This is a genomic window from Kitasatospora sp. NPDC015120 (assembly GCF_043080305.1).
Taxonomy (GTDB): Bacteria; Actinomycetota; Actinomycetes; order Streptomycetales; family Streptomycetaceae; genus Kitasatospora.
This window is the reverse complement of the sequence record NZ_JBIBVJ010000031.1, coordinates 1-55244: the sequence shown is the minus strand read 5'-3', so window position 1 is coordinate 55244 and position 55244 is coordinate 1. Positions and strand designations below refer to the sequence as shown.

The following is a 55244-nucleotide window of genomic DNA, read 5'->3' as shown; positions in this document are numbered from 1 at the left end:
GAGGTCACCCACCGCTTCGCCGAGGGCCGGGACGGCTCGGTGCGCCCGGACGGCCTGCTGTACTACGGGGTGCGCGAGCCGGACGGCACTATCGCGCGGCTGCGGGCGTTCGTGGAGGTCGATCGCAGCACGATGGGTGCCGAGCGGCTGGCGTCGAAGCTGCACACCTATGCCCGCTACTGGTCGACGAAGACGCTCCCGGCCGGGATGCGCTCGGGCACCATCGAGGCCGAGCAGGGCGGCCGGGTGCCGCTGTGGCAGCGCCGGTACGTGCGCTTCCCGCGGCTGCTGTTCGTTCTCACCGGCACCGGCCAGGTCGGTTTCGACAACCGGGTCGACGAGCTCCAGGCGCACGCCGAGGACCGGCACGTCGCCAAGATGCTCACGGCCGTCCCGGCCGCCGCTGCCAGCCTGGAGGCCCTCCAGCAGTACGGACCGACCGGAGCGGCCTGGTACCCGCTGGCGGACCGCCGGGCCGAGCCGCTCGGCTTCCACGAACTCACCGCCGCCGGCCGGCACAACTGACCGGCCCGCTCTCACGGGGGTGACGACCCTGACAGGTCCCGCACCTTGATGCCCCGCCCGGGTGGCGGGGCATCAAGGTATCCGAATCGGCCACCACCAATGCTTTGAACTGCGGGTTTTACCCGGCCACCAAGGTTTCCGGGGCCCACGCCGGACGGCCTCCAAGGTATCGGGGACGCCTTCCAAGGGTGGTCATCAAGGTGCCCGGGAGGACCGTCAAGGAATCCCGCCCGCGCCGGGGCGGCCGTCAAGGTGTGTCGGCGAGGCGCAGCCGGACGCGGATCCGCTCGCGCGTACGATTCCGGCCGTGGGCAAGCAGCAGAAGACCTTCGAGTACCCCGACCGTCTGATCGAGGCGCAGCGGGCGCTGGTGGCCGTGCAGGCCGAGCGCCGGGCGCACCTGGCCGCGCTGCCGGCCTTCAGCGGTGACCTGGAAGCGGCCCGCGAAGGCCTCGCCGAGGAGGTGCTGGCGGAGTCGGCGCGGCTGGAGGAGGCCGAGCGGCAGGCCGCCCACCGGGTGTGGGCCGACGAGTTCTGGGCGGGGCTGTCGGGTGAGGACCGGGTCGCCGCCCGCAGCCGGCTCCAGCACACTGGCGAACCGGCGCAGGGCGCGGCCGCGTAGTCCGGTTCCGGGCGCCGCGCCGCTGCCTTTCACGCCCGGTAGGGCACCGTGGAGGGGGTCGCTTCGTCGGCGCCGGGCGGCAGCGTCGGCAGCGGCCAGGCCGGGTCCGGGGCCCAGCGGGGCCAGCCGGCGGCGAACGGCCCGGCCTGGTCGTCCAGCATGCCGATCGCCCGGCTGCGGGCCCGGTCGATCTGGCCGGCCGTGTAGTCGTCGACCACCCCGAGACGGCGCAGCTGCGCGTACTCCTCCTCGTCCTTCCAGTGGTGTCCGGAGAAGTCGGGGGTGACGACCAGGTCGAGGGCGAGGTCCATGGTGTCGATGCCGAGGCCGGTCTGTCGCTGGTAGGGGCGCTCGAAGTTGACGTACCAGCGCAGCGGCTCCCTGGTGGCCGCGTCCTGGAAGCAGTGGACGGAGAACCACTCGCCGGCCAGGAAGTGGGAGCGCACCTCGGTGTCCTGCCAGCGGTAGTGGCCGAGGGTCCAGGTGCCGGCCGCGAGGTCGGCGAGGCCCTGCTTGCGGGCGGTGTCGTCGCCGGTGGCGAGCGAGGTGATCCAGGTCGTCGGGGCCAGGCTCTCGATCCCCGGCCAGGAGGCCAGCGTCAGTACGAGGCCGGTGTCGTCGACGACCCGCTGGGGCATGGCGGTCCACACCCGGCCGGCGGGGACGTCGCGGCGCACCACGGTGGTGCCGGGTTGGAAGAGGTTGGTATCGGTCACGGCAGCAAGCCTTCACCGCGGCAAACCTTCCCGACAGCACGGCCGGAAAGTCCACTCGAAAGAGTGATGCACCGGTTTTCCGGCGGCCGCCGCCCGGAGCCGGGTACGGCATTGGCCGGGCTCGGCTCGGGTCGGCCCTCAGGACGGGAATCGGGGGTGCAACAACGCGTTGCACCTGAGCCTTCCCGGCGATTCGTGCAGGTCAGGGGTGCAACGCGGGGATCGGGCAAGGCCTTCGTGGTGCGCGTGTTGCAGCCCGTGTTGCACCGTCGGCAGACCAGGTGCGGGCCGTCGTGGAGCAGGACCTCACACACCCCGCGTCCGGACCGCACTGCTCGGTGTCCGTGTTGGTGGTCACCGCGGCCAGGTCGGGCAGGCGGGTTCGTGCCAGGTCGTCCGGACGACGACCCCGCCGTGGGTGAGGTGCTCGCTCGACCAGGTCCGGCAGCACCCGCCTGCCGGACGTGAGCGGGCCGGCGCCGATAGCCTCGCGGCCCGGACCGGCGTGGCAAGGGCGGGCACGGCGAGCTGGGCCGGACCGCGTCGGCGCCGGCGCCTGGCCGAGGGTGTCGTCATGCCGAAGGCTCTCCCCACCCGGCCTGGCCGTCCAACCCGGCGGCCACCCGAACGGTCCAGCCCCGGGCCGGTGAGAACGGGGACGGTCCCGTTCTCACCGGCCTCTGACCTGGATAGATACGCGAAACTCACCGGCCGGTGGCCGCCCGGGCCAGGCGATCTCACCGGGCCCGGAAGCGAAACTCACCGGCCGGTCGGCGAAACTCACCACCCCAGGTCAGCGGGGTACCCAAACTCACCGCCGCAGGTCAGCAGCCCTTCGGCGAGGAGCCGCCGGTCAGGAGCGCCGCCACCAGGAGCGGGCTCGCTTCTCCTCGGCGGCCGCGGCGTCGAGCGCGGCCTGCTCGTGCTCGGCCTCCTGCCGGGCCCGCTCGTCGACGTCGGCCTGGCGGCAGCCCGCGCACAGCCCATCGTCGTCCCAGGTGTCGGCGTGTTCCTGTTCGGCCCAACGCTCGTCGGAGAACTTCGCCCGGCAGCGGGTGCAGGCCGGACGGCGCCGCTCCCGCTCCGCCCGCTCCCACTCCGCCTCCCGCTCCGCACGGGCACGGCGGGCGGCCTCCTGCTGCTGCTCCAGCAGCCGGTCGCCGTCCGGGTTGTCGAGCGCCTCGGTGAGGGTGGCCCACTGCTGGCCGCCGAAGCGCCACCAGATCGGCCCGTCGGCGCCGAAGCGGCGCAGCAGCGGCATGGTGGTGGCGACCACCGGCAGGGCGCGGTGGTGGTCGCGGGCGGTGGTGTCCTCGCTGCGGTAGGCGGGTGCGTGCCAGGTGTGCTCGGAGGCGGCCTCGATCTCGCGGATGCGGCGCAGCAGCCGCTCGTGGTCGGTCTTCGCCTTGGCCTTCTTCTGTTCCTCGGTGAGGGGTGGGGTGCCGGGTCGGCGGTGGCGTTTGCGGCCGGCTTCGAGGACCAGGGCGACGGGCGGGAGGCCTTCGCGGCCGGTGGGCGGGTAGGTGGCGGTCCACAGGCGCAGGTCGTGGGTGCGGGCGCCGGCGCGGTGCAGTGAGGCCTCGAAGGCGCGCTTGCTGACGCCCTTGGCGGGGAGTCGGCACCAGGTGCGGTAGGTGGTGAGCTTGGCGACCAGGGTGCCGTTGCCCTCGTTGTCGCGGTCGACTTCGACCAGGAGCACGGGGACGTCCGTGCCGGGGTCGGTGAGGACCAGGTCGGCGAACAGCGAGCGGCGGCCGGGCAGCTTGTGCTCGACCTCGGTCGCGTACGCGGTGAGGTGGCCGAAGCCGGCCTTGGCGAGGTGCCCGGCGACGGCGACGACGTCCAGGGCGTGCTCGGAGTACGCGGCCGACGGCTTCTCGCGCCGCGGGCGGGCCGCGGCGAGCTTCGACCCGGCCGGGAGCAGCGCGGTGGCGTCCCGGCGGCCGGACGGAGTCAGGCACCACAGGCGCCGGCCGTCCCGCAGCGTGAGCTCCTTGCGGACCTTCCCCGCCTCCTCCAGGTCACCCAGGGCGTCGCGCACCGAGCGCTCGACGCGCTGGTTCGGTACCACCAGCGGCCACAGCTCCCGGGCGGTCGCCCGCTGGAACAGCGCGAGCGCCATCAGCACCCGCCCGCGCACCGGCGCCGTCGACCCTCGCCTCCAGGGCGTGCTCTTGCTGTCTTCGACAGCAAGAGCAGAAGGGTTGTCGCCACGGCCCGAGCCCCTTGTCCTTGGCGCCTGAGCTGCGGAAACGCCGGATTCGGGCGGGAGGGGTGTGGAGGTGCGGGCGGAGGTGCCCGTGGAGGTGGCGACGGGCCCCTTGTCCTGGTCGGGCGAGGCCTCGCCCGGGAGCCGCGGCCGGTGATGGTCGGCGGCCTGGCCGTCGGGATCGGGTTGGGCAAGCGGGGTGGCGGTCATCGAGGTGGCCTTCCGTCAACGGTCGGCCGGGGCGGAGGCGGTGGCCGGCCCCGGCACCCGGGCGCTCGCCCGGGTGCCGCCGACAGCGGCCCCTTGTCCTCGGTCTGACCGCACCCCTTGACCAAGCCCCCTTGTCCTGCCCGGTTTGCCCTGGTCAAGGGCCTTGTCCTCCAGGTTTGTCCGTGACCGGGATCACCCGTGGACGAGAGGAAGCGGCCTCGCCGGACCGGCGGCGGCGAGGCCCTGATCGAGCGCCAGGCGCAGCAGGGTGAGGGCGTCGTTCGGGTTCGCGGACAGGAGCGGGATCCCGTCGGCGGCGTCGGCGACCGGGCGGCCGGAGATGAGGGCGATCCAGCTGCCCGCGTCGTCGTAGACCTCGGTCCAGCCCGCCAGCCGGCCGCGGTGTTCGAGGGCCTGGGCGTCGGAGCGGCCGGGCCAGGTGAGGTGGACCAGGCCGTCGCCGAGCGCGTAGTCGCGGTGCGGGTCGCCCAGGCCGCGCAGGGTCGGCGGCGTGCGGCCGGCGGCGGTTGCGAGTGCCAGGTCCGGCACCGGTACCCCGTCGGGCGCGACCGGGGCCGGTGCCGGTGCGGGCCCGGGGGGCGGGGTGGTCGGGGTGGCGGCGCGGAGGAAGACGTCGAGGGCGAGGTCGGCGCTGCGGTAGGTCCGGGGGCGGCTGAAGCGGTCGGCGACGAACCGGCCGGGCCGTCCGTCGCCCTGGTACTCGACGGCGATCCAGCCGCCCAGGCCCCACGGGCCGTCCGGCAGCAGGGCGGTCCAGCCCTTCACCGCGCCGTCGTGCAGCACCAGCTCCACGCCGGGCGCGGTCCAGGTCGCCAGCTGCCAGCCGGGACCGAACGTCACCTCGAGGTCGTCCAGCTGGTCGGGCTCGCCGAAGCGGGCGTACGGGTCGACGAGGGCGGTGCGCAGCGGTGCGTCCGCGTCGGCGGTGGTGAGCGAGTCGGCCGTCCCCGTCCCGCTGGTGGTGTTTTCGCCCCGGGGCGTATTGCCGGTGTCCGGGTGGGGGGCTGTGTCTGCCGGACTTTCGCCCCGGGGCGTTTCACCCGCGCTGACCGTCTCGCCGGAAGGTGCCGGGAAATCGCCCCGGTGCGTAATTCCAACGGCCGGCTGCTCGCCCGGGTGGAGCGCGTTCCGCACGTCCTGCGCCCGGGCGAGCAGCCGGGAGGTCAGCGCGGGGATCTCGCGGGCCAGCTCGGCGTAGGCGGCGCTCGGGTCGTCGTCCACGGCGGCCAGGAAGGTGTCGACGTGCCGGCGGACCGCGTCGGTGGCGTCGAGCAGCTGCTGCCGCTGCTGTGGGAGCGGCTGGTCCTGCTGCGGATCGGCGGCCTGCTCGCCGTCCGGGTCGGCCTGAATGGGCAGGGCGACGGTCCGTGCCTTGGCGCGGGCCCGGTCGGCGCGGCTCTTGCACGCCTGCGAGCAGTAGGCCAGACGTCGGCCCCGGCCGGTGCGCGGCGGCAGCGTGGTCTTGCACTCCGGCCCCTTGCAGCGCGCGGGCTCGGTCTCGCTGTCCAGCTCGAACAGCGCCACGTCGCCGCCGTTATTTCGCACCGGTTCGTTTTCCATGGCGTGATCGTAACCAGGCGCGGCAACCGAATTCCGAACCGGGGCGCTTTTCCTCTCCGAGCCCGGCGACGGTCAGGGCCGGGATTTTCGCACCGGCCCGGAATCCCGTACCGGCTGGCCACGGCCGGGTTGTCCCGCACCCGCGCGGCCCCGGTCAGCGCGTTGTCCCGCATGTTGTCCCCGGCGTGCAGCAGGTTGTCCCGCACCGCGCGTCGCAGCGGGCGGCGCGCAGCACGGGCGGGTGCGCTGCGCAGCGCTGCAGCGGATGTAGCAAGGCCGCCCTTGCTACACGAAAGGGAGCAGCACGCCCCGGGTGCAGCAAGGGTGCCCTTGCTGCACCCGCCGCTGCCCGTGACCGACCGGCCCTCGCGGCGGTTGCACCGGCATGACGACCTCTGCGCTGACCGCGCCGCAGCAGCACTCCGATACCCCGGACGAGACCGGCCTCGACGGCGAGGACCAGGCGCAGCGCGCTCCGGCGTCGGCGGCGCTGCGGCGGGCCGCCGGCGCGGGCGAGGCGGCGGCCGCGTGGGTACGCGAGCTGGCCGGCCGCCAGGGCGAGGAGGACCACGCCCGGGCGCTGGAGCGCGCGGCCGACGCGATCGTCCGGGCGAGCGGGCGCGAGATCGTCCCGGGCAGCGACGGGCTGCTGGCCGAGGAACTGCGCTACACGCTGGGGGCGGACGTGGTGCTCGGCGCCTCGCACACCACCGCCACCCTGCCCGAGCTCCACCCCGGTGAGCGGATGCCGCTGATCGCCGTCTGCGCGATCGCCGCCGCCCTGCCGTCCTGCGTGCTCGGCGACCTGGCGGCCGAGCTCACCGCGCTCGCCGACGACCTGGCCGCCGCCACCGAGGCCGGCCACGCCGCCACGGCCGCTGGCGCCGCCCGCACCCGCCCCGTCCAGCGGCCCAGGACCCTCGGCTGCGATCACGCCGATCCGCTCGACCGCCTCGCCTACCGCAGCGTCGCCGATCGCGCCGCCGAGGCCTTCGAGATCGCCCTCCGCTACCAGGGCGACGACGATGAGCGCGGGCGCGCCCAGGCCCTGCACAACGCGCTCGCCGCCGCCGGAGGCGGCATCGCGGCCGCCGCCCTGCTGCGCGTGGCCGACAATCCCGCGCTCGGCCTCGACCCCGACCAGTGGGAGCACCTGCACCTCATCGCCGCCGAACTCGACCTGCGCGTCGTCGAGGACCTGGGCGGCGCGAACGGCGACGGCACCACCGACCCCACGCGACCGCGGCCAGCATGACACCGCCTCCGCCCACCCGCCGCGCGCGGCGAGCACTCGGCCCCGGCGCCACCCAGGCGCTGAGCGACGCCGTCCGCGCGCACCGCACCCCGCCACCCTAGTCACCGCAGGCCGTCGACACCGCGCTGCGCACCGTGCTGGGGCGGTTCGAGGCGACAGCCGAGACAGCGGGGTGGCGGGACGCCTTCGACGGCCTGGACGAGGACGCGCTGGCGGAGGCCGCGAGCGAGGACCGGGCGTTCGGCGCCGATCCGGCGGCGGCCGTCGACGGCCTCGTGAGTGAGCTCGGCCAGCAGCTCGTCGCTTGGCAGGAGGCGATCGGCGAGCTGGGCCGGGAGCTCACCGCGGCCGCGCAGGAGCGGCCGCTGCCCGAGTGGGCCGCCGACGCCGGCCGCTCCGAGGACAGCCGTCGGCGCCGGGCCCGTCAGGCGCTGTTGGAGGCCATCGCCCGCCACCACCACGGACTCTTGCCCGACGAGGTGCCCGACGACCGGCCGTGGTGGTCACCCGTGCCCGGGGCACGGAAGAATGGGCCGGGTGACCAGCAGCCAGCCCCTGCCCCGGGGCCTCAACTCCCTGATCCCCAACACCCGCGCCCAAGCCTCCGCCGGCGAGCGCGCCGCCTCCCAGCTCCTCCACCTGCGTGAGGCGACCGTGCCGGTGCCGGTCCTCGCCGCGGCCGCCGAACTGATCGCCCCGCAGCTGAAGAGCGAGGACCCGGCGACCCGGGAGGCGGCCACCGCTGTCCATGCCCGGCTGCTCGCCGCGATCGACGGCGCCGCCCCGGGGCGGTAGCCGCTGACCCGTCTCAAGTTAGTTTGACGAGTCTCAGCGAAGTTTGACTGGGCGCGGTTCCCCCGGTTTGTCAGGCTCCAATAGCCTCCTGAGCTCGGGGCGGCGTCACCAGGGGCAATATCGAGCGCCGATACGGCGCTGGACGCCTTCCCGACTTGCCTGCCGAGTTGTCCTATTCGCCTGGGGAGACGCGGCGGGCGTCTAGCGCCACGAGCGAGTCGCGAATGACCGCGACTGCGGCGTTGATACCGCCCCGCTCGAACGCATCGTGAAGGCTGGCCGTGACGAGGGCGACCAGCTCGCGGCTGGCATTCACCACCTGGGGTAGATCCGGGCCGGGCCCGCCGTTCATGGCGGCACCGAGTCGGCGGATCGCGCCCGCCCATGCCTCCTGGTCGGTGACGCCGAGTTCAGTCACGTCGGCCTCCAGGCCGAATCGGATGAAGAATTCAGCCATGTCGAAGAGACGTTGCCAGATCTCTTCCGGCGAACCGTCGTCGAAGGGGGACGGCCGGCCAATGGAGAAGGTGTCGTTGTCGGGGAAGTCGTCCACACCCGTCAGCCTAGTGCCGCGCTCCCGGCCAGACATGAGTTTGCTGACAGACAGTCCCCCGTGACGATCGCGGATCGGTGAGACTGTCTCGGCTCCAAACCCCGGCCGCGCCCGGCACGGTGCTGCTCGGGCGCTGGGATCCGGACGGGCGGCTGCGCTACGTCGGCCGCACCACCGCCCTGAGTCCGCCCCTCTCCGGCGACGTCGGCAGCCGGATGATGCCCGCTAAAGGTCCGCACCCGTGGACCGGGTGGACGTTCTCCGCGGGGTGGGGCAGCAGGGCCACGCTCGACGTCCGCTTGGTCGAGCCCGCTGTGGTGCTGGAGGTGATCGCCGACACCGCCCGCGACAGCGCCGGTCGCTGGCGTCACCCCGTCCGCGCGCACCGCGTCCGCACCGACCTCGGCCCCGGGGAGGTTCCCCGGATCGGGGAGCCCGACCGTGATGCGCCGTCTCTGTGATCGGCGGCGGTCCCGTGAGGCGTCCCGTGCCACCGCCGGTGTCGGGGTCTCGCCGCTTGGGCGTGTCGGGATCTGCTCCGAGCTCGTAGGGCGGGCCGCCCGTCCTAGGGTGCCGAGGTGACAACTTCTCCCGCAGTCGTTTCCACCTCGGCGAACCGGTCGGGTGCCGGGTTCGCCCCCGCGGCCGCGATCGGCACCTCCGGGACACGAGAGGCTAGGACGGGCGCGTGATGGCCGACGATGTCGCGGCGCTGCCGCTGGCACCCGGTGCCCTTCCAGTGATCGGCCATCTCGTGCCCCTCGCCCGTGACCCGCTGGGCTTCATCACCGACCTGCACCACCTCGGCCCCCTGGTCCGCCTGCAGCTGGGCCCGCACTCCTTGCTCATGGTGTACGACCCGGCGCTCGTCCGGCACGTGCTCCTCAACCCCCGCACCTTCGACAAGCACGGCCCGATGTGGCAGCGCGCCCGCGAGGTGACCGGCAGCGGGCTGGCCAGCTGCCCTCGCGCAGAGCACAAACGACTGCGCGCCCTGATCCAGCCCTCCTTCCATCCCGCCAGGCTCCCCGCCTACGCGGCACGCGTGACCGACACCACCGACACCCTGCTCGCAAGCTGGCAGGACGGATCGGTCATCGACCTGGGCGCGCAGATGATGGACCTCGTCACCCAGGCCACCGTCGCCAACCTGTTCGGCACGGACATGCCCGAAGCGGTCCGCACGGCCGTCGCCGCCGACCTGAACACCCTCATCAAGGGCTTCCTACCCCGGGCGTTCGCACCCAGCTGGATCACTGCACTCCCTTTGCCCGCCAATCGCCGGCACCAGGCCGCCGCCACCCGCCTGCGCACCGTCCTGGCCGGCGTCATCGCCACCCGCCGCGCCGACAAGGGCGACCGGAGCGGGACCGACTCCGCCGACGAGCAGCACGACCTGCTGGACGCCCTGATCGGCAGCGGACCGCCCTTTGACCAGCCGGGTTCGGTGCCGGGCCTGAGCGACGAAGAGCTCACCGACCAGGTCGTCACCTTCTACGGCGCAGGCGTCGAGAGCACCGCCTACACCCTCACCTGGGCCCTGGCCCTGCTCGCAGCCCATTTCGGGGTGGAGGCCCGGGTCCACGCCGAGGTCGACCGCGTCCTGGCAGACGACGTCCCTGCCCACGAGCATCTCGACGACCTGCCCTACCTGGGCCAGGTCATCACCGAGACCCTCCGGCTGTACTCCTCCGGCTGGTTCCTCACCCGCACAACCACGCACACCACCGAACTCGCCGGCGTACAGCTGCCGGCCGGCACCATCATCGGCTTCAGCACCTACGCGATCCACCGCCAGGACGCCCACTTCCCCGACCCCGAACGCTTCGACCCCGACCGCTGGTCGCAGGCACCCGACCGCACCACCTACATCCCCTTCGGCACCGGCCCCCGCAAGTGCGTCGGCGACCGCCTCGCACTCGCCGAAGCAGCCGCCGCCCTCGCCACCATCACCCGCACCGCACGCCTGATCCCCGTCAACCACGACCCCCTGCGCGCACGACCGGCCATGCTGCTCCACCCCCGTCGAGTGATCGCGAAAACGGTCCTGCGCCGGCCGGGTGAACGCACGCAGCGGCAGGCCTGATGCCCTCTTGACCTTCCCAAGCGCAGAAGATCACCCGATCCGGTAGACCGCGCTGTCGGCGCCCGTTCACAGAAGTAGCCACCACAAGCGCTTACTGTCTCTGAGACATGCCTCAGTCTGGAGAACGACGGATGGTGCGCGTAGGTGAGTTCTTCCTTGCAAGAGACGATGAGTCCGCCCTGAGGGTGGGCCCCCGCCGTAGCCACGACTTCCCCGCCGTGCCGTGCGACGGCATCTACCCGGATGACGCGGTTCTGCAGTGGGAGGCTGAGCTGACAGGCACCGAGAGCACGCTCCGAGACCTGGTGCCTATGGCCAATGACGGGTTCGCCGTCTTCGCCGTCTCGGAGCCGCTGTGCACGGCCTTGGCCGCTACGGGGAGAGACCTACTCGTAGCTACGGCCCGTGCGTGGGCCGAGACCGCCTCTGAGCCGGACGACGAGATCTCGCTGGACAGCGCGGTAGACCTCCTCGAACGCGTGTCAGCCCTGGCCGGCAGTCGTACGGAGAAGCACCTCAACCTGTACTGCTGGTACTTCGCGCCCTGACCTCGCCGCATCGAGGCGTCACGGAGGTGAACGGCCGTCGGGCAGGCTCTCCTTCGCAGCATCAGTCAAGATCACCTGTCAGAAACCTGGCATCGATGTCAGAGGACAGTCAGCCGCCCGCCGGACCGGGTGTCCCAGCTCCTGTCCCAGCCCAAGCGGAGCGCCACCACCAGGGAAAGCGACTCGGATTGTCCTAGCGAAACGGGTGGAATCGGACACCTGAGACACGGGGTGGGACAGGGCTGGGACAGCCCCGTCCCACCCCGGTCGGCCTGCCCTCCGACGTGGGTCGATGCGAGATCAGTGCATCGCAGCTCCACATGTGGGCCAGTCCTGCAACTAGATCCCACACTGCTTTCGGGTGAGCAGATCCAGATAACGCCCACACTGACGAGGCCTGCGGGCTACGGTCCGCCCATGACCACCACCACAGGGCCCGTCATCGCCACGGCCAAGGTCGGACAGCGCGGCCGGCTCGTCCTGCCCACCCAGATCCAGCGCGCCGCACGCATCACCGAGGGCGCCCTGGTCGCCATCCGGACCGCCGACGACGGCACCATCACCATCGAACCGCTCTGGGCCGTACGGGACCGGCTCCGCTCCACCGTCGAACCGCTCCTCACCGGCCACCTGCCGACCGGCCCCGCCCGGATGCTCACCGGCGGCCACCTGCCCGAGGACGAGAACCCCGGCCCGCTGCCGGCCGCGCTTCGCCCCCTGCCGGACAGCGCCCGGATCTCACCGACCGGCGATCAGCGGGTGGTGTTCACCGCCCGTGCCGTCCTCGCGTGGATCGGCGGCGGACCCGGCTCCCGGGAGGCCTCCTGGCTCGGCCAGGCTGTGCTGCCCGAGCCCGCCGTCGCCGAACTGGTCACCGTCCTCGCCCGCGCGGGCGCCCACGACCGGGCCGACGCCGTGCTGGCCGAACTCGCCGTCGTCGGAGTGCGCCAGCCGGGCCCGGCCAAGCACCGCGCCACCCTGGCCGGCGACACCGCGTTCGCCCTGGAACTCACCGCCCAGGCCGCGGCCGCCGGCGTCGACCTGGCGATGCCGGACGCGCTGTGCGCGGCCGCCGCCCACCGGCTCGGCCTCCCCCTCCTCGCCGCCGACCTGCTGCCCGCCCAAGAGGACCACGCGCCGGAGCCGGCCCCGAAGCCCGACAGCGACAGCGGCGGCTCGGAGCCTGAACCACCTGCCGAGCAGGCGTAATCGCCTGCCACCGCGCCGGGAGCGGCTGACGCAGTGGCGCACCGGGGTCCGGGCACGCCCCTCCAAGCATGAACACCCCCGGCCCGCGGGCAGCATCCTCTGGCTTCGACCGCACGAACCCAGGGGAGGGATGAGCAAGCGCAGGAAACCCCAGCCCCGCCCGTTCAGCATCAAGCCGCCCGCCACCGAGGACGAGCAGCCGTTCATGGAACTGCTCGCCCTCGCCGATCCGGACGCCCCCGAGCCGTACGCCGCGGTCCGCGTGCTGCTCGCCCGTGGCCCGCAGGGGCCGCTCAGCCACGGCATCACGCTCCTGCTGGCAGCCCGCGAGAACGGGCAGATCATCGGAGTGCTCAACGTCTCCGTCCCGGAGTGGGTCGTCACCCACCCCGGCATCCCTGACGAGGGCCGGCGGGGCCTGCTCGCCTGCTCGATCGCCCACGTGCACGGCATCGCCGTCCACCCCGACCGACCGTCGCCGCGGTGTCGCCCGGGCCCTGCTGGAGCAGGCGCGCAAGCGGCTCGCCGACGCTGGCCACCTCCTGCTGTCCCTGGAACACGAAGAGGACCTGACCGACTTCTACCGGCGACTCGGCTTCACCACCGTCGGCCAACTCGCGATCCACACCCCGGGTCCGCTGCTCACCCAGCCGCCCTCCCCGGGCCTGGCCATCGCGGTGCAGCCGATCAGCGGCCGGGTGCGCCTGTGCCAGGCCCCCGGCACCACCGATCCGATCGTCGAAGGCCTCGTTGATCCGTACCGCGTCCCCGCCAACGCCGTCTTCCTCCCCGGCCGGGGCCTGTTCACCCCCAATGACCACCGCCGGCGCATCCAGCGACGTGCCAGGCCACCCGGCCGAGATCGCCGAGGCATCGCCTGCCCGCCAAAACCGCCCGTCCAAGCGGCTGGACCGGTGGCGGAGGCCGCCCGACCCACCGAAGACACCCACCGGCCGGTCCCGGGAGGCAAGGGGGGTGTTCCGCGGGACCGCCCGGTGGGAGGCCAGCAGCGCCGGGGAGGACATGGGCGCGGCCGCTCGGCCCAGCGGCCCGGTGGTGCTCGGTGGGGCCGCCGTGCGGGGAATGCTAGACCCCGACAGCCGCCACGGAAAGGCCCCTGACCTGGGATTTTTCGGCCGCGAACATGCCATCCGCACGGCGCGGCCCTCCCGCCGGACCGGGTACGTCACAAAGGGTGTGCTCTGGCGGCCTGTGCGCCACGATGACGCGATGAACAACAGCACCCAGGCGATGGTCGACTTCCTCCGCGACAAGTACCGCAGGAACATCGAGATGCAGGAGAACATCTTCACCGCCTTCACCGACGGCCGGATCGGCGTGGAGCTCGGCGGTTCCCCCGAGGCCCGGGCCGACTTCGCCCGCCGGTCCCTCCACGAGGCCGAGTCGATGCTGGAGCTGTTCGAGACCACCAATGTGGCCCACCTCGGCACCACCGGCCCCATGGGCGCCATCGCCAAGCAGCAGCTGCGTATCCTCGCCCGGCCGTTCCTGTAGCCGGGCCAACGCGGTTCCCCGGCTGGCCGCGACGCGCCGGCCGCGACGCTATCACCCAGCAGCGCGCCGCCCAGCTCGGCATCGGTACTCTCGCCCTCGAGGTCGCCCTTGTCTGCCTCGGCTGCTGAGGCACGCCGATGCCCGGCCGGCTCGCCCACTACCGAGGCTGGGACAGCTACGCGGTTTCGAAGACGAGTTCGCGGGCGAGGTCCTCAAGTCCAATGAGGCCTGCCACGGCGAAGGTCTCGTCGCCGTCGGTGGCTGTGAGCGCGAAACAGCCTCCACCGCTGAGTGTGGTGGCGGGCAGGTCGCGACCGGCGACGGAGAGGAAGCCGCCAGCGGGCCTGGGCTCGGTCGCCTGGGTGGGGATGCTGCTGTCGCCGAGGCTGTCGACGAACAAGGTCAGGAAGGCGCCCAGATGGAACACGGGCCATACCCGGACCCCGGCGGGTGCCGAACACGTGGTCCGCACTGTCATCCGGGCCTCACCATGCTCGCGATAGTGGAGTTCTACGCCGGTCAGGGTCCCGTCCGACGCTCCCGGCCCACGAGAAAGGACCAAGTGGCGTGCGGGCGCGCGAGAACGGCCACCCGGCGGCCGAACTCGCTGAGCGTCGCCTCGAAGGGCGGTACGGGAGGGTGCTGGCGGCCGTGAGACCCGGGGACGCGGTACATCGTGGTGCCTCCATTCGTGGCCCGGGGAAGGCCGAACCGTTCCCTCCCCAGGCGTTGTTCACGGGCTAGAAGATGCCGTAGTGCGCGGTGACGGGACCCGGGTAGCAGTAGGAGCCGTCGATCAGCGAGGCGTAGCTGGTGTTGCTGTCGATCCATTCGGTCGCACTGCCCCAGGGGTCGGCCAGCTACGGGGCCAGCGACAGGGCTACAGGGGGGAGGTGGCCGGTGCTGCGGGGGGCTTCAGGCAGGGGGTGGTGATGCCCAGAACCATGCGGTTGTCGCCGGCGGTGCTGGAGACGTCGACGACGTACCGGCTCTCGGGGTGGCGTGCGGTGAGCGTGGCGTTCGGCTGGGTGTCGGGCGTCTCCTGGTACTCGGAGATCTTGAGCCCTTCGGCCGTGAGGACGTCCCTGACCGTGCGTACGACGTGGTTGTGCCGGGCGTTGGGGACGTAGCTGTGAACCGCGTAGGCGAGGGTGAAGCGGTCGTCGGGTGCGGATTCCCCGTTCCTGCCGGTGCAGGGGCTGAAGAGCGGCTCGACCGGCTCCGCGTTGATCTGGATCCCGGCGGCCTGGGCCAGGTGCTCGGTGATCTGCCGTGCCCATGCAAGGGCGTCGTCGCGCGACTTCACCGGAAGCGGAGCGTCCTTGGCCGTGCTGTCGTTTGCCATGCAGGCTCCAAGAGTCGAGACCGTCAGCGTCACCGCCGCGAGATACTTCAGGGCGGTGGTGGACGGGCGGGCGAGCGGGCGGGCCATGGGTTTCTCCGGGTGGGCTCAGTGGGGGATCGATCCCCAGAGCGGGTCTTCCTTGGGGCCTGTGGCGGGTGGCTGACCAGCGATGATCTTGCCCTGGTTCTTCAGGCTCTGTGACTCGTCGTCCCAGTAGCCGCCGTGCCCGGAGGTGTCGATGACGATGTTGTGTCCTCCGAATCCCGCGATGTGGGGGCTGGGCCCCAGGGAGAATCCGCCGACCACGCGGGTGGCGTCATCGGTGGCTTCCCCGATCCAGAGGTGGTCCGGGTTGACCGTCAGCTGGTCCGCGGTCAGGACGCCCATACCCGGGCTGCCGAGGGTCACGATGTCGTCGGCCTGGAGGCCGCCCTTCTCGCTGTCGGCGACGCCGACGGCGAAGCTGCCGTAACTGTGGGCGACGTAGCTGAGGTGGGTCCTCGGCTCGCCGTGCGCGACCCTGAGCCCGTCGGAGAAGCGGCGCATGTCATCGGCGCCGTCGAGGCCGCGCATCGGATTCGCCGCCTTCGATATGCTCTCCGGCGTGTCGTAGCCGAGGTAGGAGATCACGGCGACGCTCTCGCCTTCCTTCGCGTACCTGCCGGCGTAGCTCTGGAGTTTGCGGATGTGGTCGATCTGCCCGGGGACGCCCGGAAGCTCGGTGTTGGTGCCGGGAACGAAGACGGCGGTGTGATTGGCCTTGTCCGGGTTGCCGGTGGCGACGATGGCGCGCCCGTCCCCGCCATAGGCCTCGGGGTCGATGCCGAGGAGGAACATCTGGTGCGTCTCGTCCTTCACGTCGGCGGTGTCCTCGAGCTTCTTCTTGATCTCTGCCAGCGCCGCCTTGCGCTTGTCGTACGCCGCCTGGTCCAGGCCGAACGACGCCGGGGTGCCGGCCTGCAGGGCGTCGAGCTTCTGGTCGAGCACGAGCCTGTTGGCCTCGTCCCGGACTGTCGCCGGCAGGCCGTCCAGGTTCCCGATCCTGGCTGCGTCCAGGGCGAGATAGGTCTCCTGCTGGTCGGGTGTCAGTCCCTTCCACCACTCGGCGTTCTTCCCGGGGTCCTTGCCGTCCGGGATGTAGGACTCAGCCAGACCCAGGTCGTTCATCACCGCCGCGACATCACCACGTGTCTCGGCGGCGGCGCCGTTCGCCCGCTGACCGTTCAGGACCTCCCCGCCCAGGCGTCCGAGGGCGATCTGGCCCTGGTTGCTCGCCGCCTCGGCGTCCTTCAACGCTTGGTCGATCCGCGCCTGGTAGCCGGCCTTGAGACCCATGAGGTTTCGGCGGGCGGCCTGCGCGTCCGGATCGTTGTGATCCCCCGGCTCCTCCGGCGCAAGGTCCACCCTCCCCTCGGCCGAGACCGTCAGGCCGGAGTCCAGCGCCCGGTGAACCGCGTTCGTCAGATTCGTCTGCGCCTGGTAGATCCGGTCGGCAACCGTGTTCAGCGTCAGCGCGACCGCCTCCGCCTCGACCCTGACGACGTCCAGCTGCTGCTCGGTGCGTGCCATGAACGGGAAAGCCGCCTGCGAGTCGGCCCCCTCCCACCGCCGGTGGAGGGGCCCGTTCACCTGGCTGCGGTGACGTGAGCCGACAGTTTCCGCCATGTGCGCCAGGGCCTTCCACTCCCTCGCGACCCCGCGCAGGCCCTCCGGATCGAACTTCACCAACAGCTCGTAGAGACCGTTCACTGCTTCACCCCCTGCCGGCTCCAGACACCGGCCGCCGCCTGATCGGTGTGACCGTGGGCCGCCGCATTCGCATCGAGATTCGTCCCTGTGGCAACGATCCGCTGCTGGAGCGCCGCAAGCGGCGCACTCCAGCTGCTACCCAGATACCCCAGTGCGCCGGCCACGGACCAGCCGACGAGCTGACCGCTCACCGTCGTGGCCGACGTCAGCGCGGCCCGCACCGGAGCACCGAGCTCCTCCGCGAGCCCCTTCGCCACCTGCGCCGACGCATGAAGTTCCTGCACAACGACGTTGACATCCGCCAACGCAATCTCCCCCCAGAGCCCCAAGCCCCGGTACGACACCCCGCCGCACCAATATCCCCGCCACCACCATACGCTGCGCATCCGTTCGAACACGCAGACATCGGACGGTAGCGTGCTGGCTGCCGAGGCGGCCAGACGGACCGGCCGGTTCCCGCTCGGCAGGCAGACCCGGGGCGGCGGCACTTCAGCCAGGAACGTGCCGGGGGGTCAGAAGTTCATACCGCATCCCAGGCCTGGAGATCCTGGCAGCGGAACGTGGGTGAGGAGCGGGGGGCCGGTAACGGCGTCCAGCGAAGCGGGATTGGCTCGCTGTCGGTGTGGCGGCCGCGTCCGGCACACCGTCGACGGCCCAGCAGCCGTCGGCAACCGGGGCCGCGGCGGGCCCGAAGTTCCGGGCCCACCGCGGCTTCGCACCGCCCGGTTGGCATACGGGCGGTTACGGCATGGCCGGGCGGCAGCAGGCGCCGGCATGGTGCTGGCGCAGTGCTGCGGCGAGGGGTCCGGGATTGATCGCGGGCGTGCATCCGAAGTCCGGATCACGGCTGGTTGGCAGGGAAGCGAGGGCCTGCCGGACGCCGGCGCACAGACCGTGGTTGGGCTGGAGGCCGTCGTAGCCGGTCAGGACCTCGGTGCGGACGTCTCGGCGTCCGGCGAGTCGACGGGCCTGGGCGCGCCAGTGCCGTGCTTCCCGCTGGTCGCCGCGGCCGGCGGACAGCAGGGCGAGGGCGTAGGCGGACTGGAAGCAGCCGGCCCCGGCGCCCAGCTGCCACCACATCCGTGCTACGTCGGCCAACGACCGGCGTACCGTCACGCCGTCTTCGTCGTCCCCTTCATGGACGGCCAGGTGGCACAGTGCACCGAGGAGCAGTGCACCGTACGGTTCGATCGCCGGGGTATCGGTGAGTGCGGCGATCGACGCCGGCGCGCGGCTGTCGTCCGCCACGAGGTGGCACAGTGCCAACAACTCGAACCGATGGTGGTCCAGCCGTACCGCCACCGACTGGCAGGGTCGAGCGGCGGTCCGCTGTGCGAGGGCCGCCGTGATCCGGGCCGGCGCGTCGTCCAGGCAGTGGGAAGCCCGGCCCCTGCCGTCGGGCTCCGGCAGGCGGACGGCTGCGAGCGGGGCCCAGCCCTGCCCGGTGTCTGCGACGTTGTGGCCGACGTGGGTCTGCGCGTCGGCGGCGCTGCTCATGTCGATCACTGCTCTTCTGCCTCTTCTGCAGCTTGCTCGTCCAGACCCAGCGCTGCGGCAAGCTGGCGGCGGGCATCCCTTCGCAGGCTGTATACCCCGCTCTGGGTGATGCCCATGAGCTGTGCGGCGGTGACGATCGGGTAGCCGAGCACGTAGGTCAGCACGACGGCGTCGTGCTGACGGCCCGGCAGGTTGCCGATCGCGGCGAAGAGGCCAAGCCGGCTCTCCAGCTCCTGGAGCGTTTCGCGCGAGTTGTCCATACAGTGGCGCGCAAGAAGTCCGACCACCTCGACGCGATGGTGCTGGCGAACATCCTGCGCACCGACGCCGACGCCCACCGCGCGCTGCCGGCCGACAGCGAACTCGCCCAGGCCGTGGCCGTCCTGGCCCGCGCCCAGCAGGACGCCGTCTGGGACCGCACGCAGGCCAGCAACAAGCCCCGCTCCCACCTGCGCGAGTACTTCCCCGGCTACCTCGCCGCCGTCCAGCCGATCACCGGCGGCCTCACCGCTCCGCTGGCCCGCACCCTGCTGGCCACCGCACCGATCCCCGGCCAGGCCGCCCGACTCACCCGCGCCCAGCTGAAGGCGGTGCTCAAGCACGCTGGCCGCCAGCGCGGTATCGACACCGAGGTCGAGCGCCTGTACGCCGCCCTCCGCCTTGCGCAGATGCGCCAACTCCCGCTCGTCGAGCAGGCGATGGGCCGACGGACCCTGGCCCTGCTGGCCAAGTTCGAAGCTACCTGCACCGCCGCGGACGACCTCGCCGAGGCCTCGGTCGAGCTGTTCGAGCAGCACCCCGACGCCGCAATCATCACCAGGTTCCCCGGCCTCGGCGCGCTCAGCGGCGCCCGGGTCCTCGCCGAGATCGGCGACGACCGCACCCGCTTCGCCGACGCCAAGGCGCTCAGGCCTACGCCGGATCAGCGCCGATTACCCGCGCCTCCGGCAAGAGCCACGCGGTGATGGTCCGCTGGGTCAAGAACCAGCGCCTGGCCGCAGTCGGCTACGTCTGGGCCTTCGCCTCGCTCACCGCGTCGACCGGCGCCAGAGCCCACTACGACCGCCGGCGCAAGGCCGGCGACCGCCACAGCTCCGCCCAGCGCAACCTCTACAACCGGCTCCTCGGCTGCCTCCACCACTGCCCCGCCACCGGCACGCCCTACAGCGAGACCACCGCCTTCCCCGCCCCGCCCAAGCTCGAACTCGCCATCGCGGCTTGACTGTTCTCCGTCACCGAGCCCTGACAACCTTGCCGCTCTGCTCTCGATGCAGCGTGAGCAGCCCTCCCGCTCGGCCAGTTCATGCCTCTCCAGCGTCCAGCCGCTCAGATGACTCAAGCAGGTACTCGGGAAGCTTGGAACTGGCCGCCAACACCTCGATACCGATGAGGCGCCCTTGCTCATCGAAATCAAGGTTGATCATGCCGTCGACCCCCACTGGATCACAGGGATACATGTGAGAGGACTTCGTGCGCACCTGTGGATCTGTGAGGTACACGTACGCTGCGTTCGCGGTCTCGTCATAGGTGACCCGGACGTCTGCCATGGCTGACACGCTCCCTTGGTGTAGCTGGTGGCGGCAAAGACGATCTTCAACTGCGAAAAATCTTGCCAGAGCCAGTCACGGGTGGATGTTGAGACGGAAGACATTGACTTCCTAATCCCATCGGATGTCTCTGTCTGTCCCTCTCCCCTGGTTGCTTGGTGGTGTGGTGGGTGCGGTTTGGGTGACGGTCCGGACGGCGTGGGTTCCCACCCTGCCGGGGGCTGCTGACTTGTGGTGCGTCCGGCGGTGCCGGCCGCGCCGCCCGGCGAGCAGCTGCCCGACACCGGGCCGCCCCCGGACTCGTTGAACGCCCGTGAGCAACCCGTCGTCCACCCGTGCGCTCTCGGCCCCGGCGCGGCCCGCGCCCTCGGCCCCCAACCGCGCCCCCAGGGCCGCCAGCAGCCGTCCTGGGCACCGGCACCCCCGGCCGCCGTCCCGGACCACCCGGCCCGCCCCGACGCCCTACAGCCCGCCCCCCGGCCCGCCGAACAGGCCGCCGACGCCATCGCCGCGCTACGCCACCTCCGCACCCCGGCCGTCGTCCTGGAGTCCGCGCTCCACCTCGCCCAGGCAACAACCCCACGCCGATCCGCTACGCCTGGCAGCCGCTGAGGGCCTGGCCCCCGTTATCCCGCAGTACCTCCCACCCGGCCGCCGGCACCCACACCACCGCCCGGCTGCGACCGCACCCGCGCTGCCCGCCAGGACCGGCCAGCTGACCGCCTGAAGTCCGGGATGCCCACCGCCCGCGCCGGGTACTGTCGGAGCAGCGTCGTCGCCAGTGGCACATAGGGACAGGGGGCGTACGTGACTGAGGGGGAGGTATGGCCTTAGCTGGGCTGGACCCTAGAGGGCCACCGGAGTCGGAGCGCGCGAGGGCGGACCTTTCCCGCTGGCGCGCCAAGGAAGAGTGGCTGCGGAGGTATCCGCAGGGGAGCCGCGTGGGCGCCCGGTGCATCCCCCGTCGCCGGGCTGACACCGCACCCCAGTCCCTCTTCCTTGGAAGGCCAGAGATGGAAACTGCCGGATGGGTGACCACCATCGTGGCGGGGATCGCCGGGGGCATCACGGTCCTCGGCTATCTCTTCGATCAGGTCCCGCCCCTGTCGCAGAAGCTCGTGAAAGCTATCCGATCGGTGCGCGCTTTGCGTGATGAACTGAGGCGCACGACGAACGGGTGAGCGACGGCCGCGCTGGCTCCAACCAGCGCGGCCTTTCTGCGTCCGGAGGGCCGGTGAGAATCGCCCCGCGACCCGTTGTCCCGGGCCCGGAACGGCCCGGCAGCACGCTTCCGGTGCCGCTTCCGGTCACCCCCCTACCTTGATGGGGCATTAACGCAGGTCAGACCCCTTGTCCAGGCCGCCCGGAAACGCCGACAACTCGACAGGCGGGCGGCGGCCCGGAAACTCGGCCTCTTGGCCGCCACTATCACTAACAACCTCGCCCGCGACCGCTTCACCGACCTGCTGCCGGAAGACACTCTCCCTCCTGCCGCTGCCCTGGAGCCGGACCGTCTCGACGGCAAGCGGCTGATGAAGGCCAGCCGCCTGGCTGGCATCCTGGCCTTCGCCCTCGCAGCGGCCTTGGGGCAGTCCGGAGTGGAGGCGGTGATCCTCGTCCCGGCCGCCCTGACCGTCTGGCCGGTGTTCTCCTTCCTTCTCCTGTGCCACCGCCACGGCCTGGCCGAAGCCACGCGACTCATCCGTAGCATTCGCTCACTCCTGCCCACGAACACAGTCCCGCCAGCACAGTGACGGCGGGGCTCTCACCAGAGAAGAGCCAGCTGGCGGCGCCGAGCTGACCACTGCAGATGCGACGCCCAAGATCCTGGTCGACGACACCCCGACGATCCATCCTGGCCTCGTAGCAGCCGCAGTCCCGGTCCCCGTTCAGGGTGAAGCCGAGCCGTTTCGGCCCGGTGGACGGTGCAGAAGCGGCAGGATGACAGCTATGACAGTCACGATCGGTGTACGAGTCGACTTCTGGGAGCAGCCGGCCTTCGGGCCGGAGGGGGAGTCGAAGGGGTATGTCTGCTCGGTGGTGAAGGAGGACGGGTTCTCCGCGCTGGCGGTGCCAGCGGTCGGGGACTCGCTGTCGGCGGTCAGCCTGCTGGTAGGCCCGATGCACGAGAAGCCGTACATCGCGTCGGCGCGGGGCGGCTACCCGTTCCACATCGTCCAGGTGGTCGAGCACTACCCGCGCCCGCTCGGCGACGGCCGCGAGCCGGGGGTGATCGTCGTGGTGCACGCCAAGCTGCGCTACGAGGACAAGGAGCTGGAGGAGTTCGTCCGGGCCTATGCCGAAGCCGGCTGGCACTGGATGCCCGGCGAGAGCCGGGCCGTCTCCCGGGCAGCGGCGGCGCAAGCCGCCCGGGCCACCAGCTGACGGGAGCCACCCGCCGACCGTCGGCCCGACGCCCGGGCCACTGGAAGTGCCGTGACCATCCGTGCCCCAGCGGATCACCAATCAGGAGGGGACCGCCTGCTCACCCACAAAGCCGCCCCTAGTACGCAGAGACAGCCCCGCCAGCTGGCCGTGCTGGGGAGCCGTAGCCGTCTCCTGCCCCACTCCTCGCAGGCCGCCTACAGTGTCCCCACCAACCGCCTGGAGGGAGACGTCATGGCCAGACCGGTCGTCGCCGCGATCCTGTTCGACTCCACCAGCCGCGCACCCTGCAGCCGACGGTTTCTACGGGCGGAGCCAGTCCGGGTCTTGGGAAGGACAGCGATCGAGGTCGCAGACGGCTTCGGAGTTGGCCTGGCAGTGGGCGGTGGGCCAGTACGGGGACTCGCATGGGCCCGGGTCGACGGGTGTGCCGTCGAGGGGCAGCAGCCGTTCGCAGTACTCGCAGCACAGAGCGGCCTGCACGCCGCCCTCCTGGAGGCTCCTGAGAGCGGCCACGGCCACCTCGAACGGGAGGTCGGCCCGGGCGGTGACAGGTGCGCTGTCCAGGAGCTCTCGGCTCTGCCACAGGCTCAGGCCGGTGACCATGCGGATCGCCCTCAGCGCTCCCGGCCCGTCGTAGGCCGCCCCCGTCAAGACCACCCTGAACTCCGGATCCTCCACGGACTTCCTCCCCGGCCGACGTTGTACCGCGAGCCAGTCAACCCTCTGTCACCGGATGTGGCGCTCGACGCCATTCTGCACGCCCACCAGACCCGGCCGGCCTCCGCCCGCTGACCCGGTCTCACCAGGGCGCGGGACCGCCGTGGTGGTGCCGGGTAACAGCCTCCAGCAGCGCCTGCCGCGCGCCCCACAGCCGGCCCTGCTCGGCGGCCAGGGCGTCGGCCGCCCACACCGGCAACGTCCGACCGAGCGCCGCCTTCTCCAGCGCCCCCTCCATCGCGGTGTCGGCCTGCTTCCAGTCCTCCAGCTGCCGGACCAGACTCCGCACGAAGACGTCGATGGCCCCGGCCGGGTCCTGCCCGTCCTGGCGGGCCTCCTGGGCCACCTCGCCGAGGACGTCCTCGTCCAGGTCCTCGAACGCCGCCTCCCACCGCGCGGCCACCAGTCGCTGGTGGTCGGCCAGCACGCTCTGCAGCTCGTCGTCGACCGACTCCTGCGACCAGGGAAGCGGGGACCGCGGCGCCCGGCCGACGACGGCGAAGGCCCGGCCGGTGACGCCCGGCCCCAACCCGGCGCCGCGCCGAGGGCGGGGAGTGGAAGTGCTGCTCACCCCCGCTCCAACGCCGCTGGGCCCACGTTCGTCACCCCGGCCCGCCGAAACCCCGGCCGTGCGGCGGTGCACCTTGTGAGGCGTCTTCCCGGGTCGCCGGCGGCGCTCTCCTCCAGGAAGCGCGTCAGCCGGCGGCGCATCGCCTCCGCGACGCCGAGGAGGTGTCGGCCGTCCTCGCCCCAGCGGGCCAGGACGTCGTCGGCCCCGACGGCGGCCGCCGGTGCAGCAGGTGCAGCGGGTGCTGCACTGGGCGATGCAGCGGCGGGGTCGGCTGCCGCACCGGTCGGCGCAGCGGTCGGGTCGGGTGCAGCGGCGCCTGCTGTTGCTTGTGCTGCTTCGTCGCGGGCCTTGGCCTTGGCTCGGTCGACCTTGCTGCGGCAGGACCGCGAGCAGTAGGTCCGCGGCCGTCCGGTGGGGCCCTTGAGCGCCGGGTTCGAGCAGCCCTTCCGGGCGCACAGCCGGGCCGGTTCCGCGCTCGTGGCCGGCTGGTCGGTGGCGGCGGTCGGCGGGGCGCTGTCCATGCCCGGGATCGTAACCGCCGGGCCCGACGCCCCGGCCGCATTACGCCTCGCTGCCCGGTGCGGGGCGAAACCTCGCCCACAGGTAGCAGGGCTGCTGCACCGGTTGTCCTGCTGCTGCACCGACGTGCTGCGGTGCAGCATCAGCCTTGCTTGGACGGCTGCGACCTGCGGCGGTGGGGTAGGCGGGGCGAAACTCAGCGGCCGCCCGGGGCGGAACTCATCAGGGCTGCGGAGAGCTCACCGGCAGGTGCGGGTGGTCCTGGCGGCCGTTCTCCGGGTGCGGAGCCGACGGCTCGCCACTGGAGCCCGGCCTGCTCGGCGAGCCCGTCGCCGGCGCCGTCGCCGTCCTGCGTGAGCGGCCGGACGCGCCGATCGCCGACCTCACCGTCGCGGACAGGCCGGACGGGTACGACGCCGAGACGATGCAACAAGCCGACTCGGGGTTGGCCGATGGTCAGGTGTTGCGGGGCGTGTGACGAAGAATGGGATCCATCTGTCGGGCTGTGTCCGCCCGAAAGGCAAAGTGCACGTGAAATATCCAGAATAACCCCACATTCACTCCACCCTGGCGGTTAGCATACATCCGGACAGTCGTCGACGAGTTTTCGCCAGAGCGCCCCCATTTCGAAGAAGTATGCGATCCGATTTTGCAGGATGGATCCATGAAGAAAAATGGCAGCGTGAAGATGGTGGGCCGATTCGCCACCATCGCACTCGGACTGATCGCGGCGACAACCGGAATTTCTGGCTCAGCCGAAGCGGCCGGAGATTACGGTAGCAAGATATTCTCCGTCAACGACCCGTTCTTCCTGGCGAGCGACTCCAACGGGCGGTTCTCCGCCCAGGTCTCGTATGGCAGCGGCAACCCCGTCGCCTTCTCGTTCGTTCTGAGCCCGCCCCTGATCGCCATCGCGACCTCGCCGATGAACTGCACGTCATGGCAGTACCGCAACGGATCCCCCACGGGGGCCTCCGACAATCACAACCCCATCCCGGCCGGGTACTACTGGCACTGGACCTTTCCGACCAACTGGATCGGCTACAACTACGAGGCCAGCGGCAACTGCAACTTCAAGGTCAACCAGGGTGGCGTGGCCGGCACCGCGAACGTCAGGTTCGTCTTCAGGTATGTGGTAGGCGATGGCGGACTGGGTTTCACCGCCAACAAGCAAGCAGAAACCGGAAGCGCGTTTACCAGTTCGGTGACAATCACCCAGTAGCAGGGGCTCCATTCTCAGCGTGACTGATAGTATGAAGCCATGATGATTCTCGGCACTTGGGATCTGACCGGCACGCCGGCAATCGATGTACCAGTCGCGCTGAGTGAAGCCTGCATGCGGGTTGGTAGGGATATCCTGCAAGCGATCTCCGCCGAGATTCCCCGAGACACACAGTGGATGCTCACCGAGGATAACGAGCACGGTCGGACACTTCTACTGGGACTGAATGCAGAGAAATTCCAGTTCAGCCGCAGTATCGACCTTGCTTGCCCGGCAAGTCGGCTCACCGAATCTGTGGCAGAGCTAGTGCAGGATCACCTTGCAGGATTTGAGTTCATCCATTGGCCGATCTGCCCTGGTCACACTCATCCGATGGCCCCAGCCTCGGACGACACCGGTGCGTGGTGGCGATGCCGTTCCACCGGTAGGAATGTCGTGCCGATCGGCGAACTCTCTCCATCGGCCCGGCCAACACCGGGAAGGTAGGCCCCTGTCGTTCTGGCTTGCCTGCGCAGTTGCCGATCCTCTGCTGCGCGAATCCAAGGCCCGGTGCAGTGCTCCCCAACTGGACTGGCGGTAGCACTGCACCGGGTCTCGTCATACTGGCCCGAAACAGCTCCCACAACACAAGCCGCTGGCTCTGCAGGGCGAAGCGGGCGGGAGATCGTACCGGGCGGCGAGGGGCAGCTGAACGAGGAGCTGGCGTACGACCTGGCGGCTGGTGTCGTCACCGCAGCCCGCTCGCCGACGGGCTGCCCGAGCTAGCGGCCGGTGAGCGCGTCGCGCTGGCGGTGGTGTGCGCGCTGGCCGCAGCGATGCCCGGCGCAGTGCTCGGCGATGTGGAACGCGAGCTGCCCGTGCTGGCCGCCACGATGGACGCCGCCGTCGAGGCCGGCCACACCGCCGCCCCCGGCACGGAGGTTCAGCACCCGGCGCCCTGAAGGACGCCGGCCTCGACGCCGACCAGGCCGGTGAGGACCGGCTGCGGGCAGAGGCGCGCCTCTAGCCGCTCCAACTGCTGCGCGCTGTCCTGGCACTCGGCGGCGTCTTCGGCGAGGCCTCGCGCGTCCAGTTCGCGGCCGAGCGCGAGGACGCCGTCGCGCAGGCGCAGCAGCGCGCCGCTGGTGCGGGCCGGCTCGCGGGCCGGGGCGGGGTTCTTCTTGGCGGCGGGGAACGTCTTGGTGTCGAGGTGGTCCACCGCGTCCTGGACGCTCTCCCAGGCGTCCAGGAGGAGGGTCTGCTGGGTGCTGAGCATGGGGAGCAGGGTCACGGGGGTGCTTCCCGGGCACTTGTCCGGCCCAGGCGTCGGGCCGTCCACCGCACGACTGTGCGACCTACGATGGGCCGGTGTCCGACACCGACTTCCCCACTGACCTGCTCGGACTCCAGCGCCACTGGTACGCCGTCGAGGCCGCCTGGGCCGCCGACCCGACCGAGGAGAACCGCTTCGCGCTCGCCAAGGTCGGTGCCGAGCTGCACGCCCGCACGCACTGGCCAAGGCCGGCAACCGGCACGAGGCCCTCATGAAGCTGAAGCAGGCCGCCCGGCCGGACGCCGCGCACGAGCCGGCGGCCTGACGCCCTCGGCCGGGTTCGGGCACCCGGCCCGGCGAAGGGGTCGGGTACGGGCGAGCGCGACCGGCACCGCGAGCTCGACGGCCCGGCCTCGCAGGCCGGGCCGGCAGCTGACCGGGGAGCTGCGAGCCGCGATCGACGAGGTCCGCTCCGCCGCCCGGGGAAGGGGTGCCAGACTTCCGGCGCCTGACTCATTTGGACTCGTACGACTCTAGAGTGAGTGCGCTCGAGTACTTGGCACTGAAAGCCTGGGCCAGACCCTGCAACAAGGGGATATCCTCTGGGTCGACCCCCCGAAGCGTCGCCACCAGAGCCTGAAGGCGCTCGGGAATCTGATCATCAGACCGGACGCCATACCACTGCTCCGCGATCAGCTCCTCGACCGCCCGTTGGTTCAGCCCCAGCACTGCCGCGATACCCGGCAGATACTTAGGGGCTGGAGGAGTGTCCATCTTGTAGTTGGCCATGTTGTTCCACCAGGCCGACGACCGACTCCCCTCCTTCCCTCCCACCTGCCACGTGGCGGCCTCCATCTGGCTGTAGGTCATGCGCCGGTTCGCTCGCCGCACCGCTTGACTGAAGACATCGTTGGTCACGCGACCATTGTTCAGACAGATAGCTGATATGTCTATCTATTTGAACAAGCTGCGTTGAGCCTCTGCCGATCCGCTGACCTTGGCTCGGATGTCGGCCCTCGACAACCGCCCTACGCCGGAGCACCGGTGCGCGGAGCCGGGCTCCTCACAGATGCGGGGTGCCGACTGCTCGTCGGCGCCCCAGCCGTGTTGGATGCCTACCCAGGTAGTGCGGGGCAATCGCCGAACTGTTTGCCCCGACATCAAGCCGTGACCACAGGTAGATTACAAAACCAGGATCCCTTCCGCTCCCAGCCATCCGGCCGCACCACCCCACGCCCCGGGTCCAACTCGCCCAACTTGACGCCTCTCAGGGGCGGCCCGCCGATGTTGCAGCCCAGCGCCTGCTGATGCCATGCCTGGGGTATCTGCAGGGCAGCGCAGGGTCCGAGTGGTGGCGGGGGCGTTGGAGTACCGGCATCGTAATCTCCTTCGGCGGAGGCATGGAGAGGGCCGCGTGAAGGTACGGGCCCTGGACTGGTCTGCGAGCGGGACCGACGCCTTCGCACCGCCGCGCTGCTGTTCCCCGCCCCGGCCGTCGCCACGCGACCTGACCGGGCCGCACCATCACGAGGCCGCAGCCAGGCGGCACCGGACGCAGCGGCCGGGTCCCGGGGAACGAGGGGGGCGTTCCGCGGGGCCCGGCCGGTGGGAGGCCAGCCGCGCGGGGAGGACATGGCGCGGCTGCTCTGCTCGGCGGCCCGGTGGTGGTGTGGTGGGGCCGCCGTGGCGCAGACACTAGACCTGTTGATCAGCGGTTGCCAGGGGTGTGACCTGCGATTTTTCGGCCGCGAGCATGCCACCCGGTGGCGGCGGCTCAGCTGCTGGCCTGCCAGATGTCGAGGACGGCTTCGTAGAGGCGTTCCGACCCGGCCCGGCGGGCGGGGTCGTCCTGGTTGGTCATCGCGTGTTCCAGGAGCCGGGCCACGGTGGCGGGGTCGGCGTCGGCGGGGGCGTCCAGGAACACCTGCGGGCCGTCGCCGTCGATCAGGCACTCGTTGTCCCAGCCGTACGACCAGCCGCCGCCGGCGCTCCAGTTCACGGTGAGCAGCAGGACGGAGTCCGGGGTCTCGGGGTGGTCGTGGGGGTCGTGGCTGCCGGCGCCCCATCCGAGCTGCGCGCACAGCGCCCGGCCGCCGGGCGGGCTGTTCTCTTCCCACAGCTCCCAGCCGCCGGGGCCGCGTCCGATCTCCTCCAGTTCGGTGACGACCTGCGCGATGTAGCGGCGGGCTTCGGGTTGCCCTGGCCCTTGAGCCAGCGCTGCACGGTGCGCTGGCTGACGCCGAGCTCCTGGGCGAGCTGCTTGGTGGAGCTCTTGGCCCCCTTGAGCAGGAACCGCATCCGGGCGGCGGTGGACTGCGGGATCGGGCGGGTGCGCTCGGCGCGCTCCAGGCCCTCGTCGATCTCCCCATCGAGGTCTCCTTCCGTGGAGGGTGGCAGTGCGGTGGTGGGCGGCCTGCCCGGCCGCCGGTCGGCGGCCGCTGCTGATGGCCACGGCCGGCCGGGCCTCGTGGCCTGGCCGGCCGGGTGCTACTCGTCGTCGGAGACGACGCCGCCCGGCTTGATATTGCTGGCCGGGTTCGCCCCGTCCGCGAGCAGTTCGACGATCTCCGCGATCGGCCGGGAGCCCTCGAACTTCACGTGCCCGGGGCTGACGCCGAGGCGCAGCGCGGTGGTGAGGGTGCCGTCCGGCTTGGTGAGGACGTCGAGCGCGCCGGGGCCCGGGGAGGCGAAGACCGCGCAGTCGGACAGCACCGCGAGCGGGCGCAGGCCGGTCTCGCTGTGCATCTTGCGCAGCTTGCGGTGCAGGTTGACGGTGGCGGTGTCGATGACCAGGGCGCGCATCAGCGGGTCCCAGGTCGGCCGCTCCAGTGCGGCCCAGCGCTCGCCCGGCTTGTGCCCGCGCGGGCGCTCGCGCATCTTGTCTTCAGGTTCGCCATGGCGTCCAGGAACGCGAGCGGGTCGGCGTTGAGCGGGACGCCAAGGGCGGCCATCGTCTCCAGGTACGCGGCGCGCAGGTGCTTGTGCCACGGGTCCAGGTACGGGCCGCTCTCGTGGCGCTGGAGTACACGGTGCGGGCACGGGGGCACCTGCTGGCCTTCCACCAGATAACCGGCGGCGGGGACCGGATGCTCGCCGAAGCGGCGCACCTGCTACGTGCGGCCGGCCACCAGGAGCAGGCCGATCGTCGAGCGCCGACTGATGGGCCGCGACGTCCTGCCGGACATGTGGACGTACCAGGTCGTGGAGGCCTACGACGACACCGACTATCGCGTTCTCAAACAGGCCGAGGAACAGGTCCGCCGCGAGCTCGCCGCCGGACACTGGAACGCCCGCCTACGTGGTTCAGCACCATCGGCGTGATGCCGTCGATAGCGAACAGGCCGCAGCGTCAGGGCCACCAGTGGTCGCCCTGACGCTGCGGCTGTGATCGCAGCTGAAGCGTTGATCAGGTTCCGTCAGTCTTGTCTGTCCCCCTGCGGAACCACGACCTGGCGAACAGAATCCCCGCCAGCCACGCCGGCGGCACGATGAACCAACCCAGCCAATTCAAGGACGGACTGAGGCCAAGCACGTATCCGAGACCTGCGAGGCCTAGCCACACCAACAGGCCAACGAACGTACCGCACCCGAAAAAGGCTGTGACGTCGGCAGCATCCGACTGTCGGTCCACAGCACCCCCCGCCCGTCAAGGTGTCAGCCGCAGGTATAACGGCGCTCCTCAGTGTAGTACCGCCCGTCCTGCGTCCAGTAGTTACCCGCGTTGACGGTCAGGGAAGCAGTGCCGAGCTCCATCCGGTACAGCTGGTTGCCTGTCCCAGGCGCACACACCCACTGCACCATGAGCCCTGCCTGATAGTTCCACTCGTTGAGGATGGCCGAGGATGCCTTTTCTCGCCAGAGACCGAGTGCCCGATACTGGGAGATCCTCCCGGACATGTTAATGCTCCCCCACTCGGAGCAGGTCATCGTGGCGCTTCCATAAATGGAACCGTCATCCGTCCATGGCGCCCACATTAGGCGATTACATGTCACCGAAAGGAGGGAGGGGGACTGAGAAGCTACCATCCTCTCAGACCTCTGCACGACACCCGTTTGAGGGTTCAGCTCGTCATAGGCGAGCGCCCATGAACGCAGCTGCGAATCCGACGGGGCGGTCTTGCCGTGTTTCCCGGATTCCGGAATATGTCCGCGGGACCAAACGGTCGCGATTCCACTCGAAGAGATGACCGTCACCTGGGGACTCTCCGGTGACGAGTCGACCACGATAGCGCCCTTGGGGTCGCCGGGATGCTTGACGACCTTCCCTCCGAACACGGAGGCCGGAGCAGCATGGGGGAGGCGCACTCGCGTTACGCTGACCTCGACCCCCGACAGCACGATAGTTGCCGTCGTGGTCTGCCCCACTTCCGCATAGGTCTCCGTTGAGACACTCGCGACCTGCGCGCCCGCAGGAACCACGGCGGCCAGGGAGGACCTGATTCGGTCAGCTTCCTCACCACTCGCCGGCGCTGGACGCTCGATAATTCCAGGATCTGACGCCGGAACCGGAAGCGGAGAATCCACGAGCCAGGGACTGTCAGTCGCGCCCTCCTGCTGTGCGATCTCGCCGGCAACGGCCGGCTGCAACGCACCGACCGACAGAGCGGCGACCAGCGCCGACACCGCAATGATCTTACGCAAAACCAATCCCCCCAGAGGAATCCGCCAACCTTCTCCACCCAAGCGGGCAGCTCGCTAATCATTCTTAATCGAACTTATTTTCACAACGGGCACCTAATCAATTTCAGCCATTTACTCTCCAGGCTCGATTTCAACAACTTCCCCATGCGCCACATTCGCACACGAGTAAACAAATCAAAGCAACCGAGATGAATCTATATCGGCATATAAATAACGCAATCCGCATCAAATATGACGCCGCCTCCCCTGCACATCCGCAGAGGACGTGCTGGGGGATATAGCCCACCCGCCGCCGGGCCAGCTGTCAGCACTTGCCGCCGCGGCCCAGCACAGATGGCGTAATCGTCTCCCCGGCCTCCGCTGGCGTCTTGCGCGGGCAACTCTCCCGAACGCCGCCCAGCCCGGGGAAGGGGCCGCCTCCGCCAGGCGCTCGGTCGCGGCCTCCCGCGCCGGGTCGTCCTCGGCGGTGACGGCGTGCTCCAGGAGCCGGACCACGGCGGCCGCCTCGGCGTCGGCCGGCACTGTCAGCAGCGTCCGCGGCCCGTCCTCGGCGGTGATAAACGAGCTGGTCCAGTCGTACGACCAGCCACCCGCCCTGTCCCACTCCACTACGAGCTGGAGAGGGAAGAGCGGGTCCCGCCGACGATCCGGGCTCCAGACCAGCTGCGCGCCGAGCAGCGAGACGTCGTCCTGGTCGGTCCCCCAGAGCATCCACCGGGCCGGGCCGCGGCCGAGCTCTTCGAGGACGGTGACGGCCTGGGCGACGTAGCGGTGGTGCGGCAAGTGGTCCCCACTCAGCGCGTTCAGCTTGGGCATGGTGCGCTCCCTTCGACGGCCGGGCGTCTCCCGGCCTGCCGGATCAGCTTCGAACGGGAGGCCTGTGGACAGAGCCGGCCGCTCTACAGGTGCGGGCCGATCGCGGGCACGGTGACCACCGCGTGCTCCTGGCCGTGGTCGGCGGCGGCCGGCCCCCAGCTCCGCCACACCCGACAGGCCCCGGCGCCCTGGTCGACGTACGACGTCCACGCCCGGAGCCCGCCGTGGCCGGGCAGACCGGGGAAACGGTGGGAGCACAGGCCGGGGTGGCGGGGATCGGCGGCCAGGCGCTCCAGGGCGTGGCGGACCCGGCGCAGCCGGGCGGGATCGGCGCGGCGGCCGCGCTCCAGGCAGGTCAGGGTGCGGGCGGCGGCGGGGGCGTAGTGGAGCGTCGGCAACGCGGGTCTCCTTCGCTGCGGGCATGGAGAAGGGCCCGCCCCCGGTGTGGCGGGCCCTCGGTGGGCGGGGCGGACGGCGGGCGGGGTCAGCCGGCAGGAGCGGCGGCCCGGTCGGCGGCCGCGGTGCACTCGACGTCGACCTGGCCGGCGTCGCGGCGAGCGCGGCGGCGAACGAGTACCGAGCACGCCCGCGCTTCCGGGGATGCGGGCCGGTGGTCGTCCGGTTCTCCGAATTTCTCCGGTGATTTCAGGCGATGGGTTGCAGAAATAGAAAAATCCCGGCCGCCGGAAGGCGGTCGGGACTTTTCTATCGGCGACACGAGGGGCGCCGGGGCCGGTCTACAGTTCCAGGTCCATCCACGCGATGTCGTTCAGCTCGACGTCCAGGCCGCGGGCGCGGCGGCCCTCGCGCAGGGCGGTGAGGTTCTTCTCCTGTTGGGCTGGAGTGACGCGGTCGGGCGTGGGCGTGGCTGTGGCGTCGCCGCGGTCGCGTCGGTGCTTTCGAGGCGGAGCCGGATTGCTTGGTCGTGCAGTTCGGCGGTGCTGATGACCGCGATGGTGGTGTTTGCGACAGTGGCGCTCGTGATCATGTAGTCGCCCCGGACGAGCCGGTCGGCCGGGACGGTGACGCCGTCGACGACCAGGTGCCCGGTGCTCCGCAGCGGCTCGTCGGGGAGCTCGATGGGCCCGTGGGGCGAGGCGTTGGCGAGGAAGTCGGCCAGGAGCAGGGGCGGGTGCAGGTCCGACGTGATCCGGAGGCGGCCAGGCAGCGGCCGGTGGGTGGTGACCTGGACGGCGATGGAGCGGTCGTCGTCGTAGTAGGCGATGTCGAGCTGGTTCAGGAAGTCGTCGACGCCTTGGCGTGCGACGAGGACGCGCCGGCCGGGGTCGGGCTGAGCGAGGACGGCGACGGGGACCTCGAACTCCCGCAAGTGCTCCTGCCAGGTGGGCGCGGTGGGACGGGCTGGACGGCTGCGGTCGCGGAACACTGCTCTTCTCCTCCGGGTCGGGGCACTGGCGCGGCGGTTCATCGTGGCACCGCGCCAGTGCCCCTGGAGCAAAAGTCGGCCAGTCGATCACGGCTGCCGCACCGGCACACGGCGCGCAGGTGGCCTCCGAGCGCGAGACAGGAGCGGCGGCCGGGCCTAGGTTCTGTCCGGCGGATCATGCGATCGCCCCGTGTGGACCATTGTGTTGGATGTGGGGCGGGGCGATCTTACGAACGACGAGTGGGTGTAACTGGCGCCGCATCTGCCGAAGACCGGGCGCCGTGGCGGACGTTGGACTGATCACCGGATGGTGATCAACGGGATCCTGTTCCGGGTCCGCACGGGTGTCCCGTGGCGGGACCTGCCGGATCGGTTCGGGAGCTGGAAGACCGTGTACGAGCGCCACCGCCGGTGGTCGGCGGACGGGACCTGGGAAAGGATCCTCCAGGCCGTGCAGGCCGAGGCGGACTTTCAGGGGCGCATCGACTGGAGCATGGTGAGCGTGGATTCCACCTCCTGTCGGGCCCACCAGCATGCTGCCGGTGCACCGCGCAGGACACCCCGGATCCCGAAGCGGCGATCGACGCCTCGGCAGCACCGCCCCGACGAAGGCCTCGGCCGGTCCCGCGGCGGCCTGACCTCCAAGATTCACCTTGCTGGGGAGGGCGGCCGCCGTCCCCTGGCCATGCTGATCACGCCTGGTCAGTGGGGCGACAGTCCACAGCTGATCCCGGTCCTGGAACGCATCAGGGTCAAGCGCCCAGGTGGCGGGCATCCGCGCACTCGCCCCGACCATCTCGGCGGCGATAAGGCGTACAGCTCCCGCCGCAACCGCCGTTACCTGCGCAGACGCCAGATCAAGCACACCATCCCGGAGCCGAAGGATCAGCGGGCCAACCGCCGGCGCCGCGGTAGCCGAGGAGGCAGGCCTGCGGGCTTCGACAAGGAGATGTACAAGCGCCGGAACGAGGTCGAGCGGACGATCAACCGCCTCAAGCACTCCAGGGCCGTCGCGACGCGGTATGACAAGCGTGCCTACGTCTTCCACGGCACCGTCACGGTCGCGCCGATACGCCTCTGGCTCAGGCTGTGATCAGCCCGCGTCCGGAGTATCGGCCCGCTTCGCCGACTCAGCAGTGACCTGCCTCAGCAGCACCGTTGGCGATGGCATGACGGCATACCAGGTGTTCGCACTCTCGTCGTTGGCCGGGGCCCAGGCTGCGACCACGGGGAGTTCGCAGTGGTCGCCGGCCTCCAGTGGGGGCAGCGTCCAGGACATGCCATGGTAGTGGCCATAGTCCACGCCCCACGTGGTGAACGAGTGGTTGTGTACCTCGTCGATCAGCGCAGCCCACTGCCGGGGTACCTCTCCTGCGTCGGCGGCCCCGCACATCGCCTCCTCGTCACTGCCTCCAACAGTGAGCCGGGTCGTCTCGTTCTCCACCGTGATGGCAGCCAGTCCCTGACCCCCGTCGTACCCTCCGTCGGCACCCTCCGGAAGCCCTGCCGAGAACTGCACTCGCCCGAGCGGCGTGAGGGCGTCGATTCGCCAGACCGCCGCGCGGCAGTCGATCAGTGGCCCCCAGTTCTCGGGGTCGAGCTCGGGATCGTACGGGGTCAGCAGCAGCTCGACGCGGGCTCCGGGAGTCACCCAGCGTGCGAGCGTGCGGTCACCCGGCAGTTGGAACAGCTCATCGGGCTGCAGCGGAAGGCTGGTGTTCCCGATCGTCGTGGTGAAGGTCAGCGGGCCGAATGGCGTGTCGATAGCCGGCTGATCGGAGGAACACAGGCGGGTGCGCGGGACGGTGGGGAGCAGCACCGCCCCAGCCTACTGCGGTGTCCCGGTCAAGATCCGCCGGACAGAACCTAGTAGATGTTGTAGTAGACGGTCAGCGGGACCGGGTGGCAGTAGGAGCCGTCGTCCAGGAGCGTGTAGCTCTCGGGGCTGATCGTCGCGTACGCGCTTCCCCGGGTCAGGCCCCCGGGGTACCAGTTGCCCTCCCAGGCGTTGCGAAGCGCCAACGGGCTCGGACCGAAGGGCTTGTGGCTCACGCCGCCGCCGTCCACGATGTCCACCTTCCAGTAGAAGAAGACGGCGTCGTCGCCGGGCAGCAGGTCGAACCCGGTACGGATGTGGATCGCGGCGTTCCCGGTCGGGTTGCCGTCCAGGTACGCCTTGCCGCAGGCGTCGTTGTACTCGGCGTAGGCGGACGGGCGGGTCGACACCTTGGCCCACTTCGCCGCGGCCTTCTGCTGGGCGGCGGCGTCCTCTTGCGGCGTGGCGTCCTTCTTGACCGAATACTGCATGCCGGCGGCGTTGGTCTTGATGACGTAGCCGTTCGCCTCGGCGACCGCCGGGTCGTAGCCGCTGAAGGCAGCCCGCGCCGCCCGGCGGTGAGGTGGCGGCCGGCTCTCCCCGGCGCGCGCAGGGCGGCGCAGCGCAGCGGCCGGGTCCCGGGGCCCGCCTCCCGGTGACGGGAGGCGGACCCTTGGCCTCTTTTCGGTTTTATTCCTCTAATTCAGGTGCGCGTGGCATGAAGGGATTTGCGGCCGCATTTTCGGAGGCCTGGGCGTGGCATTTTCAGCGGCATGGAGGTGTCGCAGGGGGTTCGGGGGTCAGCCGGTGGTCGCCGGTGCCGGTCGCAGGTGAGGAAGCCGGCGCACGCGCCGCGGGGTCGCAGCCGTCGTCGGGGGTCTCGGCCGCGGCCAGGTCGGCCATGGAGGCCACCACGCCCTAGGCGAGGTGGACGTCGCAGGCGAGGAAGCCCATGCAGGGCGCATCGGGCGTGCAGTCGTCGAGGCTGGGGCGGGCGAGGTCAGCAGCGGTGTCGGCCATGAGGGTGCTCCAGTGGTGTCGGGTGGGCGTGCAGGGCAGGGCGGCCCTGTCGGAGCTACAGCTCCAGGTCCATCCAGGCGATGTCGTTCAGCTCGACGTCCAGGCGCCGGGCCCGGCCGCCCTGGCGGAAGTAGTGCTCGCCGAGGGCGTTGGCCAGGATCTGTTCCTGCTCGGCCTGGTCGGCTCCGGCGTCCCGGGCGGCGTAGAGGGCCTGGGCGACACTGCCGGGCATCTTCGGGGTGATCGAACGCTGGCGGGGGTCGTCGGTGGAGGCGGCGGCCGCGCTGTAGCCGAAGGTCGCCTGGATGTGGAGCATGAAGCCGTTCTTCTCGGCGTCGCGGCGCACGCGCTTCTTCACCCGCGGCTGCCAGCCGGCGCGGACCTTCTGCTCGATGGCCTTGGCCGCGGCCGGCTTCGGGGTGCCCTGGCCCTTGAGCCAGCGCTGGACGGTGCGCTGGCTGACGCCGAGGTCCTGGGCGAGCTTCTTGGTGGAGCCCTTGGCGCCCTTGAGCAGGAAGCGCATCCGGGCGGGGACGGACTGCGGGATCGGGCGGGTGCGCTCGGCCCGCTCCAGACCCTCGTCGATCTCCCGGCTCACACTGTCTCCTACCCAGCCGCCGGGGTCGGTGGCCGCTGCTGGTGGTCGTGGATGGGCGGCCCGCCAGGCGGGTGCCGGCGGGCCGCGCGGGTGCTACTCGTCGGCGGAGACGACGCCGCCGGTCTTGATGTGCCGGGCCGGGTTCGTGTCGTCGGCGATGAGTTCGGCGACCTCCGGCATCGGCCGGGAGCCCTCGAACTTCACCAGGCCCGGCGAGACCCCGAGGCGCAGCGAGGTGGTGAGGGTGCCGTCGGGTCGGGTGAGGATGTCGAGGGCGCCGGGGCCGGGGGCGGCGAAGACGGCGCAGTCGGAGAGGACGGCGAAGGCGTGCAGGCCGGTGTCGGCGGCCATCTTGCGCAGCTTGCGGTGGAAGTTGACGGTGGCGGTGTCGATGACCAGGGCGCGCATCAGCGGGTCCCAGGTCGGGCGGTCCAGCGCCGGCCAGCGCTCACCGGGCTTGTAGCCGTGGCCGCGGGGGCGTTCGCGCATCTTGCCGATGGTGCCCTTGGCGGTCTGCTTGATCGCGGTGAGGACCGCGAGCTCCGCCGGGTCGCCGGTCGCCTTGAGGTTCGCCATGGCGTCGAGGAACGCCACCGGATCGCGGTCGGCGAGGTCGCCCGGGACGTCGAGCGCGGCCATCGTCTCCAGGTACGCGGCGCGCAGGCGCTTGTGCCACGGGTCCAGGTACGGGCCGTGCTCGTGGCGCAGCCACCCCTCCAGCGGCCGCACGGTCGCGCCGAGCTCGACGGCGTAGGCGACCTTCACCGTCGAGTACCAGGCCGGCCCCGTCGGGCGCTCACCGTCCGCGGAGAACGGCGAGGGCAGCAGCGGGTCGGTGTCGATGTGGGAGAGGTCGACCAGCCAGGAGCCCGGGATGGTCTTGTCGAAGGCGGGGTTGAGCTCGTGGACCGGGCCGGACAGCGGCAGGGTGAGGCGGCCGGCGGCGGCGAGGAAGGCCATGTTGACGTCCAGGCCGACCGCGTACAGGGCCGTCTTCTTCTCGTCGTCGGTGAGCTCGCGGAACCAGTCCCAGGCCTCGGTCACGAGCTCGCCGCCCGGCTCGCGGTCCTGGGCGAGCGGGTGGACGTCCGGGACCTCCGGCGGCGCCGGGTCGAACGCCTCCTTCGGCCGCGATCCCTCCACCCGGCCGGACATCCAGCCGGCCTCGGTGCGCACCGCGCGGGTGGGCGGGCGCAGCGCGGTGACCAGCTCCAGGCCGGAGACGGCGGTCGAGCCGCGCGGGGTCAGGACCCGGGAGCAAGGGCATACGTTGCCGCCGAAGGCGGAGTCGCTGAGAAGGGGAAGAGGATGGCACTGACGTTGGATGAATCCGTGGCGCAGCTTGGCCACCGGCTCTCGCCCAAGCGGCGCTCCGCCGCATCGCGCTTGCGCCGGCTTGCCGACCCGGCTGCGGGCCCGGCGCTGCTGGAGGCTCTCCAGCGGGAGGTTCGTGACGCCCGCACATGGGAGACCCAGTACCAGATCGTCATGGCGCTCGGAATGTGTGGCCACCGGCCCGCTCTCGGCCTGCTCCGCGATCTTGCCCAGCACCCCTTCAAGGCCACCATGGTGTACGTCGCGCTCGGCGACGCCATCATCCGACTGAGTGCCCCTGAAGAGACAGCCGATGCACTGCGCTGGTGCCTGGACTCCGGCACCCCGATGCTCGCCGACGGCGCCCTGCGCTCCGTCGCCATGCAGCGGCTCCCCCTAGGCGCGGCCACGATCGACCACATCGTCGACGTCCTCGCGCCGCTGGATCCTTACGACGGCCTCCGCTTCTGGGCCGCGGCAGCCGCAGCAGGGTGGACGGGCCCTCGCGTTCAGGGATTCCTCCAGGAGTGCGCAGCCGGCCCCCGGGCCGACGTAGCCGAAGCGGCCATCTCGTCCCTGCAGGGCAAGTACCAGACCTACTCCCCCTTGTAGCGACCCGCCTCGGAGCCCACCCATCAAGATCGTATGATAACCGGTCAAGATCATCTGACACGGGACAGGGTCGGTGCACCACGGACGGGGTCTACCCACCACGCGGACACCATGAATAGAAGTGGTAAGAGAAGTCGCAAGCCCCTCCCGGACGCCGAAGGCTCAGTACAGGTGGCTTCGCGCGGGACGCGCGAGTCCGGCCGGCCTTCGCCGAACTCCGGCGCCCCAGACCCCTTCGAACCGCTCCGGCAGACCTAGGGGTGGCGTCATGGGTGACGCCACCCCTGGCATCACCCATGACGCCCAATATCTAGAACCCGGAATCCAGAACCCTCGCTGCGCTCGTCCTTCCGGACGGCCGCAGGCCTGTGACGGGTGGCTTCGCGCGCGTACGCGCGACGTCGTTCGCCGTCCGGGACCAGCCATTCTCGAACGCGTGTCGCAACGGAGGCCCTAGTTAGGGCTTGTCTGACAAAGATCACGTTGTGGTGGCAGGTTTCCCTTGGGGACGTGGGCACTGCATGTGGGAAGGTCATGCGTGTGATCAACCAAGATGGCGGCTCGGACCACGAGCTCGTACTTGTGGACGGCATGAGTCCTGCGGACGTCGTGCTTGTTCATCGCGAGGCGCTTCGGGTGCTGCGCTCTGGCATCGACACAGCCCATGTCGACGCCTACAGCGACGATGCCTGGCCGCCCGCAGTGATGCACTCATACGAACGCGTGCTGTCCCTGGCCCGGGAGGCGGTGGCAGATGGTTGTCGCCCCCGGCGCGCCGATCCCGGGATGGGTATCGACATCGATGTCCGCGAAGACGCCCAGTTCGAGCTGCTGTTGGACTTGGCTCCCCACACGATCAACGCCGAAGGCCGGCGAGGGGATCAGTTGGTGTTCAGCGCCAGTGACTCGGGCACCTCCCTGTGGATTGCCGTGACACTGGAACAGGAGGCAGAGCTCCTGTCCAGACTGGGTGCGCTGGGGATCCCGCCGACCGTGTTCGCCGTCGGGCAGCGTGACCACTGAGACGCGCTCACGCTGCGGGTTCGCGGAGCCAGAGGATCAGAGAGGCCAAGAGGATACCGGCCCGGTAACGGGTGGCGAGTTTGTCGAAGCGGCTGGCGATGGCGCGGAACTGTTTGAGTCGGTTGAAGCACCGTTCGACGACGTTGCGGTCGCGGTAGGCGGTCTTGTCGAAGGCGGGTGGCCTGCCTCCGTGAGCTCCGCGCCGTTTGCGGTTGGCGATCTGGTCGCGGCGTTCGGGGATCGTGGCTGCGATGCCACGGCGCCGCAGGGCATGCCGGATGGCGCGACTGGAGTAGGCCTTGTCGGCCAGGACCCGCTCTGGGGTGGTCCGCGGCCTACCGACCCCGGCCCTGGGTATGCGGATGCCGTCCAGGACCTCGGCGAATGCGGTGGCGTCGTTGACGTTACCCGGGGTGAGGTGGATCGAGAGCGGCAGGCCTCGGCCGTCGACGGCGAGGTGGACCTTGGTGGTCAGCCCGCCTCGGGACCGGCCGAGGGCCTCGCGCGCCTGCAAGCGGCCCGGATCTTCAGTTTGTCCCCACCCGCCTCCCCTTCTTGCGGGCGCCCGCGGCGTGCTGATGGGCCCGGTTGATGGTCGAGTCGATCGAGAGGGTCCACTTCACCCGGCCCACCGCGTCGTCGCGGACCTGGACATGCTCCAGCAACTTCGCCCAGGTCCCGTCCGCCTCCCAGCGGGCGAACCGCTCGTAGACCGTTTGCCACGGGCCGTACCGTTCGGGGAGATCACGCCACGGAGCCCCGGTTCGCAGCCGCCACAGCACCCCGTTGACCACCTGACGGTGATCACGCCACGGACGACCACGCCCATCCACCTGCGGCAGAAGCGGCTCGATCCGCTCCCACGCCGCATCCGTCAGCTCACCTCTGCCTGCCACATGATCAATCATCAGACAGGCATTAGCGAATGCGACGGTACCAGCGGCGGTGCACGGCCGGTTCGACGGCGAGCACCGCTGCGGCCGCCAGGACACCGACCAGGAGAGAGGCCCAGCCGCCGCCGTTGAGGAGCGACCCCAAGCAGGCGCCGGCCAGGGCCAGCGGGCGGAGCAGGGTGAGCGGGCCGAGCCCGATGACCATGGCGAGGGTGCTGGCGCGGAACGGCAGGAGGAAATAGGCCGCGAGCGAGAGCAACACGGCGGTGGCGTAGACGGTGAGCGGAAGCAGGTAGCCGAGGCCGCCAGCGGCCAGGGTCTCGTAAGCGTGCCTCGGGTCGGCGGCGGTGAGCAGCCGGAGGGTGGCGGTCGAGACGGGGATGAGCAGCAGGACGGCGCCGACGGCCAGCCCGCGCAGCCCGGCCCGCAGGTTGGCGCGGTGCTTGCGGACCCGGGCGTCGCGGCCAGCGTAGGCGCGAAAGCCGCTGAACGCCGCGTCGACCAGGCCGAGTAGGACGAGTGGCAGTGCGGGTGTCATCGGGCGGCCTGCGCGAACTGCTCGGGTCCGAGGAGCCGGCGGGAGGCGCGGCCGAGGGCTTGCCGAAGGGGAGGCTCAAGGTGGGGGCGGACGCCGAGGACCGGGCGCAGCGTGGTGCAGAAGGGGTTGGCGGCGTGTCGGGGCTCGTAGAGCAGCGGTCGCATGCCCGATGCCGCTGAGGCGGCCTGCAGCAAGGACTCGTCGCTGTGCGCCCGCCGGGCGGAGGCGACGCCGTCGTGGCGGCCCAGCGGGTGGCGCATCCGGGCGCGGTGGAACATCCACGCGCCGATCGGCGCGAGGCCGGTGGCGGCGATGTCGTAGTGGCAGAATGCCATGGCGGGCGAGTTGCCCTGGGCTCGGAAGAACTCCGTCAGCGCGGGCTCGGGGAAGTGGTGCAGCACGCCGGTGGAGATGTACACGGTGGCGGCCTCCGGCAGGGCGAAGGCGTTGCCATGGACGAAGCGGCAGCCGAGCCGCTCGGCGCGGGCCAGGCGGTCCGCCTCGCCGACCAGTGCAGCGTTGAGGTCGACTCCGACCAGTTCGACGTGCGGGCCGAGGGCGTCGGTGGCCGCCAGCCAGCGGACCAGGTAGCCGAGCCCGCAGCCGATGTCGACCAGACGGACCGGCCCGGCGTGGCCGGCGGCCCGGATCGTGGTGACAAGCGGGCCGATCAGGTGGACGAGCCGTTGGCCGATCCGCAGTTCCTCGCTCAGGCGCTGGAGTTCGGTGTGCACGCTGATCAGCAGGCGGTCCACAGCACCCGGGTCGAGCACTCCGTCCTGGTCGGCGGGCAGCTCGGCGACGAGCCGGGCCGCCCGCGCGTCGCCGTTAACACGGAGCCGCTCGACCACCTCGGCACGCCATACCGGCAGCCGCTGGCCGCTTTCCGGGTCGGCTGCGGTGATCAGGTCCGATATCTCAAGCTGCGCCACAAGACAGCACCCTACGACGCCGGGGGCGCCGTGAAGCCGCGGTGAGCCCGGAACTTCGGGCTCACCGCGGCTTCACGGGGCCCGGGCGACATACGGGCGCGTACGGCATTGCCGGGTGGCAGCGCTGCGCCAGGGTGCTGGCACAGCGCACCGAGGAGCAGTGCGCTGTACGGTTCGATCGGCGGGGTGTCGGTGAGGGCGGCGATCGATGCCGGCGCGCGGCTGTCATCCGCCACGAGGTGGCACAGCGCCAACAGCTCGAACCGATGGTGGTCAGCTACGGCACCATTGTGTCCCAGTGAGCAGTGAGGTCGGCGAAGACATCGTCGACGAGTTCGTCGGTGGCGTCGGCGTCCGCGAGGTGCAGGTGGGTGTACGCCACGGCGGACAGGGCGCTGCCGACCGGGTCGGCGGCTGTCGGCCGTCAGGCTTTCGGGAGTGTTATCCCCAGCTCGAGCATGGCGGGTGAAGCGGGGCCGCCTTCGGAGCGCTCGGTCTTGTAGCCCTTGATACGGGGCCCGACAGTGCGGGGGTCGACGGCTTCAGAGGGGGCTCCGGTGCAGTAGAGGCCGTCGGGGTCCTGGTCGCGGTCGTGGGGCAGGAGCCAGAAGACTCTGCGGCGGAAGGTGCCGGAGGCTCGGGAGGACTTGGCGTCGGGGCCGAGGATGGCGTAGCCGACCATGCGGCCGTCGCGGTGGTAAGCGGGTCGGCCGCGGCGGGTGGTGAGCCGGTCGAGGGACTGGCGGACGTAGTCGAGCCGTGTGGTGTCCTCGAGCCAGACGAGGTCGGTTTCGTGGGCGAGCTCGGCTGGGTCGATCAGCGCGCTCACGTGGTGTGCTCCTCTGTGTCGTCGGTGGTGAGGCCGATGCCCGGGTAGAACTTGCGCGAGTTGGACAGGACCATCTGCTTGGGGGAGGTCATACCCAGTGTCTCGCGTACTCGTGCGGCGAAGGCACGGGCTGAGACCGGGTTGGCTCCTTCGAAGCCGCACCAGCGGGTGTAGGCGCTGTAGAGCTGAGCCTGCTCGGCGCGCATGCCTTCGCCGGTGCGGCAGGCCTCGCTGAGGAAGCGGCCGACGTGGTCCTCGGTCTCGGCATACGCGGTGGTGGCAGTCTGCACGGCCTGGGGGCCGGTGAGGTCCTTCTCTCCGGCGAAGTAGCGGCGGGCGCCGTCGATGAGCCAGGCGAGGATGCCGGGGCCTTCTTCGTCAACGAGGACGTACGCCAGGTTGTCGATCTTGCGTTCCTCGGGGACGACCCGTTCGAAGGGGATCAGGCGCATGCGGCGCCAGAACGCGAAGCCGCCGGTGCCGACCTCCGGTCTGTGGTTGCCGAGCAGCCAGAGCTTGTGGGTGGGGGTGAAGCTGAAGAAATCCTGGCGCATGCGGCGGGCCTTGATCTTGTCGCCGCCGGTCAGGAGCTTGACGCGGGCTTCGTCGAAGCGGTCGCCGGGCTTGAGTTCGGAGCAGACGATGATGCGCCGGCCGTGAAGTTCGGCGAGGTCGGTGGGGTGGCCGTCGAAGGTCTTGGCCATGAGGAAGCCGGGTGGGGCAGCGTCGGCGTAGTCGCCGAGCAGCTGGATCATGACATCGAGCAGCACGCTCTTGCCGTTTTTGCCCTGGCCGTAGAGGAAGGGCATGACCTGGGCGCCGACGTCGCCGCTGATCGAGTATCCGAGCAGCAGGTGCAGGAAGTCGCGAGCCTGGCGGCCTTCGGCGTGGTCCCCGAAGGTGTCGCTCAGGAAGCGGTCCCAGCGCGGTGTCGGCATCCGGCTGGGCGCGAGGGTGGTGGAGCGGGAGTGGTGGTGGCGGGCCGGGTCCGGGGCGGCGATCGCTCCGGTGCGCAGGTCGACGACCCCGTCCGGGGTGCACAGGGCGTAGGCGTCGGCGTCGAGCAGGGCGGCGTTCATCACCATGCCCGGGGCGGACTTCGCCTGCGCGAGCATGGCGGTCATCCCCGAGGTCGACAGTGCCCGACGGCGGTGGCGGCGCAGGTCCGCGGTGGTGTGGATGCCGCGCGGGTCGTGGGTGGCGATGCTCTCGGCCATCTCGCCGGCCGACCACAGGACGGTCTCGTCGTCGTCGGGCAGCCAGCGATATCCGGCCCAGCGGTACCAGCCCAGGCCCGGGACGTGCCGGTAGTCGCGGCCGTAGAGGTGGACGAAGAGCTTGGCGTTGCCGCGATCCGACAGCGAGTCCGGCAGCACTCCGTGCGCGGTCGCCTCCGCAGCGATGGGCGCAACCGGCTGGAGGACTGTCGCGGCGGGCGGCGCCGGAACCTGCGCGCCGGGCGCGGGGACCGGGGGGCTGGTCTGCGGGCGGTAGTCGAGCAGGCTGTCCTGGACCACGGTGCGGCTGTCGGGGACGGCGGGGATCTGCGGCACGGTGGGCACGGCTTGGGTCGCCAGGATGTGGCGGGCCGCCAGGGCAGGGTCGAAGGTGTGCCCCTGGGGCTGCGGGATCATGTCGTTCATCCGCGCACCTCCAGGTGGAGCGGTCGGCGGGCGCCAGCGTTCATGCCGGTGCGGATCACGGCCTGGGCGTGTCGGTCCTGGGCAGGCCTGGCCGCGCGCGCGGCGTCGAGGAGGGCCTGTTCTGCCTCGCCGTGCGTGAGGTGGCCGCCGGCGACGAGGCCGCCGGCGGTGTAGGCCGCGCGATTGAGCTTGCCGGTGAAGCCTGCTCCTTCCGGGACGACCGCGCAGTCGGCGACGTCCCGGAGCAGGGGGTCGAGCAGGCGGCCGGTGCTGTGTCGGCCTCCGCCCGCGGCCAGCACGGCCTGCCGGGCGCGCGGCGGCACGGCTGAACGGGCCGCGGGCGGAGGGACGTGCTTGTCCTTGAGGTGGCCGGTGCGCACGAGGTCGTCGCTCAGCCACTGCGGCAGCGGCGACGGTGTCTTGGCACCGGGGAGGGCTTCGTAGACGCCGTCGCGGGTGGCGGTGCCCGGCGCGACGATGAAGCCACCGTGGGCCCGGACGTCGACCTGCCAAGCGAGGGAGCGGGTCGTGGAGGACCCGGTGGAGCAGGTGAACGTGCGGTTCTCGTGGTCCTGGTACCAGATGTGCAGGCCGCCGGAAGGGGTGCGTACCCGCAGGGTCGTGGTGTCGGTCGCCGGGTCCTGGGCCTGGCGAAGCGCAGCCAGCAGGGCCAGGCTGTGATAGCCCGAGGACAGTCCCTCGAGGGGGACCTGGTCGTGGATCGGGATGCCGGGCAGGATCCGGTCGCGGGCGGGTGCGGTCTCGGTGTGGGTGTCGACGTCGATGACGACCAGGCGCGCAGGGCCGCAGGAGACCGCGGTGCCGAAGCCGGGGTTGACCTGCCACCAGGCGGTGAGCAGGTCCTGGTCGAGGGTGGCGGCGTGGAAGCCGTGGCACCAGCGGCCGGCGGCCCGGCACGGGCAGCCGGCCGGGGCGTGGCCGCTCTCCCGGCAGGGGGCGCAGTTGGCGGGCGGGGTCTTGCGGCCCGGTGCCAGTGGGTGCACGGGCCAGCCCTGGGCAACGCACCACCGGGCGACGGTCAGCGACCGGGGCTCTTCGCCCGCTCGGTCGCTCCCCACGGCCTTCGGCGCCGTCACGCTGCTCCCTCTCCACGGTCGGTAGCTGCTGGTTGTTGAGTCGCTGAGCGAGTCGCTCCAGCATATGCGCAGGTCAGAGGCCTCTTGCAGGAGAAACAGCGACCGAAGCGACTCAAGCTCAGAACATAGCCCACATAGGGTAGCCGACCGGGAAAAGCTGCGCCGCGATCCTGCAGCCCAGGGCGTTCGGAAGCGACCGAGGCCAGACGCAGCGACTCATGGCGGTCGGTCGCTCTTCCCCTCCCGAAACCTGTTTTCGCAGGTCAAGGCGTTCTGTGCTCGCCCGCAGCGACTGTAGCGACTCAAGCCCGGGTCTATGACGCGCACACGCACGCGGGAATGTCTTCATATACCGGAACTTCGGTCGCTTCGGTCGCTGATTTACCCAACACATGGCCTGTGACCTGCACTTTCTCCGAGCGACTGAGCGCCAGCGACTGAAGCCCCCGCAGGCCTGCGCCCAGTCGCCTCCGGCGTGTCGCCCGGCAGACCCACAGGCCATCACCGGACGTCGGTCGCTTCGGTCGCTTCAGTCGCTCTGCCCTGCCCGGCCCGTAAACGGACGTCCGGTGCAGACACGGCCGGCAGCTGGGCCTGCAGACGCAGCGCGTACTGGGCCGAGTAGTCGCTACCGCCGTCCGCGGCTCTCAGGTACCAAGGCAGCGCGCGCTCCGGCATCCCGGCCTCCCGCAGGAGGTCGGCCATCTCCCGCACAGCCCGTCGATCGCCCGCCTCGACGCGCCGCTGGAGCCAAGCCACAGCTGCGTCGAGGTCCCGGTACTTGCGCAGCAGCCAGACGGCCTCCCGGTGGGCATGCCGCTCCCCGGCGTCAGCTGCTCCCGTGAGTGCGGAGACGGCATCCTCGACGAAGCGCTCGTCGCTCTCGCACTTGTCCCGCAGGATCAGCCCGATCTGCAGGAACGCTTTCCTGTCTCCCCGCGTGGTGGCCTTCCGGAACCAATGGAGTGCCTCCTCCGGCCGCCCGGTCGTCCGGTACAAGTTCGCAACGCGCCAGATCACCTCAAGGTCCGGCTTCGTCGTCATGGCCTCCTCGAGATAGATCGCCAGAGCCTCCTCCTCGCGTCCCTGGGCCGCGAGAAGGTCGGCCAGGGGCAGTGCGCTCAGGTGGTCCCCGTGGCGGACCGCGGCCTTGTACATCACGATCGCCTCATCGTCCCGACCGAGTGTCTGGAGGTGTTCCGCCGCATTGCGCCAGGCCTCCAAGTCGCCGGCAGACCCGGCGTCCGCGTAGAACCTGAGGGCCCTGGTCTGGTCGCCCATCTCCCACAGAAGCTGCGCGGCCTCCTGCAGCGCAACCGGGTTTCCCGCTGCGGCACAGGCCCGCAGCCACCTCACCGCTTCCTCGGCACGCCCGTTGCGCCGCATGAGGGCCGCCGCAGCCCGCAGGGCACGGCTGCTCCCCCCGGTCTGGGCAGCCTGCTGGTAAATCTCGATCGCCTCGGTGTCGCGACCGGTCTTCAGCAGTTGCCGCGCCGCCGCGACGGCGGCATCGGCGTCGCCCGCCGCGGCGAGACTCCGCAGCCACGCGATCGCCTCGTGCGGCTCGCCGCTCTCGGCCAACAAAGCCGCCGCAGGCTCGAGCGCCTGGGAGTCCCCCGCCTCGGCAGCCCTCTGGTACCAGGCCGCCGCCTCCTCCAACCTCCCCGACTGCTGAAGGAGCGCCCCGCCCATGAACAGGGTGTCGGTGTCCCCCTGCTCGACAGCCGTCTGAAACGACTCGGGCTTCAGCAGCGGGTAGGCGTTGCGACTCGTCGCGAGGAACCTGGGCACCGAACCACGGACGGTGTCGCGGGCCATGGCCAGTCGCGGATCCCGCCCCGCCAGCTCCGCCAACTTCGCCAGCTCCGCCTTGGTGAACCGGGACGACACGTTCACCGCCGCGTCGTCGATCAGGGTGCGGGCCGCGGCATCGGCCCCCGGACCGGAGCGCGTCAGTACGCTGGCCGCGGCCGACACGGTCCCGATCACCAGGACCGGGGCCCGGCGCGGATCATGCAGCGCGTCCAGAATCTCGGCCTGGACCATCCCCGCAACACGGCACTGGGCGGAATCCAGGTACCGGTCTATGCGGTCCAGCCAGACCACGGTTCTGGGCCCGGCCTGAGTCAGACCCTCGACGACCCGCGCCCCGTCGGACGGACTCGCCGGGTGCCACAGCCTCCAACTTCTGGGAAGCAGCGACAAGGCCTCCCAGCAACTGCGGGTTTTTCCGGCTGCCCGTCGCCCACGGGCGACGACCAGGCCGCTGTGGCCCGCGACGGCCCTGCGCACAACACCCTCGATCGCCTGGTCGTGGTGACGGCGAACGTACGGCACCAGCGCCGGCAACGCCTCCCCGTCCCCCGGCAGCGCGAACGCCGGCCGGACGCCCAGCACCAATGGATCCGCCTCCCCGACCGCGCACCCGTACGGCCGGTCCGCGACAGCCCGCACCCACAACTCCCGCGCCTGTTCACCCGCCGTCACCGGATCCACATGGGCCATCCTGGCCAGGACAACGGCCAGCGCCACCGCGTCCCGCTGAACCCCCAGGTGAGCCGACCGCAGCAACCTGTTCACGCTGTCCCGCGTGGGAGCCGAGTCCAGCGCGTCGTCCAGGAGCGCCGCCGTAGAGATGTCCGTCAAAGACGGCACCCCCGCGCCCAGATACAGCTGGTGCAGCAAGTCCTTGAAACCCTTCACCGGCCCCGGCCGCACCCATGCCTGCGCGGGTGCCGTTCGCGGCCGACGCTGGCCGCGAGCGGCACCCGCGTCCTTGGCGGGGCCACCCGCTTCCAGGGCCCGCCCCACTGTCGCCGTACGTCCTCCTGAACGGGCCTGAGGCCGCCGCCCGTGCTGGAGGCGCCTCCACAACCGCTCCCACACCTCGGCCCCGTAGCCCGCGGCGGGCGACCCCTCGAAGCCAGCGATCACCTCCATGAAGGTGCAGAAGACAGGCTCGGTGGGCACTGCCCCCGGGCGCAGCGCATCCCCCAGCGTGCTGCGCGACAGGACACGCCCCACGGCGGTCGCGCGCTCCTCGATCGCCCGCAGCGACGGGCTGCCGCTCAGCGCCCGCGCCGCGCGCATCAGTTCCCCGAGGTGGTGCGCCTCGGTCACCGAATCCGGATCCCGCCACCGCGCCGCGGGCCGCGCGTTCTGCCCGCCAGCCGCCGAGGCGGGTGTTGCCCGCCAGAGCCGTTCCGCTTTCCGGAGGTCGGAAGGGCTTCCTCCGCACGCCCCGACGTAGGCCCGCACCACATCCAGCTGTGGCCGGCGTTCCCCAGAGTCAGCCCGGCACAGCGTCGCCGCCGAGACGGCGCTCGCGGCCGCCATCTGGTCGTAGGTCTTCCCGCTACGCGCGCTCAGCTCCTGCAGGAACCGCGCGAGCTCCTCGGCCACCACTCCCGGAGCGACGGCCTTCTTCCGCCTGCCCATGACGCACGCTCACCCGCGCCGGCGTCCTGCGGCGACGGCCGCCACCAGCCGTCTCACCAGCTCCGAGGCCGTCAGCACCGCGGCACTCGACAACGCGATGATCGCCTCCGTCGACAGCCCGATCACCGCCAGCGTGACGAAGACCGCCAGCACGGCCACCACCAGCAGAGCAACGGTCACCGGCACGACACTGTCCCCGCTGCCCGCCTCGCGCCGCCCACGCCGCACACCCATCCGAATCCCTCCCAAGCCGCAGCCCTGATGAACCCAGCACCGGGCGGAGGTTGCAGCCCCCGCCGATCTGGGGGCCAAGTCTCGACCACCCCGCAACCCCGGCGGTCAAGGGTGTCTGCGAATTCGCCAGCTTTCTGCAAGAACCGCTACAGCTCGCGCAGGATTACCGCAGATCAGCGCGTCGGCCCGGAGACAAGGCTGGCATGCGGCGGCAACGCGTGTCCGGCTTTCCCCCTGGCGCACGTGCCACCGAACGGTTTTTGCGCGATTGTCCGGATTCCGACGCAACAAAAACCCGCACCGGCTATGCCATTCCCGCAGCTCAACGGGCCGGCCTGGACCCACGGCGGCTCCAGGCCGACAACCGCTGTCCGGTCCGCGGGCATCGCAACTCGGCCCCCCTGGTACCGGCACCCGTCACATTGGTCGCGGTCCTCCTGGCCGCAGCCCAGCGCCACCGAGAACCCAGGCCGGACACCGTTGCAGCGGACCGGCCGACCAGCACCAGGCCCGGACTCGCCGCGGAGAGTACCTGCGGTCGCCTCCGCAGCGAGTCCACGGCCCGGATCCGCCCCACCCGGCCGTCGGCCAGCCCAACGCCCTTCTCGTACGCCCCCGCCGGATACCGCCCCGTGCTGGCCGCCGATGCCCGCCGCATGCACAGAGAGCGCGGTCTGCAGCTGCGGATGCCACGCGGCCGCCTTGTAGCGTCGCGTACCCGTCGCTACGATCGTTGCATGAAGCAGTTGAACGTCCGCCTGGACGAGGAGACCCACGAGGCCCTGGAGCAGCGGGCGGAGGCGGCGGGGATGAGCCTGCCGGACTACGCGCGCAAGGTGCTGGTGGAGGAGGCCGACGAGCGGCGTGAGCGGTTCCTGACCGCTGCGGCGCATTTCTCGCAGGTGTGGGGGCCGGCGTTCGAGGCCGAGTTCGGCCCTTACCCGCAGGGCGTCGTGTCGCGGCGGTCGGGGACGGCGGACGCGGCGTGATCCTTCGTGTCGACCGGGCGTGGCTGCTGGATGTCGCCCACCAGTTCCTGCGGGCGGATCCGGATGTCACGGACTACGGCACTCTCGCCGCGGCGGTGGCCCGCCATGTCGACGAGGTGATGGACGTGCCGGTGTACGGGGGCGTCCACCAGCGGGCAGCCGCGCTCATGCACCAGCTCATCCGCGTCCCGGCGCTGGAGTTCGCCAACGAGCACTTCGCGTCCGTCGTCGCCGCCTCCTACCTCGCCGCCTCAGGCGTCATCGTCACCGCCGAGCCCAAGCAGGCCGTCGACCTCGCCGCCCGCATCCGCGACGGCCAGTCCGATGTCCGCGAGAGTGCCGCCGCCATCCGCACCTGGTACCGCTGAACGTCCTTGGCCGCCCGGGCGCGGGGCAGGCCCGGCCCGCCCCGCGCGCTTGCCTGGCGGGCGGACTTCGGCACCGGCGATGCGCGCCGGGCCGGGCCATGGCGCGCCGCAGGGTCCGCAGCCGAAGGGACAGACCGTGGACCTGCTCTTGTACCACCGCACCGACAAAGAAGCCGCCGCCGCGATCCTTACCGACCGGCGCATGGTCTCTCACGACCCGTCTGGACTGATCTGGTTCTCGAACCGGCCGGATGACCCCAACGGCCTGGACTACGGCGACACCGTCGTCACCGTCCGTGTACCCACATCAATCTGCTGCCTTGAGCAGGTGCTTCCTCGCGGTGAGAAGCACTACACCGTCCGAGCGTGCGACTTGAGACCGCTTCATTTCGGCTCAGCAGGCCGCTTCGTGTCAGCTCCTCCCGCACCGAGGTCATGATCCGGTGCCCGGCCGAACTCGGCGTGCGGCTGCTCATCGCCTGCCGCAGTACCGAGCGGGCGATCCCAGCCTGTATGGGGAGGACCACCATCGCCGCCTGCGGTGCGGTCCCGGGACCTCGCGGGTCGGCTCGAATAGGGCATCCAGGAGACGGACTACACGACCCAGACACAGCCCCAAGCGGGGCTGTGGGTGCGGCGGTGGCCCCGCGCGGGTGCGGGGCCACCGCGCCGGTTCAGTCCCGCTGCCAGCCGTCGCGGAACCCGGCGGCCTCCTCCGCGTCGCCAGGGTCATCGTCCTCCTCTATGCGCAACCCCTCACCCGGATCGTCCGGCTGACGATCGACGACGTGCTCCACGACGGAGAGACCACACCGCTGCGGCTCGGGGAGCCCCCTCATCCGTCCCCTCGCCGGTCGCGGCCCTGCTGCTGGCGTACATCGCGGACCGCGGCAACATGAACACCGCCACCAACCAGACGTCCCGCTGGCTCTTCCCCGGCCGCCGAGCCGGCCAGCCAGCCAGCCCCGACCACCTGTCCGCGCTCCTGGGCGAGATCGGCATCCCGGTCGCCGCCGCCCGCGGCGCCGCCATCTGGCAGCAACTCCTCGAACTTCCCGCCCCCGTCGTCGCGGACGCCCTCGGCTACCACGACAAGACCATCAGCCGACTCCTCCGGGAGAACGGTGGAACCTGGAGCCGATACGCCGCAGGCGACCACACCCGGTCACCAGCGGGCTGGGCTCCTCGGGGAACCCGCGGCAGTTGAATGCGCGAGCCCACCAGTACCGAGGCCCTTCGAGCCCTCGGCGGAGGCCATCGCCGACCGGGCAAGCAAGCCGCACCGCCGTGGGCCCCGTCGTTGACGGTGCGGGGGCCAGCGGACTAGAAGGACGTGGGTCACGTTCCAGTTCCGAATAGGGTGACGCTGTGCCTCAATGTTCTGATCAGCCGCCTCTCCCATCCCGCCAGCAACTTGTCAGCCTGCGGGACTTCGTCCATGGAAGGACCTACTCGGCTGCCTCGGTCGCCATCCGGCTCGACGGCGCTCCGCCTCATGCCGACGGGTCGCCCCTGGACGACGTGAGCAAGGTGGCAAATGCCCTGTACGAGGTCGTGAACGCTCTCGGCAGGCCGGTGCTGGACGCGGTGTATTCCGGGCAGCCGAACGGCGAGGCGTGTGACTCGTGGGTTGCGCTCTTATTGATCGCCCAGCACTGGCGGGACTCACCTGATCTGCCAGCAGACCTAAAAGCCCTGGTCGATGGGGCGCTTCCTCTCTGACCCATCTCACCCGGTCGGACCCAGAAGGCTGTCACGTTCAGTAGCAATGCCCGAACGAGGTGGGCCAACTCGACGGTTGAATACGCGAAGCCGGTAGGCAGGTGCGGCGTGGGCGCCCCGTCCCCGGTGAACGCGGGGCCCGGGTACCGGCCGGCGGACACTTGGATGCTGCCGTCCCGCTTGATGTTGATGCGGACCTCGCCGTATCCGTTGTCGCCGATGAACCTGCGCAGCAGCCGCCAGACGACGACCGGCTCGCGGAGAGGGGAGGGTGCCGCCTCTCATCAACCAGCGTTCCGTGCTCGGAGCCGGGAGGACTCCTCGTGAAGCGGGGTGATGCGCACAAAGACGCTTTGTCTGTGCAATTGCGAAGGAAGTGGCATGTAGTAACGCTGTGCGAGCAGTTCGTTACTCGATTGTCATCCTGAGTAGTTCCTGTGTGTTGGGCGGGAGTGGGAGGTTGTCAGTCGGTTCTGAACGAACCGATCTGAACATGCGCCACCCATAGAGAGAGATTTGATGAAACGACGGTCTTTGGCCTCGTCCGGTTCCACCGGCGGGGCCTTTTCCATGCGTTGGGTACGCCGAATATCCACAGCCCTGACGCTCGGTCTGCTGCTGCAGACCGGTGTCGCCGCCGACGCCCTGGCGTCAAGTCAGTCCGCCGAGGCGCCGCTGCCCCCGGCCGCCCCGGCCGCGCCCTCCACAGAGGCGCCCGACGAGGCGTCGGCCCTGCTGGCGGCCCGCCTGCAGGGGCGGCGGATCGAGGTCACCAAGGCCCGCACCGAGTTCGTCACCCTGTGGGCGAACCCGGACGGGACGCTGACGTCGGAGCACTCCACCGGGCCGCTGCGGATGAAGGTCGGCGACGCCTGGGTGCCGGTGGACAGCACTCTCGTGCAGACGCCGGACGGTAAGTTGGCGCCGAAGGCGCACCCGCAGGGTCTGGTTCTCGAGGGCGGGGATGCCGGTGTGACGGTGGGCGACAGCCTGCCGACGACTCCCGGGAGCGCCTCGGCCAAGGGTGCCTCCGCCGCGCCGTTGGCCGACCAGCCGTCGGCCCCGTCGGGGCCCTTGGCCAACCCGGCCGGGCCGGTGCCGGCCGAGCGCCCGTTGGTCTCGATCGGTTCCGGTGACCAGCAGGTGTCCTTCGGCTGGCTGGGCAGGCTGCCCAAGCCCAGGGTGGAGGGCAGCAAGGCGACCTATGTCGACGCCCGCCCCGGCGTCGATCTGGTCCTGCAGGCGACCCGGACCGGCTTCGAGCAGTTCCTGATCGTGAAGGACCGTTCCGCTGTCTCGCAGGCCGGCACGGTCACGATCCCGCTCGACGCCTCCGGCCTCACCGTCGCCCCCCAGCAGGACGGTTCGGTCCATTTGCTGGAGAAGGTCTCCGGCAAGCCGGCAGTCAAGATCCCGACGCCGGTCATGTGGGACGCCGCGGTCGACCAGGCCTCGCAGGAGCACCTCAACCGGGCCCCGGTGACCTTGGAGGTGCGCGGTCAGGGCTCGGACACCGAACTGGTGTTCACTCCGAACGCGGCGTTCCTGGCCGACGCGAAGACCCAGTACCCGGTCACCATCGACCCGCCGGTCGATGTCGTCTCCACGTACGACACCTATGTGCAGACGAATGAGAACGGCGACGTCTCGTCGTCGGTCGACCTCAAGCTGGGAAGCTACGACGGCACGACCGTCGCGCGGTCGTTCCTGACGTTCCCGAGCGCGGACTTCAGCGGCAAGCAGATCCTGGACGCCAAGCTCAACCTGTACAACTACCACTCCTCCCATTGCACCCCGAAGCAGTGGGAGGTGTGGGACGCGCAGGGCGCGGGCTGGTGGACGCGCTGGAACGCCCAGCCGACGTGGGGCCAGAAGCGGGCGACGTCGAACGACACGTTCGACGAGGATCCCAATGACAGCCACCAGTGCACCCGCCCCGACGGTTCGGTGTGGGCGCAGGCCGACATCACGAACCTGATCCAGGTCTTCGCGGACCACCACTACTTCGAGTACGGCATCGCTCTGAAGGCCGCCGACGAGAGCAGCAGCCTCTCCTGGAAGCGGTTCAGCTCCGCCGAGGGCGGGGCCCCGCCGTACATCTCGATCACCTACAACACCGTCCCCGCGACCCCGGCCACGGTCGAGGTGCTGCCGTCGCAGCCGGGCACTCCGAAGTACACCTCGGACGCCAACCCGCGTTTCCAGGTGCAGGCGGTCGACGCGGACGGCGACCAGGTCAAGGTCTACTTCGAGCTGCGGCGCGCCGGTCAGCTCCTCGGTAGCATCGTGAAGGACACGCCGAACGGCGCTATCGCGACGGCCCGCGCGTCCGACTTCGGCATCGCCCGGCTCGACGAGGGCGTGCAGTACTCGATCTGGTCGATGGTCGAGGACGCCCATGCCCGCTCCAACTGGACCGAGACGCCACTGGTCGCCGACACGGTCAAGCCGGGTGCGCCGTTCGTCACCTCCGCCGACTACCCGTCGGACGGGCTGTGGCACGGTGCGGCCAACCAGGCCGGCTCGTTCACCTTCACACCACCTTCCGGGACCGATGACCTGGTCGGCTACGTCTACACGCTGGACGGCGGCACCCCGGTCACCGTCGACGCCACCGCGGCGCTGACCACGTCGATCACCCCGACCACCGAGGGCCGGCGCGTGCTCAGCGTGCAGGCCAAGGACCGTGCGGGGAACCTGTCC

The 55244-nt window shown here is 70.9% G+C and carries 62 protein-coding genes and 1 pseudogene (1 of these 63 running past the window's edge); 26 read left to right on the top strand and 37 right to left on the bottom strand.

Features of this window, described 5'->3' with window-relative positions; genetic code table 11:
* Nucleotides 1-525, top strand: the 3' portion of a protein-coding gene (locus ACF1AK_RS34695; RefSeq protein WP_391502813.1) for a replication-relaxation family protein. The gene continues 468 nt to the left of window position 1, outside the view; the window shows 525 of its 993 coding nt (coding positions 469-993); its start codon lies beyond the left edge, outside the window; the stop codon is at nt 523-525.
* 307 nt (nt 526-832) lie between these two features.
* On the top strand, nt 833-1147 hold the full coding sequence (locus ACF1AK_RS34690) for a hypothetical protein (protein ID WP_391502812.1): 315 nt from the start codon (nt 833-835) through the stop codon (nt 1145-1147).
* Nucleotides 1148-1176: 29 nt separating this feature from the next.
* Here ACF1AK_RS34690 and ACF1AK_RS34685 read toward each other — a convergent pair whose 3' ends face one another.
* The 3 genes from ACF1AK_RS34685 to ACF1AK_RS34675 form a co-directional block, all read right to left on the bottom strand.
* Nucleotides 1177-1863 carry a DUF402 domain-containing protein gene (locus ACF1AK_RS34685; RefSeq protein ID WP_391502811.1) on the bottom strand — a complete coding sequence of 229 codons (687 nt, stop codon included), beginning with the start codon at nt 1861-1863 and terminating at the stop codon, nt 1177-1179.
* Between the two features lie 853 nt (nt 1864-2716).
* On the bottom strand, nt 2717-4003 hold the full coding sequence (locus ACF1AK_RS34680) for a replication-relaxation family protein (protein WP_391502810.1): 1287 nt from the start codon (nt 4001-4003) through the stop codon (nt 2717-2719).
* A 471-nt stretch (nt 4004-4474) separates the two neighbouring features.
* A complete protein-coding gene (locus tag ACF1AK_RS34675) occupies nt 4475-5863 on the bottom strand; it encodes a hypothetical protein (RefSeq protein WP_391502809.1) in 1389 nt (462 codons plus the stop codon).
* A gap of 385 nt (nt 5864-6248) precedes the next feature.
* On the opposite strand from ACF1AK_RS34675, the gene ACF1AK_RS34670 reads away from it, so the two are divergent.
* Nucleotides 6249-7118 carry a hypothetical protein gene (locus ACF1AK_RS34670; protein ID WP_391502808.1) on the top strand — a complete coding sequence of 290 codons (870 nt, stop codon included), beginning with the start codon at nt 6249-6251 and terminating at the stop codon, nt 7116-7118.
* Between the two features lie 101 nt (nt 7119-7219).
* Here the strand turns inward: ACF1AK_RS34670 and ACF1AK_RS34665 are convergent, their stop codons facing one another.
* On the bottom strand, nt 7220-7573 hold the full coding sequence (locus tag ACF1AK_RS34665; RefSeq protein ID WP_391502807.1) for a hypothetical protein: 354 nt from the start codon (nt 7571-7573) through the stop codon (nt 7220-7222).
* 82 nt (nt 7574-7655) lie between these two features.
* Here ACF1AK_RS34665 and ACF1AK_RS34660 point away from each other — a divergent pair, with 82 nt between their 5' ends.
* Nucleotides 7656-7913: a hypothetical protein gene (locus ACF1AK_RS34660; protein WP_391502806.1), complete on the top strand. Its 258-nt coding sequence runs from the start codon at nt 7656-7658 to the stop codon at nt 7911-7913.
* A 172-nt stretch (nt 7914-8085) separates the two neighbouring features.
* Here ACF1AK_RS34660 and ACF1AK_RS34655 read toward each other — a convergent pair whose 3' ends face one another.
* Nucleotides 8086-8466: a hypothetical protein gene (locus ACF1AK_RS34655; protein WP_391502805.1), complete on the bottom strand. Its 381-nt coding sequence runs from the start codon at nt 8464-8466 to the stop codon at nt 8086-8088.
* 77 nt (nt 8467-8543) lie between these two features.
* Between ACF1AK_RS34655 and ACF1AK_RS34650 the strand changes: the two genes are divergently transcribed.
* From ACF1AK_RS34650 to ACF1AK_RS34630, 5 genes are all read left to right on the top strand, one after another.
* A complete protein-coding gene (locus ACF1AK_RS34650) occupies nt 8544-8927 on the top strand; it encodes a hypothetical protein (RefSeq protein WP_391502804.1) in 384 nt (127 codons plus the stop codon).
* Nucleotides 8928-9157: 230 nt separating this feature from the next.
* Nucleotides 9158-10552 (top strand): cytochrome P450, encoded by a 1395-nt coding sequence (locus tag ACF1AK_RS34645; RefSeq protein ID WP_391502803.1) that lies wholly within the window; start codon nt 9158-9160, stop codon nt 10550-10552.
* A 131-nt stretch (nt 10553-10683) separates the two neighbouring features.
* Nucleotides 10684-11100 (top strand): hypothetical protein, encoded by a 417-nt coding sequence (locus tag ACF1AK_RS34640; RefSeq protein WP_391502802.1) that lies wholly within the window; start codon nt 10684-10686, stop codon nt 11098-11100.
* A gap of 417 nt (nt 11101-11517) precedes the next feature.
* The gene (locus tag ACF1AK_RS34635) at nt 11518-12309 is read left to right on the top strand and encodes an AbrB/MazE/SpoVT family DNA-binding domain-containing protein (protein WP_391502801.1); all 792 of its coding nucleotides are present in this window, start codon (nt 11518-11520) and stop codon (nt 12307-12309) included.
* Between the two features lie 1230 nt (nt 12310-13539).
* Nucleotides 13540-13824, top strand: a complete 285-nt coding sequence (locus tag ACF1AK_RS34630) for a hypothetical protein (RefSeq protein ID WP_391502800.1) — start codon at nt 13540-13542, stop codon at nt 13822-13824.
* A 175-nt stretch (nt 13825-13999) separates the two neighbouring features.
* Here ACF1AK_RS34630 and ACF1AK_RS34625 read toward each other — a convergent pair whose 3' ends face one another.
* The 6 genes from ACF1AK_RS34625 to ACF1AK_RS34600 form a co-directional block, all read right to left on the bottom strand.
* Nucleotides 14000-14251, bottom strand: coding sequence for a hypothetical protein (locus ACF1AK_RS34625; protein WP_391502799.1), 252 nt, complete (start codon nt 14249-14251; stop codon nt 14000-14002).
* A 453-nt stretch (nt 14252-14704) separates the two neighbouring features.
* Nucleotides 14705-15169 (bottom strand): hypothetical protein, encoded by a 465-nt coding sequence (locus ACF1AK_RS34620; RefSeq protein ID WP_391502798.1) that lies wholly within the window; start codon nt 15167-15169, stop codon nt 14705-14707.
* Between the two features lie 105 nt (nt 15170-15274).
* Nucleotides 15275-16918: an alpha/beta hydrolase gene (locus ACF1AK_RS34615; RefSeq protein WP_391502797.1), complete on the bottom strand. Its 1644-nt coding sequence runs from the start codon at nt 16916-16918 to the stop codon at nt 15275-15277.
* Nucleotides 16915-17223, bottom strand: a complete 309-nt coding sequence (locus tag ACF1AK_RS34610; RefSeq protein WP_391502796.1) for a hypothetical protein — start codon at nt 17221-17223, stop codon at nt 16915-16917. Before ACF1AK_RS34610 ends, ACF1AK_RS34615 begins: the two co-directional genes overlap by 4 nt.
* Nucleotides 17224-17659: 436 nt before the next feature.
* Entirely contained in the window at nt 17660-18424 is a 765-nt protein-coding gene (locus ACF1AK_RS34605) for a hypothetical protein (RefSeq protein ID WP_391502795.1), read from the bottom strand.
* Nucleotides 18421-18675 (bottom strand): sigma factor-like helix-turn-helix DNA-binding protein, encoded by a 255-nt coding sequence (locus ACF1AK_RS34600; protein WP_391502794.1) that lies wholly within the window; start codon nt 18673-18675, stop codon nt 18421-18423. Before ACF1AK_RS34600 ends, ACF1AK_RS34605 begins: the two co-directional genes overlap by 4 nt.
* Between ACF1AK_RS34600 and ACF1AK_RS34595 the strand changes: the two are divergent.
* A pseudogene (locus tag ACF1AK_RS34595) lies at nt 18673-19637 on the top strand (transposase); the annotation flags it as partial. The gene ACF1AK_RS34600 and the pseudogene ACF1AK_RS34595 overlap by 3 nt on opposite strands.
* 79 nt (nt 19638-19716) lie before the next feature.
* On the opposite strand, the gene ACF1AK_RS34590 reads toward ACF1AK_RS34595, so the two are convergent.
* Nucleotides 19717-19962, bottom strand: coding sequence for a DUF2283 domain-containing protein (locus ACF1AK_RS34590; RefSeq protein ID WP_391502793.1), 246 nt, complete (start codon nt 19960-19962; stop codon nt 19717-19719).
* A gap of 246 nt (nt 19963-20208) precedes the next feature.
* Here ACF1AK_RS34590 and ACF1AK_RS34585 point away from each other — a divergent pair, with 246 nt between their 5' ends.
* The 4 genes from ACF1AK_RS34585 to ACF1AK_RS34570 all read left to right on the top strand — a co-directional run bounded on the left by ACF1AK_RS34585 (nt 20209) and on the right by ACF1AK_RS34570 (nt 22347).
* A complete protein-coding gene (locus ACF1AK_RS34585) occupies nt 20209-20574 on the top strand; it encodes a hypothetical protein (protein ID WP_391502792.1) in 366 nt (121 codons plus the stop codon).
* A gap of 419 nt (nt 20575-20993) precedes the next feature.
* A complete protein-coding gene (locus tag ACF1AK_RS34580; protein WP_158714126.1) occupies nt 20994-21143 on the top strand; it encodes a hypothetical protein in 150 nt (49 codons plus the stop codon).
* Between the two features lie 234 nt (nt 21144-21377).
* Entirely contained in the window at nt 21378-21716 is a 339-nt protein-coding gene (locus tag ACF1AK_RS34575; RefSeq protein WP_391502791.1) for a hypothetical protein, read from the top strand.
* 196 nt (nt 21717-21912) lie between these two features.
* A complete protein-coding gene (locus ACF1AK_RS34570) occupies nt 21913-22347 on the top strand; it encodes a hypothetical protein (RefSeq protein WP_391502790.1) in 435 nt (144 codons plus the stop codon).
* 303 nt (nt 22348-22650) lie between these two features.
* Here the strand turns inward: ACF1AK_RS34570 and ACF1AK_RS34565 are convergent, their stop codons facing one another.
* The 3 genes from ACF1AK_RS34565 to ACF1AK_RS34555 form a co-directional block, all read right to left on the bottom strand.
* The gene (locus ACF1AK_RS34565) at nt 22651-23028 is read right to left on the bottom strand and encodes a hypothetical protein (RefSeq protein WP_391502789.1); all 378 of its coding nucleotides are present in this window, start codon (nt 23026-23028) and stop codon (nt 22651-22653) included.
* Between the two features lie 121 nt (nt 23029-23149).
* Entirely contained in the window at nt 23150-23638 is a 489-nt protein-coding gene (locus tag ACF1AK_RS34560) for a hypothetical protein (protein ID WP_391502788.1), read from the bottom strand.
* Nucleotides 23635-24159 carry a hypothetical protein gene (locus ACF1AK_RS34555; RefSeq protein ID WP_391502787.1) on the bottom strand — a complete coding sequence of 175 codons (525 nt, stop codon included), beginning with the start codon at nt 24157-24159 and terminating at the stop codon, nt 23635-23637. The genes ACF1AK_RS34560 and ACF1AK_RS34555 overlap by 4 nt, the downstream gene beginning before the upstream one ends.
* Before the next feature lie 662 nt (nt 24160-24821).
* Here ACF1AK_RS34555 and ACF1AK_RS34550 point away from each other — a divergent pair.
* Both ACF1AK_RS34550 and ACF1AK_RS34545 read left to right on the top strand, forming a co-directional pair.
* Complete coding sequence (locus ACF1AK_RS34550; protein WP_391502786.1) at nt 24822-25379, top strand: hypothetical protein; 558 nt, start codon at nt 24822-24824, stop codon at nt 25377-25379.
* A gap of 39 nt (nt 25380-25418) precedes the next feature.
* Nucleotides 25419-25865 carry a hypothetical protein gene (locus tag ACF1AK_RS34545; protein ID WP_391502785.1) on the top strand — a complete coding sequence of 149 codons (447 nt, stop codon included), beginning with the start codon at nt 25419-25421 and terminating at the stop codon, nt 25863-25865.
* 436 nt (nt 25866-26301) lie between these two features.
* On the opposite strand, the gene ACF1AK_RS34540 is transcribed toward ACF1AK_RS34545, so the two are convergent.
* Entirely contained in the window at nt 26302-26649 is a 348-nt protein-coding gene (locus tag ACF1AK_RS34540) for a hypothetical protein (RefSeq protein ID WP_391502784.1), read from the bottom strand.
* Nucleotides 26650-26726: 77 nt separating this feature from the next.
* Here ACF1AK_RS34540 and ACF1AK_RS34535 point away from each other — a divergent pair, with 77 nt between their 5' ends.
* A complete protein-coding gene (locus tag ACF1AK_RS34535; RefSeq protein WP_391502783.1) occupies nt 26727-26906 on the top strand; it encodes a hypothetical protein in 180 nt (59 codons plus the stop codon).
* A gap of 238 nt (nt 26907-27144) precedes the next feature.
* On the opposite strand, the gene ACF1AK_RS34530 is transcribed toward ACF1AK_RS34535, so the two are convergent.
* From ACF1AK_RS34530 to ACF1AK_RS34515, 4 genes are all read right to left on the bottom strand, one after another.
* Nucleotides 27145-27549: a hypothetical protein gene (locus tag ACF1AK_RS34530; protein WP_391502782.1), complete on the bottom strand. Its 405-nt coding sequence runs from the start codon at nt 27547-27549 to the stop codon at nt 27145-27147.
* 856 nt (nt 27550-28405) lie between these two features.
* Entirely contained in the window at nt 28406-28630 is a 225-nt protein-coding gene (locus ACF1AK_RS34525; protein WP_391502781.1) for a hypothetical protein, read from the bottom strand.
* On the bottom strand, nt 28627-28953 hold the full coding sequence (locus tag ACF1AK_RS34520; protein ID WP_391502823.1) for a helix-turn-helix domain-containing protein: 327 nt from the start codon (nt 28951-28953) through the stop codon (nt 28627-28629). The genes ACF1AK_RS34525 and ACF1AK_RS34520 overlap by 4 nt, the downstream gene beginning before the upstream one ends.
* 165 nt (nt 28954-29118) lie before the next feature.
* Complete coding sequence (locus ACF1AK_RS34515) at nt 29119-29508, bottom strand: hypothetical protein (protein ID WP_391502780.1); 390 nt, start codon at nt 29506-29508, stop codon at nt 29119-29121.
* A 282-nt stretch (nt 29509-29790) separates the two neighbouring features.
* On the opposite strand from ACF1AK_RS34515, the gene ACF1AK_RS34510 reads away from it, so the two are divergent.
* On the top strand, nt 29791-29952 hold the full coding sequence (locus ACF1AK_RS34510) for a hypothetical protein (RefSeq protein WP_391502779.1): 162 nt from the start codon (nt 29791-29793) through the stop codon (nt 29950-29952).
* Between the two features lie 333 nt (nt 29953-30285).
* Here the strand turns inward: ACF1AK_RS34510 and ACF1AK_RS34505 are convergent, their stop codons facing one another.
* The 4 genes from ACF1AK_RS34505 to ACF1AK_RS34490 all read right to left on the bottom strand — a co-directional run bounded on the left by ACF1AK_RS34505 (nt 30286) and on the right by ACF1AK_RS34490 (nt 33475).
* Nucleotides 30286-31254: a hypothetical protein gene (locus tag ACF1AK_RS34505; protein WP_391502778.1), complete on the bottom strand. Its 969-nt coding sequence runs from the start codon at nt 31252-31254 to the stop codon at nt 30286-30288.
* Nucleotides 31255-31497: 243 nt separating this feature from the next.
* Nucleotides 31498-32088 (bottom strand): hypothetical protein, encoded by a 591-nt coding sequence (locus ACF1AK_RS34500; protein WP_391502777.1) that lies wholly within the window; start codon nt 32086-32088, stop codon nt 31498-31500.
* 83 nt (nt 32089-32171) lie between these two features.
* On the bottom strand, nt 32172-32486 hold the full coding sequence (locus ACF1AK_RS34495; protein WP_391502776.1) for a hypothetical protein: 315 nt from the start codon (nt 32484-32486) through the stop codon (nt 32172-32174).
* Nucleotides 32487-32857: 371 nt separating this feature from the next.
* On the bottom strand, nt 32858-33475 hold the full coding sequence (locus ACF1AK_RS34490; protein WP_391502775.1) for a hypothetical protein: 618 nt from the start codon (nt 33473-33475) through the stop codon (nt 32858-32860).
* Nucleotides 33476-33725: 250 nt separating this feature from the next.
* Here ACF1AK_RS34490 and ACF1AK_RS34485 point away from each other — a divergent pair, with 250 nt between their 5' ends.
* On the top strand, nt 33726-34568 hold the full coding sequence (locus tag ACF1AK_RS34485; protein ID WP_391502822.1) for an IS5 family transposase: 843 nt from the start codon (nt 33726-33728) through the stop codon (nt 34566-34568).
* Here ACF1AK_RS34485 and ACF1AK_RS34480 read toward each other — a convergent pair whose 3' ends face one another.
* The 4 genes from ACF1AK_RS34480 to ACF1AK_RS34465 form a co-directional block, all read right to left on the bottom strand.
* A complete protein-coding gene (locus ACF1AK_RS34480) occupies nt 34569-35294 on the bottom strand; it encodes a hypothetical protein (protein WP_391502774.1) in 726 nt (241 codons plus the stop codon).
* 47 nt (nt 35295-35341) lie between these two features.
* Complete coding sequence (locus ACF1AK_RS34475) at nt 35342-35782, bottom strand: hypothetical protein (protein ID WP_391502773.1); 441 nt, start codon at nt 35780-35782, stop codon at nt 35342-35344.
* A gap of 584 nt (nt 35783-36366) precedes the next feature.
* Nucleotides 36367-36909 (bottom strand): telomere-protecting terminal protein Tpg, encoded by a 543-nt coding sequence (tpg, locus tag ACF1AK_RS34470; protein WP_391502772.1) that lies wholly within the window; start codon nt 36907-36909, stop codon nt 36367-36369.
* A gap of 93 nt (nt 36910-37002) precedes the next feature.
* Nucleotides 37003-38259 carry a hypothetical protein gene (locus ACF1AK_RS34465; RefSeq protein ID WP_391502771.1) on the bottom strand — a complete coding sequence of 419 codons (1257 nt, stop codon included), beginning with the start codon at nt 38257-38259 and terminating at the stop codon, nt 37003-37005.
* On the opposite strand from ACF1AK_RS34465, the gene ACF1AK_RS34460 reads away from it, so the two are divergent.
* Nucleotides 38218-38835 (top strand): HEAT repeat domain-containing protein, encoded by a 618-nt coding sequence (locus ACF1AK_RS34460; protein ID WP_391502770.1) that lies wholly within the window; start codon nt 38218-38220, stop codon nt 38833-38835. The two genes, ACF1AK_RS34465 and ACF1AK_RS34460, sit on opposite strands and share 42 nt — an antisense overlap.
* Nucleotides 38836-39369: 534 nt before the next feature.
* Nucleotides 39370-39858, top strand: a complete 489-nt coding sequence (locus ACF1AK_RS34455; protein WP_391502769.1) for a hypothetical protein — start codon at nt 39370-39372, stop codon at nt 39856-39858.
* Nucleotides 39859-39865: 7 nt separating this feature from the next.
* On the opposite strand, the gene ACF1AK_RS34450 is transcribed toward ACF1AK_RS34455, so the two are convergent.
* The 8 genes from ACF1AK_RS34450 to ACF1AK_RS34415 form a co-directional block, all read right to left on the bottom strand.
* Nucleotides 39866-40754 (bottom strand): IS5 family transposase gene (locus ACF1AK_RS34450; RefSeq protein ID WP_391502821.1). Its coding sequence is split into 2 segments (ribosomal slippage): nt 39866-40394 and nt 40393-40754, totalling 891 coding nucleotides; the frame shifts between segments, so codons are not numbered across the junction.
* Nucleotides 40755-40776: 22 nt separating this feature from the next.
* Nucleotides 40777-41289, bottom strand: a complete 513-nt coding sequence (locus ACF1AK_RS34445; protein ID WP_391502768.1) for a hypothetical protein — start codon at nt 41287-41289, stop codon at nt 40777-40779.
* Nucleotides 41286-42221 carry a class I SAM-dependent methyltransferase gene (locus ACF1AK_RS34440; RefSeq protein WP_391502767.1) on the bottom strand — a complete coding sequence of 312 codons (936 nt, stop codon included), beginning with the start codon at nt 42219-42221 and terminating at the stop codon, nt 41286-41288. Before ACF1AK_RS34440 ends, ACF1AK_RS34445 begins: the two co-directional genes overlap by 4 nt.
* Before the next feature lie 424 nt (nt 42222-42645).
* Nucleotides 42646-43050 (bottom strand): DUF6009 family protein, encoded by a 405-nt coding sequence (locus ACF1AK_RS34435; RefSeq protein WP_391502766.1) that lies wholly within the window; start codon nt 43048-43050, stop codon nt 42646-42648.
* Nucleotides 43047-44693, bottom strand: a complete 1647-nt coding sequence (locus ACF1AK_RS34430; RefSeq protein ID WP_391502765.1) for a phage/plasmid primase, P4 family — start codon at nt 44691-44693, stop codon at nt 43047-43049. The genes ACF1AK_RS34435 and ACF1AK_RS34430 overlap by 4 nt, the downstream gene beginning before the upstream one ends.
* Entirely contained in the window at nt 44690-45697 is a 1008-nt protein-coding gene (locus ACF1AK_RS34425; RefSeq protein ID WP_391502764.1) for a bifunctional DNA primase/polymerase, read from the bottom strand. Before ACF1AK_RS34425 ends, ACF1AK_RS34430 begins: the two co-directional genes overlap by 4 nt.
* A gap of 594 nt (nt 45698-46291) precedes the next feature.
* Complete coding sequence (locus ACF1AK_RS34420) at nt 46292-49192, bottom strand: hypothetical protein (protein ID WP_391502763.1); 2901 nt, start codon at nt 49190-49192, stop codon at nt 46292-46294.
* A 45-nt stretch (nt 49193-49237) separates the two neighbouring features.
* Complete coding sequence (locus tag ACF1AK_RS34415; RefSeq protein WP_391502762.1) at nt 49238-49408, bottom strand: hypothetical protein; 171 nt, start codon at nt 49406-49408, stop codon at nt 49238-49240.
* A 791-nt stretch (nt 49409-50199) separates the two neighbouring features.
* Here ACF1AK_RS34415 and ACF1AK_RS34410 point away from each other — a divergent pair.
* From ACF1AK_RS34410 to ACF1AK_RS34400, 3 genes are all read left to right on the top strand, one after another.
* The gene (locus tag ACF1AK_RS34410) at nt 50200-50451 is read left to right on the top strand and encodes a plasmid mobilization protein (protein ID WP_391502761.1); all 252 of its coding nucleotides are present in this window, start codon (nt 50200-50202) and stop codon (nt 50449-50451) included.
* Nucleotides 50448-50819 (top strand): fic family toxin-antitoxin system, toxin component, encoded by a 372-nt coding sequence (locus tag ACF1AK_RS34405; RefSeq protein ID WP_391502760.1) that lies wholly within the window; start codon nt 50448-50450, stop codon nt 50817-50819. The genes ACF1AK_RS34410 and ACF1AK_RS34405 overlap by 4 nt, the downstream gene beginning before the upstream one ends.
* A gap of 136 nt (nt 50820-50955) precedes the next feature.
* Nucleotides 50956-51258: a hypothetical protein gene (locus ACF1AK_RS34400; RefSeq protein ID WP_391502759.1), complete on the top strand. Its 303-nt coding sequence runs from the start codon at nt 50956-50958 to the stop codon at nt 51256-51258.
* Between the two features lie 235 nt (nt 51259-51493).
* On the opposite strand, the gene ACF1AK_RS34395 is transcribed toward ACF1AK_RS34400, so the two are convergent.
* The gene (locus tag ACF1AK_RS34395; protein WP_391502758.1) at nt 51494-51616 is read right to left on the bottom strand and encodes a hypothetical protein; all 123 of its coding nucleotides are present in this window, start codon (nt 51614-51616) and stop codon (nt 51494-51496) included.
* A gap of 98 nt (nt 51617-51714) precedes the next feature.
* Between ACF1AK_RS34395 and ACF1AK_RS34390 the strand changes: the two genes are divergently transcribed.
* Together ACF1AK_RS34390 and ACF1AK_RS34385 are read left to right on the top strand one after the other, a co-directional pair.
* Nucleotides 51715-52026 carry a hypothetical protein gene (locus ACF1AK_RS34390; protein WP_391502757.1) on the top strand — a complete coding sequence of 104 codons (312 nt, stop codon included), beginning with the start codon at nt 51715-51717 and terminating at the stop codon, nt 52024-52026.
* A 1085-nt stretch (nt 52027-53111) separates the two neighbouring features.
* Nucleotides 53112-55244, top strand: a 2133-nt coding sequence (locus ACF1AK_RS34385) for a DNRLRE domain-containing protein (RefSeq protein WP_391502756.1), incomplete at its 3' end; no start/stop codon positions are given.

Coding starts and splice junctions, on each gene's coding strand:
- ACF1AK_RS34515 (WP_391502780.1), bottom strand. CDS start 29,508: ATGCGCGAGCGCCCGCGCGGGCACAAGCCGGGCGAGCGCTGGGCCGCA.
- ACF1AK_RS34545 (WP_391502785.1), top strand. CDS start 25,419: ATGATGATTCTCGGCACTTGGGATCTGACCGGCACGCCGGCAATCGAT.
- ACF1AK_RS34600 (WP_391502794.1), bottom strand. CDS start 18,675: ATGGACAACTCGCGCGAAACGCTCCAGGAGCTGGAGAGCCGGCTTGGC.
- ACF1AK_RS34410 (WP_391502761.1), top strand. CDS start 50,200: ATGAAGCAGTTGAACGTCCGCCTGGACGAGGAGACCCACGAGGCCCTG.
- ACF1AK_RS34635 (WP_391502801.1), top strand. CDS start 11,518: ATGACCACCACCACAGGGCCCGTCATCGCCACGGCCAAGGTCGGACAG.
- ACF1AK_RS34570 (WP_391502790.1), top strand. CDS start 21,913: ATGACAGTCACGATCGGTGTACGAGTCGACTTCTGGGAGCAGCCGGCC.
- ACF1AK_RS34550 (WP_391502786.1), top strand. CDS start 24,822: ATGAAGAAAAATGGCAGCGTGAAGATGGTGGGCCGATTCGCCACCATC.
- ACF1AK_RS34510 (WP_391502779.1), top strand. CDS start 29,791: ATGGGCCGCGACGTCCTGCCGGACATGTGGACGTACCAGGTCGTGGAG.
- ACF1AK_RS34555 (WP_391502787.1), bottom strand. CDS start 24,159: ATGGACAGCGCCCCGCCGACCGCCGCCACCGACCAGCCGGCCACGAGC.
- ACF1AK_RS34390 (WP_391502757.1), top strand. CDS start 51,715: ATGAACACCGCCACCAACCAGACGTCCCGCTGGCTCTTCCCCGGCCGC.
- ACF1AK_RS34455 (WP_391502769.1), top strand. CDS start 39,370: ATGCGTGTGATCAACCAAGATGGCGGCTCGGACCACGAGCTCGTACTT.
- ACF1AK_RS34640 (WP_391502802.1), top strand. CDS start 10,684: ATGGTGCGCGTAGGTGAGTTCTTCCTTGCAAGAGACGATGAGTCCGCC.
- ACF1AK_RS34675 (WP_391502809.1), bottom strand. CDS start 5,863: ATGGAAAACGAACCGGTGCGAAATAACGGCGGCGACGTGGCGCTGTTC.
- ACF1AK_RS34620 (WP_391502798.1), bottom strand. CDS start 15,169: ATGGCAAACGACAGCACGGCCAAGGACGCTCCGCTTCCGGTGAAGTCG.
- ACF1AK_RS34430 (WP_391502765.1), bottom strand. CDS start 44,693: ATGAACGACATGATCCCGCAGCCCCAGGGGCACACCTTCGACCCTGCC.
- ACF1AK_RS34670 (WP_391502808.1), top strand. CDS start 6,249: ATGACGACCTCTGCGCTGACCGCGCCGCAGCAGCACTCCGATACCCCG.
- ACF1AK_RS34460 (WP_391502770.1), top strand. CDS start 38,218: ATGGCACTGACGTTGGATGAATCCGTGGCGCAGCTTGGCCACCGGCTC.
- ACF1AK_RS34630 (WP_391502800.1), top strand. CDS start 13,540: ATGAACAACAGCACCCAGGCGATGGTCGACTTCCTCCGCGACAAGTAC.
- ACF1AK_RS34500 (WP_391502777.1), bottom strand. CDS start 32,088: ATGCCCAAGCTGAACGCGCTGAGTGGGGACCACTTGCCGCACCACCGC.
- ACF1AK_RS34445 (WP_391502768.1), bottom strand. CDS start 41,289: ATGACACCCGCACTGCCACTCGTCCTACTCGGCCTGGTCGACGCGGCG.
- ACF1AK_RS34475 (WP_391502773.1), bottom strand. CDS start 35,782: ATGCAGTATTCGGTCAAGAAGGACGCCACGCCGCAAGAGGACGCCGCC.
- ACF1AK_RS34645 (WP_391502803.1), top strand. CDS start 9,158: ATGGCCGACGATGTCGCGGCGCTGCCGCTGGCACCCGGTGCCCTTCCA.
- ACF1AK_RS34590 (WP_391502793.1), bottom strand. CDS start 19,962: ATGGCAGACGTCCGGGTCACCTATGACGAGACCGCGAACGCAGCGTAC.